Origin of the sequence: Methylobacterium sp. WL9 (genome assembly GCF_008040035.1) — a bacterium.
Classification (GTDB): domain Bacteria; phylum Pseudomonadota; class Alphaproteobacteria; order Rhizobiales; family Beijerinckiaceae; genus Methylobacterium; species Methylobacterium thuringiense.
The window spans coordinates 1-48,441 of the sequence record NZ_VRVE01000022.1 but is presented as its reverse complement, the minus strand read 5'-3'; the positions used below and the strand labels follow the sequence as shown (position 1 = coordinate 48,441).

Sequence of the window (48,441 nt, the reverse complement as noted above, 5' to 3'; positions counted from 1 at the left end):
TTCGAGGCCAAGGCCCCCGCCGCCGCCCTGGAGCGCCTGCGCGCCGTGCAGCCGCGCCCGATCCTCACCGACCGTGCCGCGCATCTCCCGCAGATCGCCACCTTCCTCGACAGGACGCCGAACGCCGCCATCGTCTGGATCAGCGACGGCATCGAGGATGCCGGCACCGGTTTTTCGAAGTCGCTGTCCGAGCTGATGACGAAACACGGTACGGCGCTGACCGTGCTCAAGGCCGAACAGCCCCCCGCCCTGGCGCTCGCCGGGGGCGAGGCCGGCGGCCAGCTCAAAGCACACGTCTTGCGCGCCGCCCCGAACGGCCGCGATGCCGGCGTCGTGCGCGCCCTCGACCTGAAGGGCCTGCCGCTCGCCGAGATGCCGTTCACCTTCGAGCCGGCCGCCACCGAGGCCGAGATCGGCTTCGACCTGCCGGTCGAGATCCGCAACACCATCGCCCGGCTCGAAGTGGCCGGCGAGCGCTCGGCAGGCGCCGTGGTGCTGATGGACGAGCGCGGTAAGCGCCGCCGCGTCGGCCTCGTCTTTGGCGGCACGGCCGATCAGGCGCAGCCGCTGCTCGCGCCGACCTACTACCTCTCCCGCGCTCTTACGCCCTTCGCCGACGTGCAGCAGTCCCGAGGCGGCCAGGGTACGGCCGAGGCGATCGGCCAGATGCTCGACAACCAGGTCACCGTTCTGGTGCTGGCCGATGTCGGCGCGCTCGACGACAAGACCCTCGGGCGTGTCGAGAAATTCGTCGACGAGGGCGGCCTGCTCCTGCGCTTCGCCGGCCCGCGGCTGGCTGCCGGCAACGACCCGCTGGTGCCGGTGCGGCTGCGCCGCGGCGGGCGCAACCTCGGCGGTACCCTCTCCTGGGACAACCCGAAGACGGTGGCCGACTTCCCGCCCGAGAGCCCCTTCGCCGGCCTCAAGCCGCCGGCCGACATCGGCGTGCGCCGCCAGATCCTGGCCGAGCCCGACGGCGATCTTCCGGCCAAGACCTGGGCCTCTCTGCAGGACGGCACGCCCGTCGTCACTGCCGAGAAGCGCGGACAGGGGCTCTTGGTGCTGTTCCACGTCACCGCCGACACGACCTGGTCGAACCTGCCGCTCTCGGGGCTCTTCGTCGACATGCTGCGCCGGGTCGTCGGCATGGCCGGCTCGGGCGCGAAGCCGGCCACCGGCGACGGCTCCCAGGCCAAGGCGGCCGTGCTCGCACCGCGTCTGACCCTCGACGGCTTCGGCGCGCTCGGCAGCCCGCCGGCCTCCGCCACCGCCGTCTCGGCCGATTACGGTGACCGCGCCACGCACGACCACCCGCCCGGCTTCTACGGGCCGGCCGAGGACGGCATCAGCGTCAACGCGCTCAAGGCCGACGACCGCCTGAAGCCGCTGGACATCTCCGGCATCGCTGGCGCCCGCATCGGCGGCCTCGGCGGGGCCGAGACGCTGGACCTGCGCGCCGTCCTGTTCAGCCTCGCCCTGGCCCTCCTGATCCTCGACACCCTCGCCGGCCTCTGGCTCGGCGGATTTTTGGGACGAGGCCGTGGCGGATCCGGCAACGGCCTCATCGGCCGCCTGCGCAGCCGTCCGGCGCTGATCGCGTTTTTTGCCGTCGGCCTCTTCGCGCTCTCGCCGAGCGCCAGTCCAGCCCGCGCAGAGGGCGGGCCGTCCGTCCGCGCCGGCAACACCGAATCCGCCCTCATCACCCGCCTCGCCTACGTGACGACCGGCGACGAAGCCGTCGATACGGCAAGCCGCAGCGGGCTGTCGGGCCTGACCCAGGTGCTCGCCGCGCGCACGGCGCTGGAGCCCGGCGAGCCGGCCGCGATCGATCCGGCCAAGGACGAGCTGGCCTTCTACCCGCTGATCTACTGGCCGATCGTCGCCGGCCGGCCGCAGCCGAGCGAGGCCGCCATCCGCAAGATCGACGCCTTCATGCGCAACGGCGGCACTGTGATCTTCGACACCCGCGACGCCCAGGTCGCCCGCCCCGGCGGTCCGCCCACCCCTGAGGGCCTGTACCTGCGAAAGATGCTGGCGACGCTGGAAGTGCCCGAGTTGGAGCCGATCCCGAGCGACCACGTGCTCACGAAGGCCTTCTACCTCGTGGACACCTTCCCAGGCCGCTACACCACCGGCCAGACCTGGGTCGAAGCCCTGCCCCCGGCCCCGACGGACGGCGCCGAGCGCCGGCCGGCACGCGCCGGCGATGGCGTCACGCCGATCATCATCACCGGCAACGACCTCGCCGCGGCCTGGGCCTTCAGCAAGGACGGCGCCCCCCTCTACCCGATGTCCGGCGGCGACCAGCGCCAGCGCGAGATGGCGTTTCGCGGCGGCGTCAACATCGTGATCTACACGCTGACGGGCAACTACAAGGCCGATCAGGTGCACGTGCCGGCGCTGCTGGAGCGGCTGGGCCAGTGAGTTTTTTGATGCTCTGCCGCGACGGGCTCTCCTCCCCCTTGTGGGGAGGAGTTGGAGGTGGGGGTGGTGCCACCGGCCTTCGCAACACCAAGCGGCACCACCCCCACCCCTTACCCCTCCCCACAAGGGGGAGGGGAACACGCCAGTTCACCACTGAAGGCCCCGCCGCATGCTGAGCCTCAGCTTCACGCCGCTGATCCCGTGGCCGGTGCTCGCCGGGTTCGGCATCGTCGTCGCGGTCTTCGCCGTGCTGGCCATCGTCGCGCGCGGGCGGACCGCGCTGCTGCGCGCCGTGGCTCTCGCCCTGGTACTGGCCGCCCTCGCCAACCCGTCCCTCGTCCGCGAAGACCGCGAGCCGGTGAAGGACGTGGCCGCGATCATCGTCGACCGCTCGGGCTCGCAGACCCTCGGCGACCGGCCGCAGATGACCGATCAGGTGAAGGCCGAGCTGGAGCGCCGTTTCGGCGGTCTCGCCAACATCGAGCCACGCTTCATCGACGTGCAGGACGCCAAGGACGGCGACGACGGCACCAAGCTGTTCACCGCCCTCTCGCAGTCGCTCGCCGACGTGCCGCCGGAGCGGCTGGCCGGCGTCGTCATGCTCACCGACGGCGTCGTACACGACATCCCGGCCTCCCTCGAAGCGCTCGGCATCAAAGCGCCGCTGCACGTCCTGGTCACCGGCCACCCCGACGAGCGCGACCGCCAGATCAAGATGCTGGAAGCCCCCCGCTTCGGCATCGTCGGCAAGGACCTGACCATCCGCGCCGAGGTGCAGGAGCGCGGCGGCACCGGCAGCGCCACCGTCACGGTGCGCCGCGACGGCGAGGAACTCGGCCGCAAGACCTTTCCCACCGGCCAGCCGTTCTCACTCACCACCAAGATCGAGCATGGCGGCCCGAACGTCGTCGAGATCGAGGTCGAGCCGCTGCCGGGCGAGCTGACCACGGTCAACAACCGCGCCGTCCTCCCCATCGAGGGCATCCGCGAAAAGCTGCGCGTGCTGCTCGTCTCCGGCGAGCCGCACCAGGGGGAGCGCACCTGGCGCAACCTCCTGAAGTCCGACGCCAACGTTGACCTCGTGCACTTCACCATCCTGCGCCCGCCGGAGAAGCAGGACGGCACGCCGATCTCCGAACTCTCGCTGATCGCCTTTCCGACCCGCGAGCTGTTCGTTCAGAAGATCAAGGACTTCGACCTGATCATCTTCGACCGCTACGCCAACCAGAGCGTGCTGCCGTCGGCCTATTTCGACAACATCGTCCGCTACGTCCGCGAGGGCGGTGCGCTGCTGGTGGCGGCAGGGCCGGAATTCGCCTCGCCGATGAGCCTCGCCCGCACGCGGCTCTCCTCGGTGCTGCCGGGCGAGCCGAACGGCAAGGTGGTCGAGCAGGCGTTCAAGGCGGCGATCACCGATGTCGGCACGCGCCATCCGGTGACGCGGGCGCTACCGGGCTCCGAGTCGAAGCCGCCGGCCTGGGGCGACTGGCTGCGCATCGTCTCCGCGCAGTCCCGGCCCGGCGTGCAGCCGATCCTGTCCGGCGCGAGCAACCTGCCGCTCCTGAACCTCTCGCGGGAGGAGAAGGGCCGCGTCGCCCTGATGCTCTCGGACCAGTCCTGGCTCTGGGCGCGCGGCTACCAGCAGGGCGGCCCCTATCTCGACCTGCTGCGCCGCCTCGCCCACTGGCTGATGAAGGAGCCGGGCCTCGAGGAGGAGGCCCTGCGCGCCCAGACCACCGGCCGGGGCCGCGAGGTCCGGGTCGAGCGCCAGACCATGAAGGAGACGGCCGAACCCGTCACCGTCACCGGCCCAACCGGCAACGCCCGCACTCTCGACCTGACTCAAGCGGAGCCGGGCCTGTTCACCGCGGCCTTCGAGGCCGAGCAGCTCGGCCTGCACACGCTGCGCTCTGGCAATCTCGTGGCCTTCGTCAGCGTTGGCCCGGCCAACCCGCGCGAACTCGCCGACGTCTTCAGCGACACCGAGCGCCTGAAGGCCGTGGCGGAATCCAGCGGTGGCACCATTCGCCGCCTCGCCGATGCCAACGGCGCGACCACCGTGCCGCGGCTCCAGGCCGTACGCGGTGGCCGCTTAGGGGGCGCCGATTGGATCGGCTTCCGGCCGAGCGACAGCGCCAATATTCTGGGGGTCGAGGTCTATCCGCTGGCGCTCGGGTTGTGGGCGCTCGCCGCGCTGGCCCTGGCGGTGCTGGCGATGTGGCTCGTCGAGGGACGGCGTGGCCGGGCGGCTTGACGCCCTGCCAGATCGCCACAGAGCATGACCGATTCAAAACCCGCAAAAGAAGCCCGTCGGTTCGACGCCGAACGGCTGAACAACCTCGTCCAGACGGCCGCGATCATCGCGGCCGGCGCCTGGGGCGTCTACACCTTCATCTACGAGGCCCGGATCAAGCCGGGCCTCGAACCGCCGGCCGTCTCGGTCACGGCGACCCTGGTGATGGCGGGCGAACGGGACGATCACGTCGCCATCCGCTCGACGGTGATGCGCAAGAACGTCGGTCAGGCGGGGGTACGGGTGCTCGGCCTCACCTACAACGTGATCGGCGTGCGTGCCCGGTTCGGGGAGGATTCGAAGCCGGCCGGCACCACCGGCCGCGGCAACCGGGTCACGGACACGACCGGATACAGGCTCGACGAGCCGGGGACGGTGCTGCTGCGCCAGGGCACGCTGTTTGCCGGCGCGACGGACCACGATTCCAGCCCGTCCGATCTCGCGCCGGGCGAGGCGGTCTCGCGGGACCTCATCGTCTACGTGGACCGGCGGCAGAGCGATCTCGTGCGCTTCGAGGTGAGCCTCGTCTACGAAAAGGCCGACGACCCAGCCGTGAAGCTGCGCTTCGACGAGGCCGCACACGGCCGGCTGGCGCTCGTGCCGCAGGTCGATTGTCATGCAGATCCTGAGCCCTGCCAGCCGCTCAAGACGACGGATTTCGGCGTCGAGTTTTCGCTGTGGTGAGACGACGTCCGGTTGATCGCTGCCAATCCCCCATCGTCATTGCGAGCTTAGCGAAGCAACGACGGCAGCGCTTGAGCCGCACGAGAGCCGAACTCAGCAGCCAACCCTGTGACACTGCCTCGCAAGCTCGGTAGCTGCGGGGCGGCATCGAACGCTATCTGATGACGACCTGTCAGTCGCCGCCTGTCGGCTCGTGGATCGGGCAGCCGTTGAAGCGCTCCCGAAACTTCGCGGAATGGCGATAGGGGGCGTTGCGGGCGCGGTTGATGTTGCCCAACGGCCGGTGGGCGGCGAGCCCCGTCCACACGCCGAAGCGCATGCGCTCGTTCACGGCGTCGACCTGGGCGGCGTCCCAGCTGTCCTGCGGGCGGGCGGTGATGGTGGCGACCCGCTGGAACGGCGCCTCCTCCTCGTTCCACTCCACCGTCGGATCCTCGAGCGGCTGGCGGTCGAGGTCGCGACAGAGCTGGACCCGGAACTCCCAGACGCCCTCGATCCCGCGCATCTCGGCTTGCACCGTTTCGCGGATCGCGTCGGGCCGGCCCGACGCATCGATCTCGGTGCCGGTGAGGGCGGTCAGAGCGGGCGCGACCGGCGCGACGGAGAATTTTGCGATGTAGTCGCCGTAGCGGAACGGCGTGACGCTGTAATAGGTCTCGCCGAGGGGATCGACGTTCGGCGCGCCGCCGAGCGCACCGAGCGTCGGGCTCTCGATGCCCACCGCCGTCAGCGCCTTGTTGACGCCGCGCAGGACGGTGGAGGCCGCGACCTTCACCCCCTCGATCCGGTCCGTCGTCTTCGCCAGGAGCTTGAGGCTGCCCAAGAACTTTTCCGCGTTCGGCGCCTGAAACACTTTGCCGTTGACCATGACGAAGTCCTGCGTCGTACCCTCGGCCTCGGGCAGGCGCTCGCCGTCAACGTCCAGCACCTTCAGCGCGAGGCCGCGCGGGAGGGAGACGGCGTCGGGCAGGATGTCGCCCGCATTGGTCGACATCCGCATGAAGACCGTGTGGGTGCCGGGCTTCGCGAAGAGACCCTGCGCCAGCTCCGGCGGCAGGTTCGCGTCGATCGTCAGCGTGCCTTCGAGAATGCCGTGCGACTTGGCGTGGACCGAGCGGATCGCGTGGCCGTCATTCTCCGCCGTGGTCTGGAGGATCGTGTCGAAGGTCTCGCAGAGCCCTTCGATCGTCTGCGCCTCGTCGGGCTTCACGTCCTCGACGTCCGGCCTGTAGCGGACGGGTGTGCTGGTCATGCCGTGTCTCTCCTGGAATTCTTCCAGAGAACCGTGGCTGTAGACCGGTGTTCCCGGGATCGTCCGCTCGGTACGCCGACGACCCGTCACGACTGTGTGAGGCCGTTTCCCAGCGGTTGGATCGGACCGTCCGGTTTTTCCCCTCCCCCTTGTGGGGAGGGGCCAGGGGTGGGGGTGGTTCAGGATCGAGCGTTGCGCCTCCTTCTGCACCACCCCCACCTCCTACCTCCTGCCCACAAGGGGGAGGAGGGTGCTGTCATCGACCGCTTCGATCACCTGGAAACCGTATGAGCTGCGCGGCTACGCCTTCCCCGTGAAGAAGCGGGCGATCTCCGCCGCCGCCGCGTCCGGCCGTTCCCGATGCGGAAAGTGTCCCGCCCCCTCGAACGGCGCCAAGTCCAAATCCGCAAAGAACTCGCCGAGGCGGTCGGTCCAGGCGTAGGGAAACAGCGGGTCGCGATCCCCCCAGCGCACGCAGGTCGGGACAGTGATCGGCGGCAGGCTCGGGCTCTCGCCGCGGATCATGGCGAGGCGGCCTTCCTGGGCACTGCGGTACCAGTTGAACCCGCCCTGCAGGTTGCCCGGCAGCATGAAATTGTCGGTGAAGGCCTCGATCACGTCGTCGAAGGCTGACGGATTGCCGCCGGCCCAGTGTTGCAGGAAGTGGCCGATATAGGCCCGGCACCCCTCGCGCGAGGCGCCGACCGTCGTGGCAGCGAAATCCTTGAGGTGGAAGGACTGGTACCAGATCTCGGCCAGCATCTCCGGCTGCGCCAGACGCGAGCCGATGCCGGCATAGGGGCAGTTGAAGAAGAACAAACCGGTGAGCCGTTCCGGCGCGGACCGCCCCAGGGCCTGCCCGACATAAGCGCCGACGTCGTGCCCGACGAGTCCGGCCCGTGCGAGGCCGAGGGCATCGAGCAGCGCGACGATATCCGCCGCATGGACCTCGGCGCCGGCCCGATCGGAGGGGCCGGGATCGGGCTTCTCGCTGGCGCCGAAGCCGCGCAGGTCCGGCGCGATGAGGTCGAACCGGTCGGCGAGGCGCTGCATCACCGGCTCCCAGGTAAGCCAGAATTCCGGCCAGCCGTGCAGCAGGACCAGCGGCTGCCCCTGCCCGGCTCGCGCGACGTGAAGGTCCACGCCGTTCGCCCGCACCGTCTCGTGCCGGATGTCCACCATTCGGGTCCGCTCCTTCCGTTTCGGAAGGTCAAAGCCCGCGGGCAGCGCTCACGTTCCCCGAAACGCCGTCGCTGCCGCCCTCGGCAAGGGCCAGCCACAGGAAGCGCGCCGGATCGACCGGTCCCGGCAGCACGAGGCGGCCCATCGGCACGGGCGAAAATCCGAAGCGCCGGTAATACGGCAGGTCGCCGACGAGGATGACGAGGCCGTGGCTGCCGGCCCGCGCCGCGTCGAGGCCGGCCTGCATGAGGGCGCAGCCGATGCCGCGATTGGCAAAACTCGGATCGACGGTGATCGGACCGAGCGCCAGCAGCGGCCGGCCGCCGGCCTCGGCCGCACTGAACCGCAGCGAGCCGACGAGGTAGGTCCCGACGAGCGCGGTGAAGCAGAGCTCCGGCAGTGCGGCCGCGCCCTCGCGCAGGCGGTAGGCCGTGCGGGCGAAGCGGCCGGGGCCGAAGGCGCGGGCGTGCAGGCGCTCGATCGCTTGCGCATCGTCAGGGTGCTCGCGCCGGATGACGAGAGGTAAAGCCGTCAAGGCGAGGTCTGCCGACTGAGGACGGCTCCGCGCGGCGATCTCGAACCCTGGTGTGCCAATGGCTCAGCCGTCATTGCGAGGCGAAGCCGAAGCAATCCAGGGCCAACGGGCCGACGTAGCGGGTGTCGCCCTGGATTGCTTCGCTGCGCTCGCGATGACGGGGGAGGTTCGGCCATGCCGAGATCAGTGCTCACGCGGCGCGGGCGGAGAAGTCGATGCGCGGATCGATCCAGGTGTAGATCAGGTCCGACAGCAGGTTCACCGCCAGCCCCATCAGCGAGAAGATGTAGAGGGTCGCGAACACGATCGGGTAGTCGCGCCCGATGATCGCGGTGAAGGACAGGAGCCCGAGGCCGTCCAGCGAGAACATCGTTTCGATGAGCAGCGAGCCGGTGAAGAACGCCGTGATGAAGGCGCCCGGAAAGCCGGAGATCACGATCAGCATCGCGTTGCGGAAGACGTGGCCGTAGAGCACCCGCGTCTCGGTGAGGCCCTTCATCCGCGCCGTCATCACGTATTGCTTGCGGATCTCGTCGAGGAACGAGTTCTTCGTCAGCAGCGTCGAGGTGGCGAAGGCGCCGAGCACCAGGGCGGAGAGCGGCAGCACGAGGTGCCAGGCGTAGTCGGCGACCTTGCCGACGAGGCTGAGCTGGTCGAAGTTTTCCGACGTGAGCCCCCGGATCGGAAAGATCTGGAAGAACGAGCCGCCGGCGAAAACGATGATCAGCAGCAGGCCGAACAGGAAGCTCGGGATCGCATAGCCGATGATGACGACGCTCGACGTCCAGATGTCGAAGCTCGACCCGTCCTTCACCGCCTTGCGGATACCGAGGGGGATGGAGATCGCATAGGAGATCAGCGTCATCCAGAGCCCCAGCGAGATCGAGACCGGCAGCTTCTCCTTAATCAGTTGCAGCACCGACACATCGCGAAAGTAGCTCTTTCCGAAATCGAAGCGGACGTAGTCCCAGAGCATTTTCGCGAAGCGCTCGGGGGCCGGCTTGTCGAAGCCGTACTGCACCTCGAGCTTCTTGATGAAGGCCGGGTCGAGCCCCTGCGCGCCGCGGTATTTCGAGTTCGATTCGCCGCTGCCGCCGCGCGTCACGCCGCCGCCCATGTCGCCCTGGCCGCCGGTGATGCGGGAGAGCGAGCCCTCCTGCTGGCCCTGCATCTGCGCGAGCACCCGCTCCACCGGGCCGCCGGGGGCGAACTGGATGATCGCGAAGGTGATCAGCATGATCCCGAAGATCGTCGGGATCATCAGGGCGATGCGACGGGCGATATAGGCGAGCATGCGGTTCGCGTCCTCAGTTCCGACCGATCCGCTTGGCCTTGTCGGCGTCGAACCACCACAGGCCCGGGGTGCCGAGGGCGTATTTCGGTGGCGTGTCCGGATGCCCGAACACGTCCCAGACCGCGAGCTTGTAGTTCGGGGAGTACCACATCGGGATCCAGTAGCGACCGGCGCGCAGCACGCGGTCGAGGGCGCGGCAGGCGATGGTCAGCTCCGCCCGCGAGGCGGCGCCCGCGATCCGGTCGAGCAGCGCGTCGATCGCCGGCTCGCCGATTCCGGCGAGGTTGTTGGAGCCGGGGATGCCGGCCGAGCGCGCACCGAAGGCCTCGCGGATCTCGGGGCCGGGCGTCGGGTCGGCCCCCATGGCGCGGGAGGCGACATCGAAATCGAAGTCGCGGATCCGCGCTTGGTACTGCGAGGCGTCGACGATGCGCTGGCTCGCCTTGATGCCGATCAGTCCGAGATTCTTGATGAAGGGCTGGGTGATCGGCTCCCAAAGGGAATCGTTGTCCAGGAACTCGAATTCCAGCGGCTTGCCGCCGGGCAGGCGGATCGTTCCGCCCTCACGGGTGCAGCCGGCCTCCTTCAGCAGCGCGACGGCGCGCGCCAGCAACGTCCGGTCCTGCCCCGTCCCGTCGGCCGTGGGCAGGGTGAACGGCTCGCCGAAGACGTCCTTCACGAAAGACGCCGGCAGTTTCTCGCGCAACGGTTCGAGGAGCGCCAGTTCCTCGGCCGAGGGCGGCCCGCTCGCCATCTGGTCGGTTTTTTCGAAATACGAACTCGTGCGGGTATAGGCGCCGAACATCGCCGAGCGATTGGTCCAGGGGAAATCGAAGCAGAGCCCGATGGCCTCGCGGATACGCGGATCGCGAAACGCCTCGCGGCGGGTGTTGAAATACCAGGCCTGGATGTTGGGCGGCGACAGGTCGGGCAGGGTGTCGCGCTTCACGCGGCCCTCGCGCACGGCCGGGAAGTCGTAGCCGTTCGCCCAGATCCGCGAGGTGTATTCCTGCCGGTAGGTGAAGGCGCCGCCCTTGAAGGCCTCGAACGCCACCTGCCGGTCGCGAAAGTACTCGTAGCGGATCCGGTCGAAATTGTTCTGGCCGAGCGTCACCGGCAGGTCCGCCGCCCAGTAGTTGGGGACGCGCTCGTGCTCGATGAAGCGGCCGATCTCCATGCGCCCGACCCGGTAGGGGCCGGAGCCGAGCGGCGCCGTCAGCGTCGGCTCCTCGAAGTCGCGCGTGTTAAAGTAGGCGGCGGAGAAGATCGGCAGTTGCGCCACCACCAGCGGCAGGTCGCGGCTGCGGCCGGCCGCGAAGCGCACCACCAGCGTCTCGTCGTTCTCGGCCGAGGCCTCCACCATGTCGCGGATCACCTGCGAGATGGTCGGGTGGCCCTTCTCCTTCAGGATCGACAGCGAGAACGCGGCGTCCTTCGCCGTCAGCCGGGTGCCGTCGTGAAAATGCGCCTGCGGGCGCAGGAAGAAGCGGTAGGTCAGGCCGTCCGGGCTGATCTCGACGGCGCGCGCGACGAGCCCGTAGAGCGCGTCCGGCTCATCGAGGGCCCGCACCATCAGGGTGTCGAAGGCGAGGTTCATCCCCGCCGCGCCGTTGCCGCGGAAGACATAGGCGTTGAGGGTGTCGAAGGTGTCGAAAGCCTGGTTGCCGAAGGTCTGGACGATCTGCGCCGAGAAGCTGCCGCCGCGCGGAGCCTCGGGGTTCACGTAGTCGAAGCTGCGAAAATCGGCGGCGTATTTCAGGTCGCCGAAGCTGGAGAGGCCGTGGCTTACCCGTACCTCGGCGGCGTGGGAGCCCTTCGGAAGCACACCGAAAGCGGCGAGCGCACCTACGCCTACAAGCAGATCGCGCCGGGCCAGCCTGACTCCCCTCCCCCTTGTGGGGCGGGGTAGGGGTGGGGATGGAGCCGAAAGAGGTGCTGCGGTGCCTTCTGCACCACCCCCACCTCCAACTCCTCCCCACAAGGGGGAGGAGAGCCCGTCGAGACGCCGGCTCAACGCGGCGCCCCGGTCTTCGCGGCGAGTTTGTCGTCGTACCACCACGTCGCGGGGAAGCCCGATCCGCCGTATTTCGGCAGCACGGCCGGCCGCGAGAAGCGGTTCCAGTGGATCGTCCGCGTCACCGGCGAGGACCATTGCGGCAGCACGTAGTTGTGGGCGAGCAATACTCGGTCGAGGGCGTGGGTCGCGGCGATCTGGCTCTCGCGATCGGTCGAATAGATCAGCTTCTCGATCAGCGCGTCGACGGCTGGATCCTTGATGCCGGCGATGTTGCGCGTGCCCGGCTTGTCGGCGGCGGCCGAGCCCCAGAACTCGCGCTGCTCGTTGCCCGGCGAGAGCGATTCCGGCCAGTTCGAGGTCGTGATGTCGAACTCGTAGCCGCGCATCCGGTTCTGGTACTGCGCCTGGTCGATCACCCGGATCGAGCTCTGGATGCCGATGAGCTTCAACTGCGCGGCAAACGGCAGGATCACCCGCTCGAACACGTTCTGGAATTCCAGGAACTCCACGGTCAGCGGCTCAGCCGTAGCCTTGTTCACCATCTGGCCGCCCTTGAGCTCGTAGCCGGCCTCGCGCAGCAGTTTTACGGCTTCGCGGAGATTGGCGCGCACGGCCTCGGGCGTGTCGTTGACCGGGTTCCTGTAGCGCTCGGTGAAGACGCTGGCCGGGACCTTGTCCTTCAGCCCCTCCAGCAGCGCCTTCTCGGCGCCCTCCGGCAGGCCTTGCGAGGAGGCCAGCTCGGAGCCGTAGAAGTAGGAATCGATGCGGCCGTAGAGTCCGTAGAACAGCTGCCGGTTCATCTCCTCGAAGTTCATGGCGAGGTTGAAGGCCCGGCGCACGCGCTCGTCCTTGAACTTGTCCCGGCGCAGGTTGAACACGAAGGCCTGCATGATGCCGGTGCCGCGGCCCGGAAATTCCTCCTTGATCAGGCGGCCTTCCTTCACGGCGGGGAAGTCGTCGTAGGAGGTCGCCCAGTTGCGGGCGACGTTCTCGGTGCGGAAGTCGTAGAGATCGCCCTTCAGGGCCTCCAGCAGCACCGAGCCATCGCGAAAATACTCGAAGCGCACCGTCTGGAAGTTGTTGCGCCCGAGATTCACGGGCAGGTCCTTGCCCCAGTAATCGTCGACGCGCTCGTAGACCGCGCTGCGGCCGGCATCGATCTTGGCGAGGCGATAGGGGCCGGAGCCGAGGGGGATCTCGAGTGTGGTCTGGGTCGCATCGCGCGGCTTGCCGCTGGCGTCCTTGCCGGTCCACCAGTGCTTCGGCAGCACCTGCATCTGGCCGAGCACCTGCGGTAACTCGCGGTTGCCGGCCTCGTCGAAACGGAAGGTGACCTCGCGCTCGGCGGTCTGCTCGGCCTTCGAGACGCTCTGGTAATAGGCCGCGTAGAACGGGCTGTTGGCCTTCAGGGTCTCGAACGACCAGATCACGTCCGCGACGGTGAGCGGCTGGCCGTCGTGCCACCTGGCCTGCGGGCGCAGCCGGTAGGTGACGGACTTGCCGTCCTCGGCGATGCGCACGCCCTCGGCGATCTGGCCGTAGGAGGAGAACGGCTCGTCGGCCGAATCCTCCATCAAGGTCTCGTAGATCTGCGTGATCCCGCCCTCGAGGTCGCCCTTGAGGCCGTTGACGATGAAATTGAGGTTGTCGAAGCCGCCCTGCGCGCCGAGCCGCACGAGGCCGCCCTTGGGCGCGACCGGGTCGGCATATTCGAAATGCTTGAAGTCCGGCGGATATTTCGGGTCGCCGAGCAGCGTCAGCGCATGGCGCCAGGTGCCGGGGGCTTCCTGGGCCGACGAAACCGCCCCCCCTTCGGCGGCCGAGGCCGCGCTCCTCCCGATCGTGGTGGCGAGGATGCCGGCCAGGAAGGGGCGGCGTCCGATCACGGTAGATGAGCTCACGTCTGTGCGGTCTCCCGAACGGGTCCGATCGATCGGAGGCCGTTCTAGGCCGGTGCGTCGGCGAAGGCCAATCGGGCGCTTGCGCGCAGCCCGACCGGGAAAGAGGCCGCGGACTGTGAGGCAGCCGGTCGGCCGTCAGGTCGCGGCGCCGACGGTGTCGGCCATGTGGGCGTCGCGAACCCCGAGCGGCTGAGGGTCGCCGACGGTGGTGTCGTTCGCCGTCTGATGCTCCATTTCGGCATTCACCTGGGCACCCATCAGCACGATGATCGTCGAGATCCAGATCCAGGTCATGAAGCCGATTGCGGCGCCGAGAGATCCATAGGTCTGGTTGTACTTGCCGAAGTTCGAAACGTACCAGGAAAACAGCAGCGAGCCGGCGAGCCACAGGAAGGCGGCGAGCATGCTGCCCGGCGTCACCCAGCGCCAGCGCGGCGCATCGCGGCTCGGGCCGTAGCGGTAGAGCAGCGCCAGCGCGCCGATCACCACGAGAAACAGCGCGGGCCAGCGCAGCAGAGCCAGCCACCACGCGCTCTCGCTCAAGCCGACGAATTTGAAGACGATCGGAAGCACCACGATCGCTCCGAATGCCGCCACGACGAACAGCAATGCGCCCGCGGTGAAGCTCAGCGAGACGAGGTTGAGGACGAAGACGTTTCGCCGCTCGCGTTCGTTGTAGACGAGGTTGAGCGCGTCGAAGACGTGCTTCATGCCGCCGTTGGCACTCCACACTGAGAGCACGATGCCGAGCGCCAGGGAGAAGCCGAGGGTGGCGTCGCCCTTCTCGTTGAGCCGCTTGACCTGCTCGCCGACGATCTCGAGGGCGCCAGCGGGCAGCACGCCCTGGAGCGCGGCGAGGTTGTCGTTGATGGTCGAGGCTTCGGCGACGAGCCCGTAGATCGAGACGAGGGCGGCGACCGCCGGAAAGATGGCGAGCAGCGCAAAGAACGTGACGCCGGCCGAGACCAGCATGATGCGGTTCTCGGCCACGTCACGATAGGTGCGCAGGAGGATGTCCTTCCAACCCTTTGCCGGAATCTCCGTCGGGCCATCCGCTGCTCGGCCGCGCTCACCCTGTGTCGCGGCGACCCGGCGCGCATCGCCTCCCGTATGTGACGGCGGCAACTGGCGGGGTGCCTCGTCGATCGAAGGTTTCGCCCCCTCTCGGGACCGGCCGCGCCTCGGTAATGAGACGACGCCGATGAGCGCGACCCCCAGCGCCAGCGTCCAGATCGCGGAACCGCCTTGCGCGGACGGATCGCGGGTCGTGTGATGTGCTCGCGCCATGACGGACCCTCGGATCGCCCTCGACTCCGGACAACCGCCGTCGCGCATGAGATATCCGCCGCGACGCGGCGAATTCGCCGGCATCGGCGATGGCGGCACCGGCCTGATGGCGGCGGAGGTGCGGCGGCAACGAAAAAGGCCGGCCCTGTCGGGGCCGGCCTTTCGGACTCTGCGAGGATGCCTATTGCGGCTTCGGCTCGCCGCCGTTGTCGTCGGTCTTCGTGTCACCCTCGGGCTTCGCCTCGGCCGGCTCTTTGGCGGGCGTGGCCTCCTCGGGCTTCTTGTCCACGGCGGGAGGTGTCTCGGCAGGCTTCGCGTCCTCGGCCTTCTTTTCCGGCTCGGCGGGCTTAGCCTCCTCGGCAGGCTTGGACTCTGCGGGTTTGGACTCCGCAGGTTTCGTCTCCGCAGGCTTGGCGTCTTCAGCCTTCTTTTCGCCCTCGGCGGCCTTGCCGTCAGGCTTCGCTTCGCCCTCGGCCTTCTTCTCCGGCTCGGCAGGCTTGGCGTCGGGCTTCGCCTCACCCTCGGCCTTCTTGTCGCCTTCGGGCTTGGCCTCGTCCTTCTTGCCTTCGTCTTTCTTGGGCTCGTCCTTCTTCTCCGCGGCCGGCAGCGGCTTCGGAGTCTCGGCGAGCGTGCGCAGATAGGCGATGACGTTGGCGCGCTCGGGTGCCGCAGAGATGCCCTGGTAGGACATCTTGGTGCCCTTCACGTACTCGCTCGGCTTGGTCAGAAACCCGTCGAGTTCCTCGTAGCCCCACTCGCCGCCCTTGGCCTTCATGGCCTCGGAATAGCCGAAGCCCTCGTGCGAGCCCTTCTTGCGCCCGACGACCTCCCAGAGGTCCGGGCCGACCTTGTTCGGGCCGCCCTTCTCGAAGCTGTGGCAGGCCTGGCAGGCCTTGGTGCCGGCCTTGCCCTTCTCGGCGTCGGCGCTGGCGAGCAGCACCGCGATGCCCTCCTTCGGAGCGGCCGCCTCGCCGCCCCCGGCCGGCGCGGCGCCGCCGTGCTCACCACCCTCGGAGCCGCCGGGCAGGGCATAGCCCGCCTTTCCGGCCGGTTTCGGCGTGTAGATCAGTTCCGCGAGAAAGCCCGTCCCAAACGCGAACAGCAGGGTCCCGAGCACGGCGCCCGCGACCTTGTTCAACTCGAAAGAGTTCATTCTCGACGGCTCCGGCGTGCTGTGTCCTGGACCTGGTCTCGATCGGCCCCGACGCAAGCGTCGCCGGACTTTGGAGGGTTTCGAAGGTGCTTAGCCGCTCGGCCCCGTTTCGTGCAATGGCCGCGCGCGTCGTGCGGGGTCGCATCACGCCTTTTTGGGGTCTCCCGGGTGGCAACGGTCACGGTTACAGGTTTCGGGACCGGCCGGCACGGTTCCATGACAATGGCCGCTGCCCCTGTTAAGCACCGGCCCGAAGCGAGCCGTCTCGCGCGCCTATCCCCGAAAAAATGTCCGATCCCCTCGTCCTGATTCCCGCCCGCCTCGCCGCGACGCGCCTGCCGAACAAGCCGCTGGCCGAGATCGCCGGCGAGCCGATGATCGTGCATGTCTGGCGCCGGGCCGTGGAGGCCGGCATCGGCCCCGTGGTGGTCGCCACCGACACGGCCGAGATCGTGACGCTGATCGAGGCGCAGGGCGGCCTCGCCGTGATGACCCGCGTCGATCATGCCAGCGGCTCGGACCGGCTCGCCGAGGCCCTGGAGACCATCGACCCGAACGGCCAGCACGACGTCGTCGTCAACGTGCAGGGCGACCTGCCGACGATCGACCCCGCCGTGATCGGCGCCGTATTGCCGCCCCTCGCCGACCCCTCCGTCGACATCGCCACGCTCTGTGCGGTGATCACGCAGGCCGACGAGGCGGAGAACCCGAACGTGGTGAAGCTCGTCGGCCACCATGTCGGCCCTGGCCGCCTGCGGGCGCTCTACTTCAGCCGGTCGCGCGCGCCGTGGGGCGACGGCCCGCTCTTCCACCATATCGGCCTCTACGCCTATCGCCGGAAGGCGCTGACCCGCTTCGTCGCCCTGCCGCAGGGCGAGCTCGAACAGCGCGAGAAGCTGGAACAGCTCCGTGCGCTGGAGGCCGGCATGCGCATCGACGCGATGATCGTCGACGACCTGCCGCTCGGCGTCGACACCCAGGCCGATCTCGACCGCGCCCGTGCGCTGATGGCGCGCCGGCGGCTCAACTGATCCCCGACGGCCGCGAACCATGACCTCTTCTGCGATCGGCCGTCGGCAAGCGCGAATGCGCGTCGCCGCTGATGCGGCGGACGTCCGCGACCGTCTTCGGTCGTGGACAACACAAGAAGGTCCGAAACAATGACCGAGAACACCATCGCCTATCAGGGCGAGCCCGGCGCCAACTCGCACATCATCTGCGCCCAGGCCTATCCGCACTGGTCCTCCCTGCCCTGCCCCACCTTCGAGGACGCCTTCGCGGCGGTGACCGAGGGCCGGGCGGCGCTGGCGATGATCCCGATCGAGAACTCGATCGCCGGCCGCGTCGCCGACATCCACCACCTGATCCCGACCTCGCCGCTGCACATCGTCGCCGAGCATTTTTTGCCGATCCATTTTCAGCTGATGGCGCTGCCGGGCGCGCGGATCGACGGGCTCACCAGCGTGCACAGCCACATCCATGCGCTGGGCCAGTGCCGCCGCATCATCCGGCGCCTCGGCCTCAAGGCCGTGGTGGCGGGCGATACGGCCGGCGCGGCGCGCGAGGTGATCGAGGCGGGCGATCCGACCCGCGCGGCGCTCGCCCCGGCGCTGGCGGCGCAGGTCTACGGGCTCGACATCCTCGAAGAGGACGTCGAGGACGAGGCCCACAACACGACGCGCTTCGTGGTCTTTTCGCCCGAGCCCGGGCCGGGCGTGCCGCCTGGGACGGAGAGCGTGACGAGCTTCGTCTTCCGGGTCCGCAACATCCCGGCCGCGCTCTACAAGGCGCTCGGCGGTTTCGCCACGAACGGCGTCAACATGACCAAGCTCGAAAGCTACATGGTCGAGGGCCGCTTCACCGCGACGCAGTTCTACGCGGAGGTCGACGGCCACCCGAACGATCCGGCGCTGCTGCGCGCCTTCGACGAACTGCGTTACTTCTCGCGCGAACTGCGGATCGTCGGGACGTATCCGGCGCACCCGTTCCGCGAGACGACGCGGGCGGCGGCGGAGTAGGGGCCGATCGAACCTTCGCCGACCAGCCTCTCTCGCCGGTACGATCGCGGCACCTTTCCCGGACGCCTGCAGCGAAGCGAAAGGTGATCCGGGATCCAGTACGAAAACCGGCCGCGAAGCGGCTCTCGATCTCTGCCGTTGGTGGAAACATACGGACGCTTCGCGAAAGGGTCCCAGATCGCATTCCGCTGACGCTCCATGCGTCCGGGAAAGGGGCTGGAGCTTACGGCCAACGTCGCGCTGCGTTCGCGATCAGTCGGCGATCACGTTCGGAAACCGCCCGGCCAGGCCGCGCCGCGTCGCCTCAGCCCAGCTGCGCGAGCGCTCGGCGCGCGGCGTGTCGAGGGGAACCTCGGCGACGAGGGTCGCAGGGCGTCCCGAGAGCAGCAGCAGCCGGTCGGCGATCTCGATGGCCTCGTCGACGTTGTGGGTCACCATCAGCACGCTGGTGCCGAAGCGCGCCACCGCCGCGACGACGAGGCCGCGCAGGCCCGCCGCGGCGGCATCGTCCAGCGAGACGAAGGGCTCGTCGAGGACGAGGATGCGCGGCTCCTGCGCCAGGGCGCGGGCGAGCGAGACGCGCCGCTGCATCCCGAGCGAGAGCGCGCCCGGATAGCGCGAGCGCCACGGCTCCAGCCCGAGCGCCTCGAACAGCGCGTCGAGATTCTTGTCACGGTGCGGGCGTGGAAGCGCCAGGCGGACGTTCTGCTCGACGCTGCGCCAGGGCAGCAGCCTCGGGTCCTGGAACACCATGGCGATGCCGGCCTCGGCGGGATCCGGCAGGACGGTGCCCTCGTACTCCGCGTCGAGGCCGAGCAGGATGCGCAGCGTCGTGGTCTTGCCGGCGCCCGAGGGGCCGATCAGACAGGTGATTTCGCCTGGACCGACCTCAAAGGCGAGGTCGCGGACGGCCTCGACCGGCTCAGTGCCGGCCCGGCGATAGACCTTTCGCGCAATCGCGACGCGCAGCAGCGGCGCGACCGCCGGCCGGTCCAGGATCGCGTCGGCGCCAGCGGCGGACTTAACGCCAGCGGCGGACATGAGCATCGATCGGCTGGAGGATCAGGGTGTCGATCGCGAGCATCACGGTCATGAAGACGAGGCTGTAGCCGATCACCGCGGTGACGTCGAAGAGCTGGAAATAGTAGTTGATGGCGAAGCCGACGCCGTTCGGCCGGCCGATCAGCTCGACCACGAGCACGATCTTCCAGGCGAGGGAGATGCCCGAGCGCGCCGCCGCGATCACGAAGGGCTGGAGCTGCGGGATCAGCACGTTGCCGATCCAGGTGCGCCGGTCGAAGCGATAGCTCGCCGCCATCTCCTCCAGCCCCGGATCGAGCCCGCGGGCGCCCTCGCGCATGATCACCGCGACGTTCGGCAGCTTGTTCAGCGCCACCGCGACGATCGCCGCCGTCTCGGTGAGCCCGAGCCAGACATAGGCGAGCACCGTGATGACCAGGGCGGGGGTGTTGAGGATCACCAGCAGCGGCGTGTCGAGGATCTGATCGGCCCATTTGGACCGTCCGAGCACGATGCCGAGCAGGCAACCGAGACTCATCGCGATGACGAAGGAGATCGCCACGCGCATCAGGGTGATACCGACGTTGAAAAAGAGGTCGCCCTTCTGAGCCTCCCGCCCGATGAAGGCAGCGACGGCGGCGGGCGAGGGCAGCGTGCGCACGTCGGCATAGACCGACACGGCCTGCCACAGCACCAGCAGCACGACGAGCGAGGCGAGACGCGCGAGGAGAGCCATACGCGTGTCAGCGACTCCGGAGGCCACAATGGGGTCTCATGGCCTCAACCATTGCCGGCCGCATCGAGATAGAGGTTCGGCGGCAGGGTCTTGGCCTCGCCGACGAGCTGTTCGCCGCCGGTGCGCACCAGGGTCGCGAAGATGTGTTCGCCGTCGACCCGCTCAGCCTCGATCGTGCGGCGCGGGATGCCGGCCAGGAACTGGCGCTTGAGGGCCTCAAACGTGGCGTCGTCCTCGGCCGCCATCAGCGGCCGCACGGCATTCCAGGCCTCGGGCTCGCCGGCCAGGATCTCCTTGGCGGCGCGGGAGGCGCGGGCGAAGCCCTGCACGGCGTCGGGGTGCTGCGCGACGGTCTCGCCCTCGAACAGGTAGCCGATCAGCGCGACCGCACCCTTGGCCCCGAAGGCCCGCATCACGTCGTCGGCGCTAATCAGCCGCTTGAAGCCCTTGGCCTCCAGCCGCGCGCAGTATTGCCAGTAGAGCAGCGCCGCATCGAGTTCGCCGGTCTCGAGCTTCTGCGCCAGCAGCGGCGGGGCGCCGAAGGCGAGCTTGGCGGTGTTCTCGAGGTCGATGTCGCCGGTCTCGCGCCCCTGCGCCTTCAGCAGCACCCAACTCTTGTCGAGGGCTCCACCGGCGACGCCCAGCCGCTTGCCGGAAAGGTCCTTGAGGCCCTTGATCGGGCTGTCGGCGGGCACCATCACGGCGCCCTCGGTGGTGGAGTACGGCAAAAACTTCACGCCGCGCCCCTCGCTGCGCAGCCGCGCCGCCCAGATCAGGTCGCCGACGATGGTGTCGAGCTGCTTGCCCTGGAAGGCGATGCGGGCGGCGTCGTTGCCGGCGAGCTTGACTGTCTCCAGGGTGAAGCCGTTCGCCGTATCGAGGCCGCGCGCCTTGATCACCGCCGCCTCCCAGGCCGCGGTGCCGAACGGGAGCACACCGAGCTTGATGGTCTGCGACGCCGCGCGAGCGGGCAGGATCGCCGGCATGGGCCACAGGGCCGCTGTCGCGAGCAGTCCGCGCCGTGACAGCATGGGCGCCATCTCCCTGAACTCTGGGGATCGACACCCGGCACCGCGTGCCGGACGCAATCTCTTGAGTTTCAAATAAGGTTTCGCCACCCCGGCGTCCACCGCCGAGACGGGCTTGCCTCTGCGGCAAATCCCGGAGGACCGGGTGCTTGAACCCTACGGGAAGTCGGCGCAGGCTTTCTCACCAAAAACCTTAACTGGATCACGGGAGAGACGAACATGACCAAGGCAAAAGTCTTCGACGAGGCAGAGGTCGAGGCGCGGCTGAAGAGCGAGCTGCCGACCTGGCGGCTGGAAGACGGCTGGATCCGGCGCACCTACAAGACGGCGGGCTGGAAGGGCACGCTGATGGTCATCAACACCGTCGGCCACCTCGCCGAGGCAGCCTTCCACCATCCCGACCTCACGGCCTCCTATGCCTGGGTCGAGGTCCGGCTGATGAACCACGCCGCCAAGGGCATTACGGAGTCCGACTTCGCCCTCGCCAAGAAGATCGAGGAGGTGGTGATGTGGCAGCCCGGCCTGGACGAAGGCAGCCCGCTCTCCGGCACCCCGGAAGACCCGCGCTTCGCCTACATCAAATACGATAAGTAGCTGGATTTACCCCCCAACCCGTCATTCCGGGGCAGCGCAGCGGAACCCGGAATCCATGATTGGGCGCAGCGGCGAGCGCGCATCTCGGATGGGTTCCGGGTTCTAGCCTACGGCGAACCCAGGAATAACGGCGGTGGGTTTCGAGGCAGGACGAAGGTCCGTCAGCCGCTCAATCCACCGCCGCCACCACGATCGTATCCCCGTCGAGCCGGGCCTGCACCGCCTGTCCCCAGTAGCGCTCGCCGAGATCGTCGGCGGTCTTGTAGAGGCCGTCGATGGCGATGAGTTCGGGCTCGAAGCGCCGGGCCAGGATGCGGGCGTTGGAATCCCCCACCGCCCCGGCGATCGCCCGGCCCCGCAGCGCGCCGTAGACGTGGATCGAGCCGCCCGCGATGATCTCGGAGCCCGAGGCGACCGAGCCGATCACGGTGACGTCGCCCTCGAGATGCTGAACCACCTGCCCAGAGCGCACCGGCGCATCGAGCACCAGCGAGCGCGCCCGTCCCGCCGGCTTGGCGACGGACGTGGCGGGCTCGGCGGCGATCGCCCGCGCCTCGCCCGCTTCCGGCACGGTGACGTCGTCGGCCGCCTTGCCACCGGTCAGCGGCGGCGGGAAGCCCGGCCCGAGCGAGGTCGGGCCGATGCCCTCGATACCGAGGATGGTGATGTTGCGCTGGGCGAGCGCCGCGCAGAGGTCGGCGAGATCCGAACGGTCGAAGCTCAGGCCCGTCACGTCGAGGATGATCGCCCGGACCGTCAGGAAGGCCGGCGCGCGCTGCTTCAACTCGTCCAGTTCCGTGAGCCACTGGGCGATCGGCGGCACGGGAGCCAGCACCATGGCGAGGAACGAGCGGCCGCGGAAGCGGATCGGCGGGCGGGGGGAGGCAGGGCCGGTCAAGGCTGTGTCCGCTGAGCGTCGGGAGGTGGAGGGCGTCCCGTCCTTATAGCAGGTTGCGCGCCGCGCCCGCCGCCGCGCCGCCCCGTCAACACGTTTCCGACGCGCCGTTTTCCCCGTGCGGGGACCGCATGCGCCGCGGTGTCTTGCCGGATGCGACGGCTGTCTCTATTGCAGCGCCACACGATCAAGCCTTCCCCGCCCGACGCCGAGGGCCGCATGATGCGGTCCCCGCCTTGTCGGGCTCGACCCGTTCCGGACGCAATCTCCCGATGAAGCTGCGCAACATCGCCATCATCGCCCACGTCGACCACGGCAAGACCACGCTCGTCGACAAGCTGCTGCAGCAGTCGGGCACCTTCCGCGACAACCAGCGCGTCGAAGAACGAGCGATGGACTCGAACGACCTCGAGAAGGAGCGTGGCATCACGATCCTGGCCAAGGCGACCTCGGTCGTCTGGAAGGACACCCGCATCAACATCGTCGACACCCCCGGCCACGCCGATTTCGGCGGCGAGGTCGAGCGCATCCTGTCGATGGTCGACGGCGTGATCGTGCTGGTGGACGCGGCCGAGGGCCCGATGCCGCAGACCAAGTTCGTGGTCTCGAAGGCGCTGAAGATCGGCCTCAAGCCGATCGTCGCCGTCAACAAGGTCGACCGTCCGGACGCCCGCATCACCGAAGTCGTCAACGAGGTGTTCGACCTGTTCGCGGCGCTCGACGCCACCGACGATCAGCTCGACTTCCCGATCCTCTACGGTTCGGGCCGCAACGGCTGGATGGGCGATTCGCCGGAAGCCTCGCCGGAAGACGGCCTCGCGCCGCTGTTCGAGCTCGTGCTGAAGCACGTGCCGCCGGCCCGCGTCGAAGAGGGTCCGTTCCGGATGCTTGGCACGCTGCTCGAAGCCAACCCCTTCCTCGGCCGCATCATCACCGGGCGCATCGCCTCGGGCACGGTGAAGCCGAACCAGTCGATCAAGGTCATGGACCGCACGGGCAAGCTCGTGGAGACCGGCCGCGTCTCGAAGATCCTGGCGTTCCGCGGCCTCGAGCGCGCGCCGATCGACGTGGGCGAGGCCGGCGACATCGTCTCCATCGCGGGCCTCGTGAAGGGCACCGTGGCCGACACCTTCTGCGATCCGCAGGTCAACGAGCCGATCCAGGCCCAGCCGATCGATCCGCCGACCGTCACCATGTCCTTCATCGTCAACGATTCGCCGCTCGCCGGCACCGAGGGCGACAAGGTCACGAGCCGCATGATCCGCGACCGCCTGTTCAAGGAGGGCGAGGGCAACGTCACGCTCAAGATCGAAGAGGCCGCCGACAAGGACTCGTTCTACGTCTCCGGCCGCGGCGAGCTGCAGCTCTCGATCCTGATCGAGACCATGCGCCGCGAGGGCTTCGAGGTTGCCGTGTCGCGTCCGCGCGTCGTCCTGGAGAAGGACGAGAACGGCGAGATCCTGGAGCCGGTCGAAGAGGTCGTGGTCGACGTCGACGAGGAGTATTCAGGCGTCGTCGTGCAGAAGATGTCCGAGCGCAAGGCCGAGATGATCGAGATGCGGCCGTCCGGCGGCGATCGCCTGCGGCTGGTCTTCCACGCCCCGACCCGCGGCCTCATCGGCTACCAGGGCGAGCTGATGACCGACACCCGCGGCACCGCGATCATGAACCGGCTGTTCAAGGCCTACGAGCCCTTCAAGGGCGAGATCGCCGGCCGCCGCAACGGCGTGCTGATCTCGAACGACAAGGGCGAGGCCGTGGCCTACGCCATGTGGAACCTCGAAGACCGCGGCCCGATGATGATCGAGCCCGGCGCGAAGGTCTACCAGGGCATGATCGTCGGCGAGCACAACCGCGAGAACGACCTCGAGGTGAACGTGCTCAAGGGCAAGAAGCTCACCAACATCCGCACCACCTCGAAGGACGAGGCCGTGCGCCTGACGCCGCCGATCCGGATGACGCTGGAGAAGTCGCTGGCCTGGATCCAGGACGACGAGCTGATGGAAGTCACGCCGAAGTCGATCCGCCTGCGCAAGATCTACCTCGATCCGAACGACCGCAAGCGCTTCGAGCGCAGCAGCAAGGACGTCCTGACCGCCTAATCCCGTCGGGCCACACGGCGGCCCGACGAGAAGGTTCACACCGAAACGGCCCGGGGCGCCACCGCCCCGGGCCGTTTCGCGTTCGGGATTGCCGGCGCGCTTCGCGGGCGAGTAGGGCACGAAGCCGATGCCGGGTCCCCGTGATGCGGGAGTGCTGTCCCGCCTTCACGGGGTTCTTCCTGTACGATCCCAGCCGCCGGCAGATGCGTCCGGCGCTCCGTGCCTTCATCGACTTCTTCGAGAAAGGGTGAGCGGCCGGCTCGGTCCGGCGGCCGTTTTCGGGCCGATGCCCTAAATCGCCCTGCCGACCACCGCCCCGATGCCGGCCGTGACGGCCATGGCCAAGGCGCCCCAAAAGGCGACGCGGACCATCGCCTTGGGGATGTCTGCCCCGCCGGCGCGCGCGCCGAGCGCACCCAGCAGCGCCAGAAGCACCAGGGACGCGGCCGAAACCGCGTAGACGGTGAGCCGGGGCGGCGCGAGCAGGGCCACAAGCAGCGGCAGGATCGCTCCGGCGGCGAAGGTCGCCGCCGAGGTCAGCGCCGCCTGGACCGGACGGGCCGTGGTGAAGGCCGAGATGCCGAGCTCGTCGCGGGCGTGGGCGCCGAGCGCATCCTTGGCCATGAGCTGGTCGGCCACCCGGGCGGCGAGGTCCGCATCGAGGCCGCGGTCGACGTAGATCTGCGCCAGTTCGAGCCGCTCGGCGGCCGGGTCCTGCTCCAGTTCGCGCCGCTCGCGGGCGAGGTCCGCCCGCTCGGTATCGGCCTGCGAGCTGACCGAGACGTACTCGCCCGCGGCCATCGACATCGCCCCGGCCACGAGGCCCGCGCTTCCGGCGACCAGGATCTCCGTGGGCGCGGCTGCCGAGGCGGCGACGCCGACGATGAGGCTCGCCGTCGACACCAGCCCATCATTGGCGCCGAGCACGGCGGCGCGCAGCCAGCCGATGCGGTCGACGAGATGATGCTCCGGATGCGTCGATCTCACGGGCGGTCGATCCTCATGGCCGGTCCCGCCGGCCATTGCCGGGGGAGCCGCCGCATCTGCAGGATAGGACCGGGTTCGGCCCGGCGTGAACGGATCCGGCGACATGGCCATCCGCCACCTTGCACCTTGACAGTAACGCGCACGGCCCGAGATCACCTTCGCCCGCCACGCGCACGGAAGCCCCATGACCGATCCCAACCGCCGCGCCCTCCTCGCCGGCACCGCGGGCGCGCTGATCGGCGGAGGCCTGATGGCAGGCCCGAGCGCCGCGCAGAATCTCGTCGAGGGTCCCGACAACTGGGCGACCATGAACCGGGTCGAGCGCGACGCCGCCTACAACAACTCCGCCGCCGTGCCCGAGGGCGCCGGCATGATCGACCGCTGGAACGCGGACTCCGTGGAGCTGCGGCGGCAGCACAAGGACACTGTCGACCTCCCCTACGGCCGGAAGGAGCGCAACCGCTGGGACCTGTTCCCGGCCAAGAACCCCGGGGCGCCTTGCCTCGTGTTCATCCATGGCGGCTACTGGCAGTCGCGCTCCCGCGAAAGCTTTGCCTGCCTCACCGACGGCGTGCGCGAGGCGGGGATGGCGGCGGCGCTGCCGGGCTACACGCTGGCGCCGGAGGCGAGCCTCACCGAGATCCTGGCGGAACTCATCGCGGCGCTCGACTGGCTCGGCCGCGAGGGGCCGAAGCACGGCATCGCGGGGCCGGTGATCGTGTCGGGCTGGTCGGCGGGCGGGCATCTCGCGGCGCGGCTGCTGTCGCATCCGAGCGTGCGGGCCGGGCTCGCCATCTCCGGCATTTTCGAGTTGGCGCCCCTGCGCGACACCTATCTCAACGACAAGCTCAAGCTCACCGACGAGGAGGTGGCGACGCTGTCGCCGCTGCGGCTACCGGCGGTGGAGAAGCCGCTGACGCTTGCCTACGGCACGTCGGAGCTGTCGCCGCTGGTCGAAAATTCCCGCGTGCTGCATGCCTTCCGCGCGGCGCAGCACGCCCCCGGCGCCCTGATCCCGGTGCCGAAGGCGAACCACTTTTCGGTGCTCGACGCGTTGAGGCCGCGTGACGGCGTGCTGGCGCGGGCGGCGATCGATCTCGCCTACGGGCTGTGAGCGCCGGTCAGCGGCGCAGCATGCGCAGGGCTGCGTCGTTCAGGTAGGCCATGCCGAACAGGGCGAGGCCGAGGGTGAGGGGGGCGGAGCTGAAGACGGCCATCGGGGACTTCCTTGTCGCTTGGGGAAGGGCCTGAGGTTCAGGCGCGAGTATCGGGGCAGAGGACCTTGCCCGCAAGGGCGAGGCCGATGGTGAGGGCGGCGATCGCGATCATCGACATTCGGCAGCTTTCACATCGGGGACGGGGCGGCCGGGTGCCGAGGCACGCCGGCCGGAGCGCGGGGCTCAGTCGTCGTCCTTGTCGGCGGGCTTCTCCTTGGTGATGGCGCCCGTCTTCGCGTCGGCGTGGAATTCGATCAGCTTGCCGTCCTTCGTGGCCTTGCCCTCCCAGTGGCCGTCGTCGGCCTCGACTTCGCGGATGTCGGCATAGCCGGCCTGGCTCAGCGCCTTGACCACCTGGTCCATCGGCATCCAGTCCTTGCCGGGCTGGTCGGCGAGCGCCGGGGCGGCGGCACCGAGGGTGAGGCCGAGGACGAGGAGCAGTGCGGTGGGGGTCTTGGTGAAGGTCTTCATGGGGTCGATCCTGGGTTCGTTGCGGATGCCCCCTTTTCGCAGCGCCCCACCCCGCGGCCCTGACGCGCCCTGTCAGCGTTCTGTCAGCCGGCGTCTCGTAGTGTCGCGCGCATGTCCCGCCTCCCCGCCCTCGCCCTCCTGCTCGCCGCCCTTGCAGGCGGCGTATCCCTGTCCGTGCAGGCGAAGGACGACCAGGAGCAGGCGCGCCAGGCGGTGGAACGCGGCGAGATCCGGCCCCTCGACGAAATCCTCGCCGCCGCGCGAAAGGCCGTACCGGGGGACGTCGTCGCCCTGGAACTCAAGCGGAAGCATGGAAGCTGGCTCTACGAGATCAAGATCCTGGCCGCCGAGGGAAAGCGCCGCGAGGTCAAGGTCGACGCGAAGTCGCTCGCGATCCTGGGTCAGGAAGATGACGACGACGATGATTGAGTCCGACGGCCTCTGGTTGCGAAACTTTCAACGATCGGCCGTCAGCAAGCGCGACCGCGCGTCGCCACGATCGCACGTCTTCAGACTGCGAAAACTTGCCTTCATGCGGCGGACGGTCATCAAGGCCCCGGCCTCGATGACCACCCAAGAAGAGCATCTTCGATGCGTATTCTGATCGTCGAGGACGAGCCGCGCATCGCCGAGGACGTGCGGCAGGGCCTGGAGCGGGCCGGCTACGTCGCCGACGTGGTGGGCGACGGCGAGGCGGCGTGGTTCCAGGCGGAGGTCGAGAGCTATGACGCCATGGTGCTCGATCTCGGCCTGCCCCGCCTCGACGGCCTCAGCGTGCTGAAGAAGCTGCGCGCGACGGACAAGCCCCTGCCCGTGCTGATCCTCACCGCCCGCGACGGCTGGCGCGAGCGCGTCGAGGGCATCGACGCGGGCGCCGACGACTACCTCGTCAAGCCGTTCCGGATGGAGGAGCTGGTGGCGCGGCTGCGCGCCATCCTGCGCCGCAGCGCCGGCCACGCCTCGCCCGTGCTCAAGGCCGGCCCGGTCGAGCTCGACACCCGCACCCGCGAGGTCGGCGTCGAAGGCCGGCCGATGAGCCTGACGGCGCTCGAATACCGGCTGCTCGCCTTCCTGCTGCACCGGCAGGGACAGGTGGTGCCCCCGGGTGAACTCCTGGACCACCTCTACGATTCCGGCACGGAGCGCGAGGCCAACGCCATCGAGGCGCTGCTGACCCGCCTGCGGCGCAAGCTCGGCGTGCCCTTGATCGAGACCCGCCGCGGCCACGGCTACATCATCCCGGCCGATTCCGAGGCGTCGTGAAGCTCCGCTCCCTACGGCTGCGGCTGAGCCTCGCCGCGGCGGGGCTGATCGCCCTGGCGCTCGCCCTCGCGGGTGCCGGGCTCGTCCTGATCTTCGACCGGGTGCTCGACGCGCGCACGGCCGAGGACCTCGACCGCACGGCGAAATTTCTGGCGGGGCAGGTCTCGCGCGCGCCGGACGGCCGCCTGCAGCTCGGGGCCGAGCCGGCCGACCCGCGCTTGGCCACGCCCTATGGCGGCCTCTACTGGCAGATCGCGCCCGACGGACCGGACCGGGCGGCGGATCTGCACTCGCGCTCGCTCTGGGACAAGAGCCTCCCCTCCCCTCCAACCGATCGGCACACCGTCGACCTCGACGGGCCGGAAGGCGCGCGCCTGATCGCCGTCGGCCGCCGCATCACCATCGGCCGCGAGCCGGCGCCGACGCCGCTGACGATCACCGTGGCCATGGACCGGCGCGACCTCGCCGCGAGCCGCACCACCTTCCTCGGCCTGATCGTGCCGGCGCTGGTCGGGCTCGGCCTCGTCCTGGCGCTGGCCATGTCTGTCTTCGTACAGCGGGCGCTGCGGCCGTTCCGGGCGCTGCGCACGGATCTGCGCGCCATCCACGACGGCGCCCGCACCACGCTGCCGGGGGACTTTCCGGACGAGGTCCAGCCGCTGGTCGACGACCTCAACCGGCTGATCGGCGTGCAGGAGCGCGCCCTCCAGCGCGCTCGGACCCAGGCCGGCGACATGGCGCACGGCCTCAAGACGCCGCTGGCAGTGCTGACGGCCCTCGCCCGGCACAGCGCCGACGACCGGCCGGAGCTCTCGGCCGAGATCGAGGGACAGGCCCTCGCCATGGGCCGGCAGGTCGAGCGGGCGCTGGTGCGTGCACGCGTCGCCGCCGCGGGCAATCTCCGCCGCCGCGCCTGCCCGGTCGCCCCGGTGGTCGCGCGCCTCGTCGCGACTTTGCGCCGGCTGCCGGACGCGGATTCGCTGTCGTGGGAGGTGAATGTCCCCGCCGCGCTGAGCTATCCCGGCGACGAGGGCGACCTCACCGAGCTGCTCGGCAATCTGTTGGACAACGCCCGCAAATGGGCCCACCGCCGCGTCGTCGTCACCGGCGCGTCGGACGGCTCGGACAGCCGCCTCGTCATCGCGGATGACGGTCCCGGCATGAGCGCGGCGGCCATCGCCCGCATTGCCCGCGGCCGCCGCTGGGACGAGACCAAGCCCGGCACCGGCTTCGGCCTTGCGATTTCTTCGGACATCGCCGAAGAGACCGGGGGGCAGGTCGCGTTGGGAGCGTCGGAGCTCGGCGGCTTGCAGGTCGCGCTGGAATGGCACACGGCCTGACGTGGCCGTAGGCGGACCGCCGAACGCGGCTCTATTCGACAGGGGGCTGCGCGGGCACCGGTTTGCGTCTTTGCACGATCGGCTTGGGCGTCGGCTTCGCTTTTCGATCCGCCGTCTCGGCGACGCCGTCGGACGCCAGCTTGATCGGAGCCGCCAGAGCGGGACGGTGCTTGGCCCGCTCGTCATGTGCGGCAGGCGCCGGCTTGAGCCTGGCATCGGACGGCCGCAGGGGCGGCCGCGGTGCGCGCACCATCGCGTGAGGCGCGAATGCCGGCTCCGGGGCCGCAGACGCGGCGACGGGCGGCACGGCATCCGGTTCCGGAACCTGGGGAACGGGGAGCGCCGCCACGCCTTGCGCCTCCGGCGCGACAGGCAGGCTTTGGGGTCGCGCCGGCTCCGGTGGAGCCGGAGGCGCCGGCACGATCGCCTGGCGGTCACGCTGCCCGTCGACAGCGGTCGCGGGGTTCGGATCCGCCGTCGCGCTGCGTTGACTGCAATTGCTGACGACGGCTTCGCGGGTCTCGTTCCCGATCGTCGCGCCGACGATGCAGGTCGCCGGATGGTAGACGAGTTCGAACTGAAACGATCTCGCTTCGTCGGAGGTGGTCTCGAACCGGCCGTCCAGGACGACGCGCTGGCGAGACTCGCTGGTCGTGCCGAGCACGAAAAGACGACCACCCGTGATCGTGGCGATCACGATCTCATCCGCGGCGACGGCCGCGGCGATCGAACCACCGTACCCAGCCAGGGATGCGGCGACCATCACCGCCCAAGCTGCGATCCCCCCGCGTCTCGAGCGGCCACACCAAATGAAGCGCACGGATCGAAGTCTCCTTCGATTTGATTGACGCCCGCTGGGTGCAAAATTCGCGCCCAGGCCGCCTGCCGGACACTATATTCGGCCAGACGCCGCCACTCAATCGTCCATCTTCAGTGCGGCGATGAATGCCTCCTGCGGGATCTCGACGCGGCCGAACTGGCGCATCTTCTTCTTGCCCTCCTTCTGCTTGTCCAGAAGCTTCCGCTTGCGGGAGATGTCGCCGCCGTAGCACTTGGCGGTGACGTCCTTGGAGAGGGCCTTGATGGTCTCGCGAGCGATGATCTTGCCGCCGAGCGCCGCCTGGACCGGAATCTGGAACAGGTGGCGGGGAATCAGGTCCTTCAGCTTCTCGCACATGGCGCGGCCGCGATGCTCGGCGCGCGAGCGGTGGACCAGCATCGAGAGGGCGTCGACCGGCTCGGCGTTGACGAGGATCGACATCTTCACGAGGTCGCCCTCGCGGTAGTCGGAGATGTGGTAGTCGAAGCTGGCATAGCCTTTCGAGATCGATTTCAGGCGGTCGTAGAAATCGAACACAACCTCGTTGAGCGGCAGGTCGTAGACGACCATGGCACGCTTGCCGACGTAGTTGAGGTCGACCTGGCTGCCGCGCCGGTCCTGGCAGAGCTTCAGCACGCCGCCGAGATATTCGTCGGGCGTCAGGATCGAGGCGCGGATCCAGGGCTCGTTGATCGCGGTGATCTTCATCACGTCCGGCATGTCGGCCGGGTTGTGCAGCTCCTTGGTCGAGCCGTCGGTCATCGCGAGACGGTAGACCACGCTCGGCGCCGTCGAGATCAGGTCGAGGTTGAACTCGCGCTCGAGCCGCTCCTGGATGATCTCGAGGTGGAGCAGGCCGAGGAAGCCGCAACGGAAGCCGAAGCCGAGGGCCGCGCTGGTCTCCATCTCGTAGGAGAAGCTGGCATCGTTCAGGCGCAGCTTGCTCATGGCGCTGCGCAGGGTCTCGAACTCGGCGGCGTCGACGGGGAAGAGCCCGCAGAACACCACCGACTGGACCTCTTTGAAGCCCGGCAGCATGTCCTTGCACTGCCGCTTGTCTTCCGTGAGCGTGTCGCCGACGCGGGTGTCGGCGACCTCCTTGATCGAGCCGGTGAAGAAGCCGACTTCGCCGGGGCCGAGCTCGGCGATGTCGGTCATCTTCGGGCGAAACACGCCGATCTTGTCGACGCCGTGCACGGCGTCGGCCCGCATCATGCGGATGTTCATGCCCTTCTTAAGCACGCCGTCGACGATGCGCACCAGCACGACGACGCCGAGATAGACGTCGTACCAGCTGTCGACGAGGAGGGCCTTGAGGGGCGCGTCGCGGTCGCCCTTCGGCGGCGGCAGCCGGGTGACGATCGCCTCCAGCACCGCCTCGATGTTGAGGCCGCTCTTGGCCGAAATCGCCACGGCGTCCGAAGCGTCGAGCCCGATCACCTCCTCGATCTGCTGCTTGATGCGGTCGGGCTCGGCCGCCGGCAGGTCGATCTTGTTGAGGACCGGCACGATCTCGTGGTTGGCGTCCAGCGCCTGGTAGACGTTGGCCAGCGTCTGCGCCTCGACGCCCTGGGAGGCGTCGACCACCAGAAGGGAGCCCTCGCAGGCGGCCAGACTGCGAGACACCTCGTAGGCGAAGTCGACGTGGCCGGGCGTGTCCATGAGGTTGAGGACGTAATCCTTGCCGTCCTCCGCGCGGTATTCGAGGCGCACGGTCTGCGCCTTGATCGTGATGCCGCGCTCCTTCTCGATATCCATCGAGTCGAGCATCTGCTCGCTCATGTCGCGGAGCGCGACCGTGCCGGTGGTCTGGATCAACCGGTCGGCGAGCGTCGACTTGCCGTGGTCGATATGCGCGACGATGGAGAAGTTGCGGATGTTGTCGATGGGTGCGGTGGTCATCATGGTCCCCGGCGCGAGGCGGCCCGTCCGAGGGGCTGGCGGCGCACGGCAGGTCTGAAGAGGGAAGCGTCCGAGCCGCGGGAGATAGCAGCGGCAGGCCTCAGCGCCAAGGCGGCACGCGAACGCGCCGCCCAGAGCCCATGGGCCTTAGAGCAGCGCGACCTGGGGCCGGGCCGCGCCGCGATCGTTGAAAGCGAGTTCGTCGAAGACGCGCCGGGCGAGTTCGCGGGCGACGCGGGCGCGTTTCAGGGCGGCCTCTTCGGCCGGGCCCGGCTCGGCCGCCGCGAGGCGATCGTGCGACGAGGCGAGGTCGAGGAAGCCGAGCCGGCGTGCGGCTACGGCGATCGTGTCGGCATCGGTCCTGGCGGAACCGGGGATCGACGGGTCGGCGTCGTGGGCCGCCTCGACCAGCACGATGAAGCCGCGCAGCGCGCTCTGTGCCGCCTCGGCCCCGAGGCTCGCGATCAGGCCGTCATAGGCGGCGCGGTCGAAGATCGTCGGCGCCTCGCCGCCGCCGCGACGGGTCTCGAGCACCAGCGAGGAGGCGAGTTGCGCCTCCACCGCCGCGCAGAGGCCCTTCCGGTCCAGCGGCTTGGCGATGTAGCCGTTCATGCCGGCCTCGTGGAACCCCTTGACCTGATCGGGCAGGACGCTGGCGGTCATGGCCAGGATCGGCACCCGCCGGGACGGATGCTGCAGGGCGCGGATGCGGCGCGTGGCCGTCAGGCCGTCCATGCGGGGCATCTGTATGTCCATCAGCACGAGGTCGTAGCCGTGCTGCTGCACCGCGGCCACGGCGTCCGCGCCGTCGTTCGCCGTGTCGACGACGTGGCCGGCCCGCTCCAGGAGCTTGCAGGCGACCTCGCGGTTGATCGGATGATCCTCGACCAGGAGCAGGCGGGCGGGACGGCCGAACACCAGGCCGGCGCCCTCGGGGCGCACCTCGGGAGCCTCGGCCTCGGGCAGCGGCACCGTGAAGCGATAGGTCGACGGCTCGCCGCCGCCGGCCACCTGATCGAGCCGGCCGCCCATCAGCCCGATCAGGCGTTGCGCGATGGTCAGTCCGAGCCCGACCGCATCCGTCGCCACCGCACGTCCGCCGCTCGACGCGATGGTGAAGCCGATCCGGTCCTTCACGCCGTGCCGGCGCTGGACGGAGATGGTGACGAGACCGCCGCGATGGCTCCGGAGCAGCGCGTTGAGGAGGTTGAGCAGGATCTGGCGCAGCCGGCGCTCGTCCCCGAGCACGTGAAGCGGAAGGTCGGGCGTGATCGTCGCGCCGACGGCGACACCCCGTCGGGCCGCGACCGGGCGCAGGAACACCGCCACGTCCTCGATGGCGCTGGCGAGTCCGAAGGGTTGAGGATCGAGGCGCAGGTCGCCGGCTTCCATCCTGGCGAAATCGATGATGTCCTCCACCGCCGTCACCATCGTCGCCGCCGCGTCGTCGACCAGTGCGATGTAGCGGCTCTGCTCCGCGCTCAACGGAGCGGTGTCGGCGAGAAGCTCCGAGAAGCCCCGGATGGTGGAGAGCGGCGTGCGGATCTCGTGGCTCATCACCGCGAGGAATTCGGATTTCGCGCGGTTGGCGTTCTCCGCCTTGGCCTGGGCGAGCTCGGCCATGTCGCGCGCCATGCGCAACTCGTCGGCATGACCCTGGCGCTCGGTGACGTCCCGCAGCACCGAGACGACGTCGGGCTCGTCGGGACCGGCCGAGGCGATCCGGCTGCTGACGCTCTCGACCCAGATCCAGCGTCCGTCGGCGTGCAGCGCGCGAAACAGGCAGGTCACGCTCGACTGGCCGGAACCGAGCGCGGCATCCACGGCCGCGACGGCCGCGACGTCCTCGGGATGGATCTTGTCGGCGATCGCGAAACCCGCGATCGCATCGTCGTCTTGACCGAACATCCGGGCGCAGGACGGGGAGACGTAGCTGAGGTCGTAGCTGCCCTGCCGACGCATGGTGATGACGTCGCTGACGTTGTCGGCCAGCACCCGGGACTGTGCGCGGCTCGCCTCCAGAGCGCGGCCGCCCTGCTCGACGCGAGCCTCCAGATCGGCCTGCGCCGCGTCCAGCGTCGCTCGTTGCTCCGCGAGCGCGCGGGAGGCCGCCGCGAGGGCCTGTCCGACGACGTCGACTTCCCGCAGCCGGCTCGGCTCCAGGCGGACGGGCCTTTCCTGCCCGACCGCCTCGGCGGCCGCCGCGAGCGCACGCAACGCTGCCTTGGTCCGGCGCATCAGCGGCAGGGCGACCAGACCGCCGAGGGCCGCGAGCAGGCATCCGATCGCGGCGAGAAGCGCCAACGATCGGCGAAAGGGTGCCTCGAGCGCCGCCGTCTCCACGTCGGTCACGACGGTCCAGCCGGAGCGTTGCGAGCGATGCGCGTAGGTCGCATCGCGCGTCCGCTCGGTCTCGCCCGAGACCTCCCCGGCATCGGCCTCGCCGGCCTGCGCCTCGCTCGCGAAGACCCCGTTCGCAGCGGCGATCACAGGCGCGTAAGTCGCCGCGATGATGCCGCCTCCGGCATCGAGGATCGTCGCCGAATAGGGTTGAGCGATTCCCTCCTGCTCGATCAGCGTTTCGAAATGCTCGACCCGCACGACCACCGAGACGAGCTTCGTCACGATGCCGTCGCGGATCACGGGTGCGTGCACCCCGATGATCCGGCGGCCGGTAATGCCGCTGATCATGAGACCGGACACGACCGGCTGCCGCGAAGCCGTGACGGCCGCGACGATTGCCGGGCGCGGAACGGTCGGCATCGCCCGGCCGGGCTCGGCGCGCGTATTCACCCGGTGGCGGCCATCGAGCTCGGACAGTGTCACCGTGACGTGGCTGACGTCGACGACGGCCCGCGCCTGGGCCGCGAAGGCCGCGTCGTCGCCGGCATCGATCGCGGGCGAGGTCGCGAGCGTGCGGGCGGTGGCCGTCATCTCGGCGAGTTCGCGGTCGACGCGTTCGCGCAGGTGGTCGCCGGTGAGCTGGCCGATCGCGGTGAGGCGCGAGCGCTCGCTCTGCACGTAGCAGGCCGCCGCGACGACCGTGAGAATCACCAGCGGCACGGCCAGCGCCAACGCGAACAGGGCGAGCGAATCGACGAGGGAACGCGTCCGAGCGGCACCGATCATCCCGAAAGTCCGCTGCTCCACGCGTTCCGATACGGTCGAGAACTAGACCATCAATGGTTGCCAGACGGTTGACCGGACCGGCGTCGCGCGGATTTTCCTCACCGCCGTCAGGAACTTGCCGCCGGCTCCGATACGCTCTCGCCACCGGCCCGTGCCGCATGGGCCATCGTGACGAGGCTCTTGCGCAGGCCGCCCATGTCGGAGACCGGGCTCGGATAGAGCACCCGCGCCGTGCGGTCGCCGGCCAGGAGGTCCATGCCCTCGGGGTCGAGACCGCTCAGGCGCCAGCCGCCGCCCTCGCCTCCGGCCCCCTTGGCATAGAGTTCCAGCGCGTCGGCATGGTCGACATTCATGTGCTCGACGGCACCGCGTTCGCCCGCGACGATCGCCTCAGCCTGCGACAGGTCGAGCAAGAGGTCCGACGGCGTCAGGGTCGCGGCCTTGGCGAAGCCGCCGTTGAGATGGCCGGCGATCGGCTCCAGGGCGAAGAAGCCGAAATCGGGGAAGTCGGCATACAGCTTCGCCTTCGGATGACGACTGATGAAGCGCTCGCGCACCCGCGGCTCCTCGGTCCGGGTCGCGCGCCCGGTGACGGTGATGCGCGGATGGGCGAGCGGATCGCCCTTGCCGCCGGCCGAGAACAGCAGCGAGGCGCGCGGATCGGCCATCAGGTTGCGCGTATGCGCCGAGAGCCGCGACAGCAGCATCAGCGGTGTGCCGTCGACGTCGGTGGCGATGGTGACGAGGGAGGCGAACGGGATGCCATCCGCCGGATCGAGGGTGGCGAGCGCTCCCGATCGGATGGTGCGCAGCAGATGCCGGCCGAGGCCGATCGCGTCGAAGCCTGCCTCGGCGGCGGGCAGCGGCCGGGCTTGCGGCCGCGGCTGAGAAGCGCCAGTCGGCTCAGCGACTTGGTTCGACGACCCGTTCTCCGACATCGATGTCCCTCCTGCCCGGCGCGGCGCCGGATTGGGACGGGAGCATAGCGCGGATGAGCGGTGCGGCACGAGGACGGGTCGCCGCGGACACGGACCGATACGGCCAAGCTATGACGGACGCTCGCTTTTTCCCGACGATGGTCGTAAAGGACCTGACTCTGTTACGCGATCCGGACCTGCCCCCGAAGCGGGCCGTCATCGCGTCATGGCCAGCCTGTTCAACAGGACCGGCGCCGGGGCGGCTCTCTTTTACGATCGACCGCCGACGCGCCGACTAGTCAGGGAAAGCGCATGCCGACCATCGCCCTCGTCGACGACGACCGGAACATCCTGACTTCGGTCTCGATCGCCCTCGAGACCGAAGGCTACCGCATCCAGACCTACACCGACGGCGCCTCGGCGCTGGACGGTCTGAAGCATTCCCCGCCCGACCTCGCGATCTTCGACATCAAGATGCCGCGCATGGATGGGATGGAGCTTCTCAGGCGCCTGCGGCAGAAATCCGACCTTCCGGTGATCTTCCTCACCTCGAAGGACGAAGAGATCGACGAGCTGTTCGGCCTCAAGATGGGCGCCGACGACTTCATCCATAAGCCGTTCTCGCAGCGCCTCCTGGTCGAGCGAGTGAAGGCGGTGCTGCGCCGCTTCGCCCCGAAGGACCCGGCCAACGCCGCCAAGAATGAGGCTGACGCCGCCGCCCGGTCGCTCGAGCGTGGCCTGCTGATGATGGATCCCGAGCGTCACACCTGCACCTGGAAGGGCGAGCCGGTCACGCTCACCGTCACCGAGTTCCTGATCCTGCAGTCGCTCGCCCAGCGTCCCGGCGTCGTGAAGAGCCGCAACGCCCTGATGGATGCGGCCTACGACGACCAAGTCTATGTCGACGACCGCACCATCGACAGCCACATCAAGCGGCTGCGCAAGAAGTTCAAGGTGACCGATACCAACTTCGAGATGATCGAGACGCTCTACGGCGTGGGCTACCGCTTCAAGGAATCGTGAGAGCACAGTCGAAGTCGGACCGCCTCAGCGCGATGCTCGCACCCTTCTTTCGCAACCCAGCGTCCCCCGAAGCCCGGGCCGGCCTATCGGCCAAGCTTGCGGCCCTGTTCCGGCAGCCGCCGCTGAACTGGCTGAGCGACCTCTGGAACGGCATCGGCCAGCGCGCCTCGTCGAGCCTGACGCGGCGCATCGTCGTGCTGAACCTCGTCGGGCTGATCGTTCTGCTGTTCGGCTTCCTCTACCTGAACCAGTTCCGGCAGGGGCTGATCCAGGCGCGGGTGCAGAGCCTGCTCGTGCAGGGCGAGATCATCGCCGGCGCCATCGCCGCACAGGCCTCCGTCGGTAGCGACGCGATCCAGGTCGACCCCGACCGCCTGCTGCAACTGCAGGCCGGCGAGGGCAAGGACGACGACGATCCCTCGACGCTCAGCTTTTCGTTGAACCCGGAAAAGGTCGCGCCGCTGCTGCGGCGCCTGGTGACGCCGACCGGGCATCGCGCAAGGGTCTACGACCAGGAAGGCGGCCTGCTCTTCGACACCCGCTCCCTGTCAACACGCGGCGACGGAGCACGGCCCGAGCCGCTGCCGCGCCGCAAGCGCAACTTCCTCGAACAGGCCTGGGATTTCGTCCAGATCCGCGTTCTCGGCCTGATGCTCGGCGACCGCACGGGCGCCGACGAGGTTGGCCCGCAGAACGGCAAGAGCCTCAAGGAGGTCGAGGCGGCCCTGTCGGGCTCGCGCGGCACCATCGTGCGCCGCAATGCCTCCGGCGAGACCGTGGTCTCGGTGGCCGTGCCGATCCAGCGCACCGGCGGCGTGCGCGGCGCCCTGATGGTCTCGACCCAGGGCGACGACATCGACCGAGTCATCGCCTCCGAGCGCTTCGGCCTGCTTCAGGTGTTCCTCGTCGCCGCCGCGGTGATGCTGGTGCTCTCGATCCTGCTCGCCGGCGCCATCGCCGGCCCGGTGCGCCGCCTCGCGGATGCTGCCGAGAAAGTGCGCATGGGCATCAAGTCGCGCCAGGAGATCCCGGACTTCACCAGCCGTACCGACGAGATCGGCCATCTCTCCGGAACGCTCCGCGAGATGACCCAGGCGCTGTACCGCCGCATCGACGCCATCGAGAGTTTTGCCGCCGACGTCAGCCACGAGCTGAAGAACCCGCTGACTTCGCTGCGCAGCGCCGTCGAGACGCTGCCGCTCGCCAGAACCGAGGAATCGCGCGGTCGCCTTCTCGAGATCATCCAGCACGACGTGAAGCGCCTGGACCGGCTGATCAGCGACATTTCCGATGCCTCGCGCCTCGACGCCGAGCTCGGCCGCGCCGAGGCGCGCCGCGTCGACCTGAAAAAGCTTCTGACCACCGTGGTCTCCGTGGCGAACGAGCGACGCCGCTCCAATGCGGCGGTCATCAAGTTCGATCTGGAATCACCACCGGGCGAGCTCGAGGATCCGTTCCGCATCATCGGGCACGACAGCCGGCTTGGTCAGGTCGTGAACAATCTCCTCGACAACGCCCGCTCGTTCTCGCCGCCGGGCGCGAAGGTGCGGCTGGCGCTGCGGCGCTCGGCCAAGGAGATCGAGTTCATCGTCGAGGACGAGGGGCCGGGCATTCCCGAGCACGCGTTGGAGCGCATCTTCGAGCGCTTCTACACCGACCGCCCCGAACAGGGCTTCGGCCAGAATTCCGGCCTCGGGCTCTCGATCTCGCGCCAGATCATCCAGGCCCATCGCGGCAGCATCCGCGCCGAGAACCGGCCGGGCCCCGCAGACGAGGACGGCGAGCCGACGATCCGGGGCGCGCGCTTCATCGTACGCCTGCCGCCCGCCACGCGCGCCGACCTGTTCGGCACCGACGAGAAGGCGGCGTGAGCGCGGCAGGTGGCGACACCGGCTGCCACGCGACCTGCCTCCTCCTCGGCGAGCATGGAATCCTGATCCGCGGACCCGCCGGGTCCGGCAAGTCCACGCTCTGCCTCGAATTGCTGGACCATGCCGACACGACCGGCAGCCATGGCCGCCTCGTCGGCGACGACCGGGTCCTCCTGTCCCTGCGCCACGGCCGGATCGTCGCCCGCGGACATCCGGAGGTTGCAGCGCTCATCGAGATCCGGGGGCTCGGCATCCGGCGGCTCGTGAACGTCGCGCAGGCGGCCGTGATTCGCCTCGTCGTCGATCTCGTCGCGGAGGCCCCGCGCCTGCCCCCCGGACGGCCCGATCCGACACTGATTCTCGGCGTCGCACTGCCGCGACTCGTTCTTGAACCCCGTCAACCTCGCGCATACGTGATTCGACAGGCGCTCGCCGCAGTGCGGCAAGACGGGATCGTGTCTTCGCGGACGCACTCGGCCGCTCTGTTGGCGGCAGAACACTGCGACGTGTAGCGTCGGCATCGCCGCCATGTCATGTTGATGGCGTGAGAATGAGCAAATCGTCGCGAATGTCTTGCGCTATACCTTGCGCTGCACAACCTGACGGCTCCGCTCTGACGGTGTCGGAAAGCGCTTCCATGATTGGTATGGTGCTTGTCACCCACGGCCTGCTCGCGACCGAGTTCAAGGCCGCACTCGAGCATGTGGTCGGTCCTCAGCAGCAGATCGAGACGATCACGATCGGGCCCGAGGACGACATGGAGCTCCGTCGCCGCGACATCATGTCGGCGGTCGGCCGGGTGAACACCGGATCGGGCGTCGTCGTGCTCACCGACATGTTCGGCGGCACGCCCTCCAACCTCGCCTTGTCGTGTATGAACGGCGGCCAGGTCGAGGTGGTCGCCGGAATCAACCTGCCGATGCTGATCAAGCTTGCCAGCGTCCGCGACGAGGAGAGCCTCGGCGACGCCGTGCTCCACGCCCAGGAAGCGGGCCGGAAGTACATCAACGTCGCCTCGCGCGTGCTGGCCGGCAAATAATCGCGACAGGCGCAGGCTGCGGCCGACCCGGCTTTGTCGATTGCAGACTCGGTCCCGTCGGTCGCCGTTCAGCTTGACCGCCCTATCTGCCGTGGCGCCGTCCCGTTCGCACGAGGCCGGCTCAGCCGATGCCGGTCAGCGGCACGACCGTATGCCAGAGCCGTATTCGATCCGATTGCGTCGGCTCGGCGTCTCTAAGACTTTTTTTTGCCGCGCTTTCTTTCGACCGACCGGTATCCACTTGGTCGGAAAGCGCTCTAGGGACGACGCCGCGCCGATGAGCGAGAGTTTCGAGACAGACGACGCCGCGCCGGAGGTCCCCGAGGGCGGGCTGCTGCGCACGCTGCCGATCATCAACCGGCGCGGCCTTCATGCCCGTGCCTCGGCGAAATTCGTGCAGACGGTCGAACGCTTCTCGGCGCTCGTCACCGTGACGCGGGCCGGCGAGACGGTCGGCGGCCGCTCGATCATGGGCCTGCTGACGCTCGGCGCAGCCCAGGGCACGGCGATCTTCGTCACGGCGGTCGGCGACGATGCCGGGGCGGCGCTCGATGCGATCGAGGAGCTGCTCGCCAACCGCTTCGGCGAAGACGAGTAGTTTTTTATCGGCGATGTCCAGGCTTCCGCGATCGAAACCGGGAGATTGCGGTAGCTTGCCCGTGGGCGATGCGGTGCCTCAGCACTAGGTTGGTCGGCATGGTCTCGCTTGCCGGCGCGGCCTCCACCCGGAACGCCACGCAGTCGGGAGCCTCCATGCCGAAGCAGGACCGCCATCAGCCACGGCCGCCGGAACTGCTCTCGCCCTGGAAGACCGAGACCCGCGTACGACTGCAGCGCGAGGCCCGCGCCTTCGCCCGCGACGTGGTCATGCCGATCGCCGACGAGCTCGACCCGCAGAAGGCGGAGATGCCGCGCTCCCTGATCGACGCCATGGCGGAGAAGGGCTGGTTCGGCATCACCATCCCCGCCGAGTACGGCGGCATGGGTCTCGGCGTCTTCGAGTACTGCCTGATCTCGGAAGAACTCTCGCGCGCCTGGCTCTCCGTCGGGAGCATCCTGGCCCGCGGCCAGGGCCTCGGCACCCAGACCCTCGATGACGACCGCAAGCGCGAGCTGCTGCGCAAGTCCGCCCGCGGGGAATGGATCGGCAGCATCTCGCTCTCCGAGCCCAGCGCTGGATCGGATCTCGCGGGCGTGCGCACCCGCGCCGTTCGCGAGGGCGACGACTGGGTGCTCACCGGCACCAAGCGCTGGGCCGGCTTCGCCAAGGCCGCCGACTTCATCGAAGTGCTGGCCCGCACGCGCGAGCCGAAGGAGGGCGAACCGCGTTCGGCCGGACTGGAGCCGTTCCTCGTCATCAAGAAGCCGGGCACGTTTCCCGACGGCGTCACCGGCACGGTGATCGACAAGATCGGCTATCACGGCTTCCTCACCTTCGAGCTGGAGCTTGACGGCGTGCGCGTGCCCGAGAGCGACCGCTTGACCGGCCTCTACGGTGACGAGGGTGCAGATGCGGATTCCGGCGGCTTCGCCTCGGTCCAGCGCGGCCTCAACATCGCCCGCGTCCACACGGCCGCGCGGGCAGTGGCCGTGGCGCGCGCCGCGGTCGAGGACACGCAGGCCTACCTGCAGGAGCGCGAGCAGTTCGGCCACCCGATCGGCGAATTCCAGGCGTTGCGCTTCGCGCTGGCCGACATGGCGGCAGAGGTCACTCAGGCCCGCGCCTTCTGGCAGCAGGCTGCGCATCTCCTCGACGAGGGCGAGCCGGCCGAGAGCGGATGCGCCATGGTGAAGCTGCTCGCCACCGAGATGGCGGTGAAGGTCACCAACCAAGCCATGCAGCTGCATGGCGGCAACGGCTACACTACCGAACGGCGCGTCGAGCGCTACTGGCGCGACGCGCGGCTGACCACGATCTTTGAGGGCACCAGCGAGATCCAACGCCGGATCATCAGCGACCGGATGCTGCCGAAGGCATGAGCCGCCCTGCCCCGCAGCCGTACCCTCACGGCTTGCGGGAGCGGTCTTCCTGGATCGCGGCCTCATGATAGGAGCCGCTCCCGAATTCGCAGAGCGGCAGACGCGGCGGCATGAGCTCGATCACGGGCGCCGTCCGATCGCGCAGAGCCGGCGGGTTCATGCGCGCCTTGGGCACGAACTGATAGATCCGCGCCGACTCCTGGTGGCTGCTCATAGACATCGGATCGCCTCTGCTTTCGTGATCCTGCCGTTACCTGTTTGGCAATTCGGTCTGTCTACCAGACGATTCAAGTCTCTAACATGATCATCACGATGAAAAGCCGCGAATGCTTTCATTATGAGCATGATGAATTTCAGTCCATTCGTGAGCAACTGCAGCAACAGTTCCGAAATCATTCAGCGGCCGCCAGGGGCCGGGTGACGCTGGCGGCCGAGCCGGTACGCATTCACCGGGTGTGACCTGTCGGCGACTTCCCGACGAAGAACCGTCTGTTAACCATGAGGTTGGACGATGGAACCGTAATGACGCGTGCGGTGCCGGCGTCGATCGGGCGCCGTTCTGAGGACATCCCAGCCGTGACCATGTGCGCCCTGCCCTTCCTGCGCGCCCCCCTCATCTCGGCCGCAGCTTTGCTCGGCCTCGCGGCCCTCGGCCTCGGGAGTGCGGCCGAAGCCCGTCCGCGGGCGCCGAAGGCTCCCCCCGGCGGGGCCGCGGTCGTCGTCGATTACGGCGTCAATCTCGCAGGCTTCCCGATCGGGACGGCCCAGATCTCCGGCGCCTTCGAAGGCAGCCGCTACCGCATGGACGTCTCGGCCCAGCTCACCGGCCTCGTCGGCGCCGTGACCGGCGGCCAGGGCTCGGCCCGCGCCGCCGGCAGCTTTTCCGAGAAGCCGCTGCCGAACGCCTTCTCCATCGCGACCCGCACCTCGAATTCCGGCATCGCCGTGCGCATGGCGCTTGCCAACGGCAACGTCTCGCGTGCCGAGATCACCCCGCCCCTCGTCGACATGGGCGACCGCGTGCCAGTCTCGGCCGCGGCCAAGCGTGGCATCGTCGATCCGGCCAGCGCCCTGCTGATGCCGGCCCAAGGGCGCGGCGACCTCGCCGACCCGGCCAATTGCAACCGCACCCTGCCGGTCTTCGACGGCGCGACCCGCTTCAACGTGGTGCTGAGCTATGCCGAGACCCGCCAGATCGAAAAGCCCGGCTACAGCGGCCCGGTCCTCGTCTGCAACGCGCGCTACGTCGCCATCGGCGGCCACCGCCCGGACCGTCCCGGCGTGAAGTTCATGGAAGACAACACCGACATGTCGGTCTGGCTCGCCCCCGTCGAGGGCGCGCGGGTGCTGCTGCCGATGCGGATCTCCGTGCGCACCACGCTCGGCACCAACATCATCGAGGCGACCCGCTGGAGCCGCTCCGGTGGTGCGCCGACGGCGCAGGCGAGCCTCGCGGCACACTGATCGGCTTTGGATGTGTGATGCGCCCGGGGACCTGACGACGCCCGGACACATCGACCTTTTTGGCGCCGCCTGCAGGATCGCTTCCGCCATCCTACGAGGTCGTCACCGTCCCAATGCCGGCCACTCGCCCCGTGAGGCGACGCGCAAGATGCGGTCCTGTGTAGCTTCCGGCCGGTTCAGCTCTTGCGCGCTTCGATCGCTGCGACGAATGAGGGGCGCGCCATGGAGTCCTGGACGTAAGCTGCGAGCTTCGGCCAGCGTCCCGCATCGACCGAGCACTCGGCGAGACCGAAATTGTAGAATCCGGTGACCACCGAGATATCGGCGATCGAGAAGGCATCCCCCACCAGGAACGGGCCGGCGATCTGGCTCTCCAGATAGTCGAACAGCGGGGGCAGATCCGTCTCCAGCGCTCTCGTCACCGCCGAGTCGTCGCACGGTCTACCCATCATACTGGGCTTGAGGACCCGCTCGACGAAGGGCACCACCAGCTTTGAAAAAAGCTCGGTGTCGCCGAACTTGTCGAACCACACGGCGCGACCCAAGGCCTTGGCATCGGTCGGCAGCAAGGCGGGCGAAGGATGTTTGCGCTCCAGATACCAAAGAATTGCGGACGAGTCGGATAGGGTGAAGCCTGCGTCTTCGATGGCCGGGATCTTGCCGAACGGACTTGCGGCCTGAAAGGCGGGATCTGGGGCGTGGAACATGTTGGGCACGTGCTCGTAAGAGACGCCCTTTTCAGCCAGCGAGACGAGGATTTTGCGGACGAAGGGCGAATAACCGGTTCCGTAGACGATCACTGCGTGTTCTCCAGAGAAGGTTCGACAGGCGGCTCGCTAGCGGGCGCTTCCACGGCGCTTGCCCGAACCGTCCTCGATCGCTGCTTTAGCTCATCATTTCCGCCGCGAACCGTGGAATACGTCACGCAACGCCGCTCGCTACAATTCGACGCCGTGTGCACAGATCGGGGGCGCCGTAGTGGGCCTACCAACGGAAAACCGGGTCGCAGCCGGTCGATCCGTCGAAGCCGATCGGTCGTAGACCGGAATCTTCATCGTTTCGGCTTTCATAGGTCCATGCGCCGGATCTTTCTCCTCGTCGTACCCGTGATGTGCGCTGCCTCGACAGCTCAGGCCGGCGAACTCTCGGCCGGCGGCCGCGATTGCGGCGGCGACGCATTCTCCTCCGCCCAGGTGATCGAGCACCGTGCACCGCGGCGCGGCCCCCTCACCGCGACCCCCGACACCCTATGCGCCGACCTCGCGCCGCAGCAGCCGCCGACGCGGGTCGACATCTACGCAAACCCGATCCTCACGCCGCAGGTTGGTCCCGGGCGACCACCGGCCCCATATGATGGCTGGCCGCCGTCCGGCGGCAGGCCGCCGCGGCCTCGGAACCCCTGACCGGGCTCCCTGAATTAGCCGGCACCGCGGGCGGGCTGAAACGACGGACCTCCCGTGAACGGGGGCCGCAGGGGTCGCCGACGACAGGATGAATCTTCACCACCTCCCCCCGCATGCCCGCTCGCGCGGCGCCACGGCGGTGCTCGGCCCGACCAACACCGGCAAGACCCATCTCGCCATCGAACGGATGCTCGCACATCCGACGGGCATGATCGGCCTGCCGCTGCGACTGCTCGCCCGCGAGGTCTATCTGCGCGTCGTCGCCAAGGTGGGAGCGGAGAAGGTCGCCCTCGTCACCGGCGAGGAGAAAATAAAGCCGGAGCGGCCGCGCTACTGGATCTGCACCATCGAGGCGATGCCGCGTGATCTCGACGTGGCGTTCGTCGCCATCGACGAGATCCAGCTCGCCGCCGACATGGATCGCGGCCACGTCTTCACCGACCGCCTGCTTTATCGACGCGGCCGGGAAGAAACACTGCTGATCGGCTCCTCGACGATGACTCCGCTGGTGCAGGCGCTGGTGCCTGGCGTCCACGTCACCACCCGCCCCCGGCTGTCGAGCCTCACCTTCGCCGGCGAGAAGAAAATTTCGCGATTGCCGCGTCGTACGGCGATCGTCGCCTTCTCGGCCGAGGAGGTCTACGCCATCGCCGAGCTGATCCGGCGCCAGCGCGGCGGGGCGGCCGTAGTGCTCGGAGCGCTCTCGCCTCGGACCCGCAATGCGCAGGTCGAGCTCTACCAGTCGGGCGACGTCGATTATCTCGTGGCCACCGACGCAGTCGGCATGGGCCTAAACCTCGACGTCGACCACGTCGCCTTCGCCGCGACGTGGAAGTACGACGGCACGCGGTTCCGCAAGCTGACGCCGGCCGAGATGGGCCAGATCGCCGGACGTGCCGGCCGCCACCTCGCCGACGGCACCTTCGGCTCCACCGGGCGCTGCAAGCCGTTCGAGCCCGAGATGGTCGACGCGCTGGAGAACCACCAGTTCGATCCGGTGCGCATGCTGCAATGGCGCAACCCGGACCTGAGCTACGCCTCACTCGACGCGCTCCAGAAAAGCCTCGACGAATTCCCGCGCGAGCCGGGCCTGACCCGCGCCCCGATGGGCGAGGACCAGGCCTCGTTCGAGATCCTCGCCCGCGAAGAGGAGTTTCGCGACATGGCGACGAGCCCGGCGGCGGTGCGCCGCCTGTGGGACACTTGCGGCGTGCCGGATTATCGGAAGGTCCATCCGCAGACGCATGCCGACCTCGTGGCGCAGCTCTACCGCTTCCTGATGCGCGGCATGGCCGGCCGCATCCCGAACGACTGGTTCGCCAAGCACGTAAAGATGATCGACCGCACCGACGGCGACATCGACGCGCTGTCGCAGCGGATCGCACAGGGACGCACCTGGACCTTCGTCGCGAACCGCCCCGACTGGCTCATCGACCCCCTGCATTGGCAGGGCGAGACGCGTCGGGTAGAGGACAGGCTGTCGGATGCCCTGCACGAGCGCCTCGCGAGCCGCTTCGTCGACCGACGGACCAGCGTCCTGATGCGGCGCTTACGAGAGAACGCGATGCTCGAAGCTGAGATCACTCCCGGCGGTGACGTAACCGTCGAGGGTCAACATGTCGGCCACCTCCACGGCTTTCAGTTCGTCCCGGACGCGAATGCCGAAGGGCACGAAGCGAAGACGTTGCGCAACGCGGCCGAGAAGGCGCTCGCCGGCGAAATCGAGGCGCGGGCCGACCGGTTCTCCGCCGCGGCCGATTCCGCTCTCGTGCTGTCGCATGACGGCATCGTGCGCTGGACCGGCGACCCGGTCGCCAAGCTGGTGCCCGGCGACAAGCTGTTCGAGCCGGGGCTGCGCCTCATCGCCGACGAGGGCCTGAGCGGCCCGTCGCGCGAGAAGGTCGAGACGCGGCTCAATGCCTGGCTCAAGGCCTATGTCGTGCGCCTGCTCGGGCCGCTGATGGAGATCGACTCCGCCGCCGACCTGACGGGGCTGTCCCGCGGCATCGGCTATCAGGTCGTCGAGTCGCTGGGCGTGCTGGAGCGGGCCAAGGTCGCGCAGGAGATGCGCACCCTCGACCAGGACGGCCGGGCCAACCTGCGCCGCCACGGCATCCGCTTCGGCGCCTACCACATCTTCCTGCCGGCCCTGCTGAAGCCGGCGCCGCGCACCCTCGCCGCCCAACTCTGGGCCCTGCGCAACGACGGCCTCGACCAGCGCGGCCTCGACGAGATCGCGCATCTCGCAGGCTCCGGCCGCACCTCGATCAAGGTCGACCCCGAGATCGCCAAGGGTCTCTACCGCGCTGCCGGCTTCCGCGTCTGCGGCGAGCGGGCCGTACGCGTCGACATCCTCGAGCGCCTTGCCGACCTGATCCGTCCGGCCATCGCCTACCGCCCCGGCGCGACGCCGGGCGAGCCGCCGGCCGGCACCGCCGACGGCGAAGGCTTCGTCGCCACCGTCAACATGACCTCGCTGGTCGGCTGCTCGGGCGAGGATTTCGCCTCGATCCTGAAGTCGCTCGGCTACGTCTCGGAGGCGCGGCCCGGACCGGCGATCACCGTCGCACTCGTGCCCGCGGCCGCGACGACGCCTGCTGCCCCGGCAGCACCGTCACAGCAGAGCGCCGGGACTGAAGACGTCGTCTCGGACGACGCTGCGTCGGCAGGCCACGAAACGGCGGACACGACCGAGACCGTGTCGGACGCGACCGAGACCAGCGACGCGGTCGCGGCTTCGTCCGATGACGCGGCCACCGAGGCCGCACCGGCCGAGTCCGCGCCCGAGGCCGTGGTGGACGCTGCGCCGACGGCCGCGGCACCCGAGCCGGAGGCCGGGCCGGCGGCAGCGGAACCCGAGGCTGAACAGGCCGATGCGGAGCCTTCTGGTGCGACCGTCGAGGAGCCGGCAGCGGAGGCTGCTGCTCCGGAGCCTGCGGCAGAGCCGACGATCGAGTCACCGGCGCCCGAGGCCCTCGCAGCGGATGCGGACGGATCGGCCGAAACGGCATCCACCGAGACCGCGGCCTCCGAGGCCGTGCCCGGCGAGACCCCTGCCGAGCCGGAAGCGCCTGTCAATTCTTTTATGTTTTGATCCATTGTGATCCAGAATTTCGACTCCCACTCCTTTAAATAGCTGAGACTTTTTTTCTTTCGTGGATCACCGCCAAAGCGGTCGCACAGTTTGTCAAATATACTTC

41 protein-coding genes and 1 pseudogene are annotated in these 48,441 nt (G+C 68.9%); 22 read left to right on the top strand and 20 right to left on the bottom strand.

Annotation, left to right across the window (positions count from 1 at the left end):
• The 3 genes from FV217_RS09620 to FV217_RS09610 all read left to right on the top strand — a co-directional run.
• A partial coding sequence (locus tag FV217_RS09620) for a DUF4159 domain-containing protein (RefSeq protein ID WP_147816971.1) occupies positions 1-2,424 on the top strand: 2,424 nt, incomplete at its 5' end.
• Between the two features lie 169 nt (positions 2,425-2,593).
• Positions 2,594-4,678, top strand: a complete 2,085-nt coding sequence (locus FV217_RS09615) for a hypothetical protein (RefSeq protein WP_147816970.1) — start codon at positions 2,594-2,596, stop codon at positions 4,676-4,678.
• Between the two features lie 24 nt (positions 4,679-4,702).
• Positions 4,703-5,401: a hypothetical protein gene (locus FV217_RS09610; protein ID WP_147816969.1), complete on the top strand. Its 699-nt coding sequence runs from the start codon at positions 4,703-4,705 to the stop codon at positions 5,399-5,401.
• 172 nt (positions 5,402-5,573) lie between these two features.
• On the opposite strand, the gene FV217_RS09605 is transcribed toward FV217_RS09610, so the two are convergent.
• The 8 genes from FV217_RS09605 to FV217_RS09570 all read right to left on the bottom strand — a co-directional run bounded on the left by FV217_RS09605 (position 5,574) and on the right by FV217_RS09570 (position 16,022).
• Positions 5,574-6,653 (bottom strand): catalase family protein, encoded by a 1,080-nt coding sequence (locus tag FV217_RS09605; RefSeq protein ID WP_147816968.1) that lies wholly within the window; start codon positions 6,651-6,653, stop codon positions 5,574-5,576.
• Between the two features lie 300 nt (positions 6,654-6,953).
• Positions 6,954-7,835, bottom strand: a complete 882-nt coding sequence (locus tag FV217_RS09600) for an alpha/beta hydrolase (protein ID WP_147816967.1) — start codon at positions 7,833-7,835, stop codon at positions 6,954-6,956.
• 28 nt (positions 7,836-7,863) lie between these two features.
• Positions 7,864-8,370, bottom strand: a complete 507-nt coding sequence (locus FV217_RS09595; protein WP_147816966.1) for an N-acetyltransferase — start codon at positions 8,368-8,370, stop codon at positions 7,864-7,866.
• Positions 8,371-8,560: 190 nt separating this feature from the next.
• A complete protein-coding gene (locus FV217_RS09590) occupies positions 8,561-9,664 on the bottom strand; it encodes a microcin C ABC transporter permease YejB (RefSeq protein WP_147816965.1) in 1,104 nt (367 codons plus the stop codon).
• A gap of 13 nt (positions 9,665-9,677) precedes the next feature.
• Positions 9,678-11,489, bottom strand: coding sequence for an extracellular solute-binding protein (locus tag FV217_RS09585; protein WP_246682750.1), 1,812 nt, complete (start codon positions 11,487-11,489; stop codon positions 9,678-9,680).
• Positions 11,490-11,674: 185 nt separating this feature from the next.
• Positions 11,675-13,582 carry an extracellular solute-binding protein gene (locus FV217_RS09580; RefSeq protein ID WP_147816964.1) on the bottom strand — a complete coding sequence of 636 codons (1,908 nt, stop codon included), beginning with the start codon at positions 13,580-13,582 and terminating at the stop codon, positions 11,675-11,677.
• A 135-nt stretch (positions 13,583-13,717) separates the two neighbouring features.
• Positions 13,718-14,869 carry a YihY/virulence factor BrkB family protein gene (locus FV217_RS09575; protein ID WP_147816963.1) on the bottom strand — a complete coding sequence of 384 codons (1,152 nt, stop codon included), beginning with the start codon at positions 14,867-14,869 and terminating at the stop codon, positions 13,718-13,720.
• 181 nt (positions 14,870-15,050) lie between these two features.
• The gene (locus FV217_RS09570) at positions 15,051-16,022 is read right to left on the bottom strand and encodes a cytochrome c family protein (RefSeq protein WP_147816962.1); all 972 of its coding nucleotides are present in this window, start codon (positions 16,020-16,022) and stop codon (positions 15,051-15,053) included.
• A 287-nt stretch (positions 16,023-16,309) separates the two neighbouring features.
• Here FV217_RS09570 and FV217_RS09565 point away from each other — a divergent pair, with 287 nt between their 5' ends.
• Entirely contained in the window at positions 16,310-17,053 is a 744-nt protein-coding gene (locus FV217_RS09565) for a 3-deoxy-manno-octulosonate cytidylyltransferase (protein WP_147816961.1), read from the top strand.
• Positions 17,054-17,182: 129 nt separating this feature from the next.
• Positions 17,183-18,040 carry a prephenate dehydratase gene (locus FV217_RS09560; RefSeq protein ID WP_147816960.1) on the top strand — a complete coding sequence of 286 codons (858 nt, stop codon included), beginning with the start codon at positions 17,183-17,185 and terminating at the stop codon, positions 18,038-18,040.
• Positions 18,041-18,292: 252 nt separating this feature from the next.
• Here FV217_RS09560 and FV217_RS09555 read toward each other — a convergent pair whose 3' ends face one another.
• From FV217_RS09555 to FV217_RS09545, 3 genes are read right to left on the bottom strand one after another with little or no spacing between them, the layout of a single operon-like run.
• Positions 18,293-19,081, bottom strand: coding sequence for an ATP-binding cassette domain-containing protein (locus FV217_RS09555; RefSeq protein ID WP_147816959.1), 789 nt, complete (start codon positions 19,079-19,081; stop codon positions 18,293-18,295).
• Positions 19,062-19,796, bottom strand: coding sequence for an ABC transporter permease subunit (locus tag FV217_RS09550; protein WP_147816958.1), 735 nt, complete (start codon positions 19,794-19,796; stop codon positions 19,062-19,064). Before FV217_RS09550 ends, FV217_RS09555 begins: the two co-directional genes overlap by 20 nt.
• A 44-nt stretch (positions 19,797-19,840) precedes the next feature.
• A complete protein-coding gene (locus FV217_RS09545) occupies positions 19,841-20,827 on the bottom strand; it encodes an ABC transporter substrate-binding protein (protein WP_147816957.1) in 987 nt (328 codons plus the stop codon).
• 216 nt (positions 20,828-21,043) lie between these two features.
• On the opposite strand from FV217_RS09545, the gene FV217_RS09540 reads away from it, so the two are divergent.
• Positions 21,044-21,418, top strand: coding sequence for a 4a-hydroxytetrahydrobiopterin dehydratase (locus FV217_RS09540; RefSeq protein WP_147816956.1), 375 nt, complete (start codon positions 21,044-21,046; stop codon positions 21,416-21,418).
• Between the two features lie 169 nt (positions 21,419-21,587).
• On the opposite strand, the gene minC is transcribed toward FV217_RS09540, so the two are convergent.
• Entirely contained in the window at positions 21,588-22,256 is a 669-nt protein-coding gene (gene minC, locus FV217_RS09535; protein ID WP_238232817.1) for a septum site-determining protein MinC, read from the bottom strand.
• Between the two features lie 329 nt (positions 22,257-22,585).
• Here minC and typA point away from each other — a divergent pair, with 329 nt between their 5' ends.
• On the top strand, positions 22,586-24,415 hold the full coding sequence (gene typA, locus FV217_RS09530; RefSeq protein WP_147816954.1) for a translational GTPase TypA: 1,830 nt from the start codon (positions 22,586-22,588) through the stop codon (positions 24,413-24,415).
• A gap of 134 nt (positions 24,416-24,549) precedes the next feature.
• Positions 24,550-24,666 (top strand): annotated as a pseudogene (locus FV217_RS23370) (LysR family transcriptional regulator); the annotation flags it as partial.
• A gap of 40 nt (positions 24,667-24,706) precedes the next feature.
• Here the strand turns inward: FV217_RS23370 and FV217_RS09525 are convergent.
• Positions 24,707-25,402: a VIT family protein gene (locus FV217_RS09525; RefSeq protein ID WP_147816953.1), complete on the bottom strand. Its 696-nt coding sequence runs from the start codon at positions 25,400-25,402 to the stop codon at positions 24,707-24,709.
• 184 nt (positions 25,403-25,586) lie between these two features.
• Here FV217_RS09525 and FV217_RS09520 point away from each other — a divergent pair, with 184 nt between their 5' ends.
• Positions 25,587-26,516, top strand: coding sequence for an alpha/beta hydrolase (locus FV217_RS09520; RefSeq protein ID WP_238232803.1), 930 nt, complete (start codon positions 25,587-25,589; stop codon positions 26,514-26,516).
• Positions 26,517-26,802: 286 nt separating this feature from the next.
• On the opposite strand, the gene FV217_RS09515 is transcribed toward FV217_RS09520, so the two are convergent.
• On the bottom strand, positions 26,803-27,090 hold the full coding sequence (locus tag FV217_RS09515) for a PepSY domain-containing protein (protein WP_147816952.1): 288 nt from the start codon (positions 27,088-27,090) through the stop codon (positions 26,803-26,805).
• A 111-nt stretch (positions 27,091-27,201) separates the two neighbouring features.
• Here FV217_RS09515 and FV217_RS09510 point away from each other — a divergent pair, with 111 nt between their 5' ends.
• The 3 genes from FV217_RS09510 (at position 27,202) to FV217_RS09500 (ending at position 29,693) form a co-directional block, all read left to right on the top strand.
• Complete coding sequence (locus tag FV217_RS09510) at positions 27,202-27,519, top strand: PepSY domain-containing protein (protein ID WP_147816951.1); 318 nt, start codon at positions 27,202-27,204, stop codon at positions 27,517-27,519.
• A 162-nt stretch (positions 27,520-27,681) separates the two neighbouring features.
• A complete protein-coding gene (locus tag FV217_RS09505; protein ID WP_147816950.1) occupies positions 27,682-28,353 on the top strand; it encodes a response regulator transcription factor in 672 nt (223 codons plus the stop codon).
• Positions 28,350-29,693 (top strand): HAMP domain-containing sensor histidine kinase, encoded by a 1,344-nt coding sequence (locus FV217_RS09500; RefSeq protein ID WP_147816949.1) that lies wholly within the window; start codon positions 28,350-28,352, stop codon positions 29,691-29,693. Before FV217_RS09505 ends, FV217_RS09500 begins: the two co-directional genes overlap by 4 nt.
• A 31-nt stretch (positions 29,694-29,724) precedes the next feature.
• On the opposite strand, the gene FV217_RS09495 is transcribed toward FV217_RS09500, so the two are convergent.
• The 4 genes from FV217_RS09495 to FV217_RS09480 form a co-directional block, all read right to left on the bottom strand.
• Positions 29,725-30,456, bottom strand: coding sequence for a hypothetical protein (locus FV217_RS09495; protein WP_187272501.1), 732 nt, complete (start codon positions 30,454-30,456; stop codon positions 29,725-29,727).
• 153 nt (positions 30,457-30,609) lie between these two features.
• The gene (gene lepA / locus FV217_RS09490; RefSeq protein ID WP_147816947.1) at positions 30,610-32,415 is read right to left on the bottom strand and encodes a translation elongation factor 4; all 1,806 of its coding nucleotides are present in this window, start codon (positions 32,413-32,415) and stop codon (positions 30,610-30,612) included.
• Positions 32,416-32,562: 147 nt separating this feature from the next.
• Entirely contained in the window at positions 32,563-35,544 is a 2,982-nt protein-coding gene (locus tag FV217_RS09485; RefSeq protein ID WP_147816946.1) for a response regulator, read from the bottom strand.
• 107 nt (positions 35,545-35,651) lie between these two features.
• Positions 35,652-36,482: a DUF2470 domain-containing protein gene (locus FV217_RS09480; protein ID WP_147816945.1), complete on the bottom strand. Its 831-nt coding sequence runs from the start codon at positions 36,480-36,482 to the stop codon at positions 35,652-35,654.
• A gap of 291 nt (positions 36,483-36,773) precedes the next feature.
• On the opposite strand from FV217_RS09480, the gene FV217_RS09475 reads away from it, so the two are divergent.
• From FV217_RS09475 to FV217_RS09450, 6 genes are all read left to right on the top strand, one after another.
• Complete coding sequence (locus FV217_RS09475; protein WP_147078591.1) at positions 36,774-37,484, top strand: response regulator transcription factor; 711 nt, start codon at positions 36,774-36,776, stop codon at positions 37,482-37,484.
• A gap of 32 nt (positions 37,485-37,516) precedes the next feature.
• The gene (locus FV217_RS09470) at positions 37,517-39,355 is read left to right on the top strand and encodes a sensor histidine kinase (protein ID WP_147816944.1); all 1,839 of its coding nucleotides are present in this window, start codon (positions 37,517-37,519) and stop codon (positions 39,353-39,355) included.
• Positions 39,352-39,867 carry an HPr kinase/phosphatase C-terminal domain-containing protein gene (locus FV217_RS09465; protein ID WP_147816943.1) on the top strand — a complete coding sequence of 172 codons (516 nt, stop codon included), beginning with the start codon at positions 39,352-39,354 and terminating at the stop codon, positions 39,865-39,867. Before FV217_RS09470 ends, FV217_RS09465 begins: the two co-directional genes overlap by 4 nt.
• A 125-nt stretch (positions 39,868-39,992) precedes the next feature.
• Entirely contained in the window at positions 39,993-40,394 is a 402-nt protein-coding gene (locus tag FV217_RS09460) for a PTS sugar transporter subunit IIA (RefSeq protein ID WP_147816942.1), read from the top strand.
• A gap of 277 nt (positions 40,395-40,671) precedes the next feature.
• On the top strand, positions 40,672-40,992 hold the full coding sequence (locus FV217_RS09455; RefSeq protein ID WP_147816941.1) for an HPr family phosphocarrier protein: 321 nt from the start codon (positions 40,672-40,674) through the stop codon (positions 40,990-40,992).
• Between the two features lie 155 nt (positions 40,993-41,147).
• Entirely contained in the window at positions 41,148-42,374 is a 1,227-nt protein-coding gene (locus FV217_RS09450) for an acyl-CoA dehydrogenase family protein (protein ID WP_147816973.1), read from the top strand.
• Positions 42,375-42,399: 25 nt separating this feature from the next.
• On the opposite strand, the gene FV217_RS09445 is transcribed toward FV217_RS09450, so the two are convergent.
• Complete coding sequence (locus tag FV217_RS09445) at positions 42,400-42,594, bottom strand: DUF2735 domain-containing protein (protein WP_147816940.1); 195 nt, start codon at positions 42,592-42,594, stop codon at positions 42,400-42,402.
• Between the two features lie 80 nt (positions 42,595-42,674).
• Between FV217_RS09445 and FV217_RS22820 the strand changes: the two genes are divergently transcribed.
• A complete protein-coding gene (locus tag FV217_RS22820) occupies positions 42,675-42,833 on the top strand; it encodes a hypothetical protein (protein WP_187272500.1) in 159 nt (52 codons plus the stop codon).
• Positions 42,834-42,974: 141 nt separating this feature from the next.
• On the top strand, positions 42,975-43,838 hold the full coding sequence (locus tag FV217_RS09440; protein ID WP_147816972.1) for a DUF3108 domain-containing protein: 864 nt from the start codon (positions 42,975-42,977) through the stop codon (positions 43,836-43,838).
• A gap of 176 nt (positions 43,839-44,014) precedes the next feature.
• Here the strand turns inward: FV217_RS09440 and FV217_RS09435 are convergent, their stop codons facing one another.
• Positions 44,015-44,638: a glutathione S-transferase family protein gene (locus FV217_RS09435; protein ID WP_147816939.1), complete on the bottom strand. Its 624-nt coding sequence runs from the start codon at positions 44,636-44,638 to the stop codon at positions 44,015-44,017.
• 276 nt (positions 44,639-44,914) lie between these two features.
• Here FV217_RS09435 and FV217_RS22815 point away from each other — a divergent pair, with 276 nt between their 5' ends.
• Together FV217_RS22815 and FV217_RS09425 are read left to right on the top strand one after the other, a co-directional pair.
• Complete coding sequence (locus FV217_RS22815; RefSeq protein ID WP_187272502.1) at positions 44,915-45,241, top strand: hypothetical protein; 327 nt, start codon at positions 44,915-44,917, stop codon at positions 45,239-45,241.
• Between the two features lie 88 nt (positions 45,242-45,329).
• Positions 45,330-48,335: a helicase-related protein gene (locus tag FV217_RS09425; RefSeq protein WP_246682749.1), complete on the top strand. Its 3,006-nt coding sequence runs from the start codon at positions 45,330-45,332 to the stop codon at positions 48,333-48,335.
• The last annotated feature ends 106 nt before the right edge of the window (positions 48,336-48,441 follow it).

Coding starts and splice junctions, on each gene's coding strand:
- FV217_RS09515 (WP_147816952.1), bottom strand. CDS start 27,090: ATGAAGACCTTCACCAAGACCCCCACCGCACTGCTCCTCGTCCTCGGC.
- FV217_RS09455 (WP_147816941.1), top strand. CDS start 40,672: ATGAGCGAGAGTTTCGAGACAGACGACGCCGCGCCGGAGGTCCCCGAG.
- FV217_RS09495 (WP_187272501.1), bottom strand. CDS start 30,456: ATGGTCGCCGCATCCCTGGCTGGGTACGGTGGTTCGATCGCCGCGGCC.
- FV217_RS09610 (WP_147816969.1), top strand. CDS start 4,703: ATGACCGATTCAAAACCCGCAAAAGAAGCCCGTCGGTTCGACGCCGAA.
- FV217_RS22815 (WP_187272502.1), top strand. CDS start 44,915: ATGCGCCGGATCTTTCTCCTCGTCGTACCCGTGATGTGCGCTGCCTCG.
- FV217_RS09485 (WP_147816946.1), bottom strand. CDS start 35,544: ATGATCGGTGCCGCTCGGACGCGTTCCCTCGTCGATTCGCTCGCCCTG.
- FV217_RS09480 (WP_147816945.1), bottom strand. CDS start 36,482: ATGTCGGAGAACGGGTCGTCGAACCAAGTCGCTGAGCCGACTGGCGCT.
- FV217_RS09605 (WP_147816968.1), bottom strand. CDS start 6,653: ATGACCAGCACACCCGTCCGCTACAGGCCGGACGTCGAGGACGTGAAG.
- minC (WP_238232817.1), bottom strand. CDS start 22,256: ATGGTGCTGGCTCCCGTGCCGCCGATCGCCCAGTGGCTCACGGAACTG.
- FV217_RS09560 (WP_147816960.1), top strand. CDS start 17,183: ATGACCGAGAACACCATCGCCTATCAGGGCGAGCCCGGCGCCAACTCG.
- FV217_RS09450 (WP_147816973.1), top strand. CDS start 41,148: ATGCCGAAGCAGGACCGCCATCAGCCACGGCCGCCGGAACTGCTCTCG.
- lepA (WP_147816947.1), bottom strand. CDS start 32,415: ATGACCACCGCACCCATCGACAACATCCGCAACTTCTCCATCGTCGCG.
- FV217_RS09505 (WP_147816950.1), top strand. CDS start 27,682: ATGCGTATTCTGATCGTCGAGGACGAGCCGCGCATCGCCGAGGACGTG.
- FV217_RS09470 (WP_147816944.1), top strand. CDS start 37,517: ATGCTCGCACCCTTCTTTCGCAACCCAGCGTCCCCCGAAGCCCGGGCC.
- FV217_RS09425 (WP_246682749.1), top strand. CDS start 45,330: ATGAATCTTCACCACCTCCCCCCGCATGCCCGCTCGCGCGGCGCCACG.
- FV217_RS09545 (WP_147816957.1), bottom strand. CDS start 20,827: ATGCTGTCACGGCGCGGACTGCTCGCGACAGCGGCCCTGTGGCCCATG.
- FV217_RS09575 (WP_147816963.1), bottom strand. CDS start 14,869: ATGGCGCGAGCACATCACACGACCCGCGATCCGTCCGCGCAAGGCGGT.
- FV217_RS09475 (WP_147078591.1), top strand. CDS start 36,774: ATGCCGACCATCGCCCTCGTCGACGACGACCGGAACATCCTGACTTCG.
- FV217_RS09600 (WP_147816967.1), bottom strand. CDS start 7,835: ATGGTGGACATCCGGCACGAGACGGTGCGGGCGAACGGCGTGGACCTT.
- FV217_RS09565 (WP_147816961.1), top strand. CDS start 16,310: ATGTCCGATCCCCTCGTCCTGATTCCCGCCCGCCTCGCCGCGACGCGC.
- FV217_RS09550 (WP_147816958.1), bottom strand. CDS start 19,796: ATGGCTCTCCTCGCGCGTCTCGCCTCGCTCGTCGTGCTGCTGGTGCTG.
- FV217_RS09590 (WP_147816965.1), bottom strand. CDS start 9,664: ATGCTCGCCTATATCGCCCGTCGCATCGCCCTGATGATCCCGACGATC.
- FV217_RS09445 (WP_147816940.1), bottom strand. CDS start 42,594: ATGTCTATGAGCAGCCACCAGGAGTCGGCGCGGATCTATCAGTTCGTG.
- FV217_RS09460 (WP_147816942.1), top strand. CDS start 39,993: ATGATTGGTATGGTGCTTGTCACCCACGGCCTGCTCGCGACCGAGTTC.
- FV217_RS09570 (WP_147816962.1), bottom strand. CDS start 16,022: ATGAACTCTTTCGAGTTGAACAAGGTCGCGGGCGCCGTGCTCGGGACC.
- typA (WP_147816954.1), top strand. CDS start 22,586: ATGAAGCTGCGCAACATCGCCATCATCGCCCACGTCGACCACGGCAAG.
- FV217_RS09510 (WP_147816951.1), top strand. CDS start 27,202: ATGTCCCGCCTCCCCGCCCTCGCCCTCCTGCTCGCCGCCCTTGCAGGC.
- FV217_RS09540 (WP_147816956.1), top strand. CDS start 21,044: ATGACCAAGGCAAAAGTCTTCGACGAGGCAGAGGTCGAGGCGCGGCTG.
- FV217_RS09615 (WP_147816970.1), top strand. CDS start 2,594: ATGCTGAGCCTCAGCTTCACGCCGCTGATCCCGTGGCCGGTGCTCGCC.
- FV217_RS22820 (WP_187272500.1), top strand. CDS start 42,675: ATGATCATCACGATGAAAAGCCGCGAATGCTTTCATTATGAGCATGAT.
- FV217_RS09555 (WP_147816959.1), bottom strand. CDS start 19,081: ATGTCCGCCGCTGGCGTTAAGTCCGCCGCTGGCGCCGACGCGATCCTG.
- FV217_RS09520 (WP_238232803.1), top strand. CDS start 25,587: ATGACCGATCCCAACCGCCGCGCCCTCCTCGCCGGCACCGCGGGCGCG.